This is a genomic window from Halostagnicola sp. A-GB9-2, from assembly GCF_030068615.1.
In the GTDB taxonomy this organism is placed as follows: Archaea; Halobacteriota; Halobacteria; order Halobacteriales; family Natrialbaceae; genus Halostagnicola.
The window spans coordinates 57,672-115,342 of the sequence record NZ_JASJOC010000008.1; the positions used below are offsets into that span (position 1 = coordinate 57,672).

The 57,671-nt window shown below is 57.2% G+C and carries 42 protein-coding genes and 6 pseudogenes (1 of these 48 only partly in view); 21 read left to right on the plus strand and 27 right to left on the minus strand.

The features are described 5' to 3' along the window. Nucleotides 1–440: pseudogene (locus tag QNM96_RS17250) on the minus strand (ISH3 family transposase); it reaches 669 nt to the left of the window's first position. A gap of 505 nt (nucleotides 441–945) precedes the next feature. On the opposite strand from QNM96_RS17250, the pseudogene QNM96_RS17255 reads away from it, so the two are divergent. Beyond that, nucleotides 946–2,205 (plus strand): annotated as a pseudogene (locus QNM96_RS17255) (IS4 family transposase). Nucleotides 2,206–2,700: 495 nt separating this feature from the next. On the opposite strand, the gene QNM96_RS17260 reads toward QNM96_RS17255, so the two are convergent. Continuing rightward, nucleotides 2,701–3,459, minus strand: coding sequence for an IclR family transcriptional regulator (locus tag QNM96_RS17260; protein WP_283837905.1), 759 nt, complete (start codon nucleotides 3,457–3,459; stop codon nucleotides 2,701–2,703). 435 nt (nucleotides 3,460–3,894) lie between these two features. Continuing rightward, complete coding sequence (locus tag QNM96_RS17265) at nucleotides 3,895–5,589, minus strand: AMP-binding protein (RefSeq protein ID WP_283837906.1); 1,695 nt, start codon at nucleotides 5,587–5,589, stop codon at nucleotides 3,895–3,897. Nucleotides 5,590–5,863: 274 nt separating this feature from the next. Between QNM96_RS17265 and QNM96_RS17270 the strand changes: the two genes are divergently transcribed. From QNM96_RS17270 to QNM96_RS17295, 6 genes and pseudogenes are all read left to right on the plus strand, one after another. Further along, on the plus strand, nucleotides 5,864–8,005 hold the full coding sequence (locus tag QNM96_RS17270) for an FAD-dependent monooxygenase (RefSeq protein WP_283837908.1): 2,142 nt from the start codon (nucleotides 5,864–5,866) through the stop codon (nucleotides 8,003–8,005). A gap of 94 nt (nucleotides 8,006–8,099) precedes the next feature. Beyond that, nucleotides 8,100–8,510 (plus strand): universal stress protein, encoded by a 411-nt coding sequence (locus QNM96_RS17275; RefSeq protein ID WP_283837909.1) that lies wholly within the window; start codon nucleotides 8,100–8,102, stop codon nucleotides 8,508–8,510. A 194-nt stretch (nucleotides 8,511–8,704) separates the two neighbouring features. Further along, on the plus strand, nucleotides 8,705–8,893 hold the full coding sequence (locus QNM96_RS17280; protein WP_283837910.1) for a hypothetical protein: 189 nt from the start codon (nucleotides 8,705–8,707) through the stop codon (nucleotides 8,891–8,893). Continuing rightward, nucleotides 8,890–10,371 carry a sodium:solute symporter family protein gene (locus QNM96_RS17285; RefSeq protein ID WP_283837911.1) on the plus strand — a complete coding sequence of 494 codons (1,482 nt, stop codon included), beginning with the start codon at nucleotides 8,890–8,892 and terminating at the stop codon, nucleotides 10,369–10,371. Before QNM96_RS17280 ends, QNM96_RS17285 begins: the two co-directional genes overlap by 4 nt. A gap of 92 nt (nucleotides 10,372–10,463) precedes the next feature. Beyond that, nucleotides 10,464–11,636, plus strand: a complete 1,173-nt coding sequence (locus tag QNM96_RS17290) for an IS701 family transposase (protein WP_283837912.1) — start codon at nucleotides 10,464–10,466, stop codon at nucleotides 11,634–11,636. Nucleotides 11,637–11,832: 196 nt separating this feature from the next. After that, nucleotides 11,833–12,441: pseudogene (locus QNM96_RS17295) on the plus strand (transposase). A 373-nt stretch (nucleotides 12,442–12,814) separates the two neighbouring features. Here the strand turns inward: QNM96_RS17295 and QNM96_RS17300 are convergent. The 7 genes and pseudogenes from QNM96_RS17300 to QNM96_RS17330 form a co-directional block, all read right to left on the minus strand. After that, a pseudogene (locus QNM96_RS17300) lies at nucleotides 12,815–14,434 on the minus strand (TRAP transporter fused permease subunit); the annotation flags it as partial. Between the two features lie 36 nt (nucleotides 14,435–14,470). Beyond that, nucleotides 14,471–14,644, minus strand: a complete 174-nt coding sequence (locus QNM96_RS17305; RefSeq protein WP_283837913.1) for a hypothetical protein — start codon at nucleotides 14,642–14,644, stop codon at nucleotides 14,471–14,473. Between the two features lie 168 nt (nucleotides 14,645–14,812). After that, nucleotides 14,813–15,541: a TAXI family TRAP transporter solute-binding subunit gene (locus tag QNM96_RS17310; protein WP_283837968.1), complete on the minus strand. Its 729-nt coding sequence runs from the start codon at nucleotides 15,539–15,541 to the stop codon at nucleotides 14,813–14,815. A 6-nt stretch (nucleotides 15,542–15,547) separates the two neighbouring features. After that, nucleotides 15,548–15,820, minus strand: a complete 273-nt coding sequence (locus tag QNM96_RS17315; RefSeq protein ID WP_283837914.1) for a hypothetical protein — start codon at nucleotides 15,818–15,820, stop codon at nucleotides 15,548–15,550. A gap of 662 nt (nucleotides 15,821–16,482) precedes the next feature. Continuing rightward, entirely contained in the window at nucleotides 16,483–17,655 is a 1,173-nt protein-coding gene (locus QNM96_RS17320) for a CoA transferase (protein ID WP_283837915.1), read from the minus strand. Between the two features lie 188 nt (nucleotides 17,656–17,843). Further along, nucleotides 17,844–19,022 carry a CoA transferase gene (locus QNM96_RS17325; protein WP_283837916.1) on the minus strand — a complete coding sequence of 393 codons (1,179 nt, stop codon included), beginning with the start codon at nucleotides 19,020–19,022 and terminating at the stop codon, nucleotides 17,844–17,846. A gap of 170 nt (nucleotides 19,023–19,192) precedes the next feature. Further along, a complete protein-coding gene (locus QNM96_RS17330; protein WP_283837917.1) occupies nucleotides 19,193–19,444 on the minus strand; it encodes a CoA transferase in 252 nt (83 codons plus the stop codon). Nucleotides 19,445–19,691: 247 nt separating this feature from the next. Here QNM96_RS17330 and QNM96_RS17335 point away from each other — a divergent pair, with 247 nt between their 5' ends. Beyond that, the gene (locus QNM96_RS17335) at nucleotides 19,692–19,841 is read left to right on the plus strand and encodes a hypothetical protein (protein WP_283837918.1); all 150 of its coding nucleotides are present in this window, start codon (nucleotides 19,692–19,694) and stop codon (nucleotides 19,839–19,841) included. Between the two features lie 78 nt (nucleotides 19,842–19,919). Here QNM96_RS17335 and QNM96_RS17340 read toward each other — a convergent pair whose 3' ends face one another. After that, nucleotides 19,920–20,729 (minus strand): MBL fold metallo-hydrolase, encoded by an 810-nt coding sequence (locus QNM96_RS17340; protein ID WP_283837919.1) that lies wholly within the window; start codon nucleotides 20,727–20,729, stop codon nucleotides 19,920–19,922. A 247-nt stretch (nucleotides 20,730–20,976) separates the two neighbouring features. Here QNM96_RS17340 and QNM96_RS17345 point away from each other — a divergent pair, with 247 nt between their 5' ends. The 9 genes from QNM96_RS17345 to QNM96_RS17385 all read left to right on the plus strand — a co-directional run bounded on the left by QNM96_RS17345 (nucleotide 20,977) and on the right by QNM96_RS17385 (nucleotide 32,278). Then, entirely contained in the window at nucleotides 20,977–21,810 is an 834-nt protein-coding gene (locus tag QNM96_RS17345) for a nitroreductase family protein (RefSeq protein WP_283837920.1), read from the plus strand. 112 nt (nucleotides 21,811–21,922) lie between these two features. Then, nucleotides 21,923–22,921 carry an ABC transporter permease gene (locus QNM96_RS17350; RefSeq protein WP_283837921.1) on the plus strand — a complete coding sequence of 333 codons (999 nt, stop codon included), beginning with the start codon at nucleotides 21,923–21,925 and terminating at the stop codon, nucleotides 22,919–22,921. A gap of 2 nt (nucleotides 22,922–22,923) precedes the next feature. After that, nucleotides 22,924–23,916 (plus strand): ABC transporter permease, encoded by a 993-nt coding sequence (locus tag QNM96_RS17355; protein WP_283837922.1) that lies wholly within the window; start codon nucleotides 22,924–22,926, stop codon nucleotides 23,914–23,916. A 2-nt stretch (nucleotides 23,917–23,918) separates the two neighbouring features. Continuing rightward, nucleotides 23,919–25,055 (plus strand): ABC transporter ATP-binding protein, encoded by a 1,137-nt coding sequence (locus tag QNM96_RS17360; RefSeq protein ID WP_283837923.1) that lies wholly within the window; start codon nucleotides 23,919–23,921, stop codon nucleotides 25,053–25,055. Nucleotides 25,056–25,075: 20 nt separating this feature from the next. Then, nucleotides 25,076–26,419 (plus strand): ABC transporter ATP-binding protein, encoded by a 1,344-nt coding sequence (locus QNM96_RS17365; protein WP_345782543.1) that lies wholly within the window; start codon nucleotides 25,076–25,078, stop codon nucleotides 26,417–26,419. Nucleotides 26,420–26,630: 211 nt separating this feature from the next. Next, nucleotides 26,631–27,983, plus strand: coding sequence for a CapA family protein (locus QNM96_RS17370; protein WP_283837925.1), 1,353 nt, complete (start codon nucleotides 26,631–26,633; stop codon nucleotides 27,981–27,983). 167 nt (nucleotides 27,984–28,150) lie between these two features. Further along, nucleotides 28,151–29,134 (plus strand): amidohydrolase family protein, encoded by a 984-nt coding sequence (locus QNM96_RS17375; RefSeq protein ID WP_283837926.1) that lies wholly within the window; start codon nucleotides 28,151–28,153, stop codon nucleotides 29,132–29,134. Nucleotides 29,135–29,192: 58 nt separating this feature from the next. Further along, nucleotides 29,193–30,545: an MmgE/PrpD family protein gene (locus QNM96_RS17380; RefSeq protein WP_283837927.1), complete on the plus strand. Its 1,353-nt coding sequence runs from the start codon at nucleotides 29,193–29,195 to the stop codon at nucleotides 30,543–30,545. Between the two features lie 125 nt (nucleotides 30,546–30,670). Next, nucleotides 30,671–32,278, plus strand: coding sequence for an ABC transporter substrate-binding protein (locus tag QNM96_RS17385; RefSeq protein WP_283837929.1), 1,608 nt, complete (start codon nucleotides 30,671–30,673; stop codon nucleotides 32,276–32,278). A 185-nt stretch (nucleotides 32,279–32,463) separates the two neighbouring features. Here the strand turns inward: QNM96_RS17385 and QNM96_RS17390 are convergent, their stop codons facing one another. From QNM96_RS17390 to QNM96_RS17430, 8 genes and pseudogenes are all read right to left on the minus strand, one after another. Further along, on the minus strand, nucleotides 32,464–33,846 hold the full coding sequence (locus QNM96_RS17390) for a CapA family protein (protein WP_283837931.1): 1,383 nt from the start codon (nucleotides 33,844–33,846) through the stop codon (nucleotides 32,464–32,466). Nucleotides 33,847–34,527: 681 nt separating this feature from the next. Further along, on the minus strand, nucleotides 34,528–35,538 hold the full coding sequence (locus QNM96_RS17395) for an IS630 family transposase (RefSeq protein WP_283837933.1): 1,011 nt from the start codon (nucleotides 35,536–35,538) through the stop codon (nucleotides 34,528–34,530). A gap of 45 nt (nucleotides 35,539–35,583) precedes the next feature. Beyond that, nucleotides 35,584–36,018: a hypothetical protein gene (locus QNM96_RS17400; RefSeq protein WP_283837934.1), complete on the minus strand. Its 435-nt coding sequence runs from the start codon at nucleotides 36,016–36,018 to the stop codon at nucleotides 35,584–35,586. 511 nt (nucleotides 36,019–36,529) lie between these two features. Continuing rightward, complete coding sequence (locus tag QNM96_RS17405) at nucleotides 36,530–36,967, minus strand: MATE family efflux transporter (RefSeq protein ID WP_283837969.1); 438 nt, start codon at nucleotides 36,965–36,967, stop codon at nucleotides 36,530–36,532. Nucleotides 36,968–37,277: 310 nt separating this feature from the next. After that, entirely contained in the window at nucleotides 37,278–37,748 is a 471-nt protein-coding gene (locus QNM96_RS17410; protein WP_345782544.1) for an MATE family efflux transporter, read from the minus strand. Then, on the minus strand, nucleotides 37,749–38,579 hold the full coding sequence (locus tag QNM96_RS17415) for an IS5 family transposase (RefSeq protein ID WP_283837936.1): 831 nt from the start codon (nucleotides 38,577–38,579) through the stop codon (nucleotides 37,749–37,751). It lies immediately after the preceding gene. A gap of 1,149 nt (nucleotides 38,580–39,728) precedes the next feature. Next, nucleotides 39,729–40,922: pseudogene (locus tag QNM96_RS17425) on the minus strand (CoA transferase). 156 nt (nucleotides 40,923–41,078) lie between these two features. Beyond that, nucleotides 41,079–42,242, minus strand: coding sequence for a CoA transferase (locus QNM96_RS17430; RefSeq protein WP_283837938.1), 1,164 nt, complete (start codon nucleotides 42,240–42,242; stop codon nucleotides 41,079–41,081). Nucleotides 42,243–42,527: 285 nt separating this feature from the next. Between QNM96_RS17430 and QNM96_RS17435 the strand changes: the two genes are divergently transcribed. The 3 genes from QNM96_RS17435 (at nucleotide 42,528) to QNM96_RS17445 (ending at nucleotide 46,404) form a co-directional block, all read left to right on the plus strand. Continuing rightward, the gene (locus QNM96_RS17435) at nucleotides 42,528–43,934 is read left to right on the plus strand and encodes an alpha/beta hydrolase-fold protein (protein WP_283837940.1); all 1,407 of its coding nucleotides are present in this window, start codon (nucleotides 42,528–42,530) and stop codon (nucleotides 43,932–43,934) included. A gap of 191 nt (nucleotides 43,935–44,125) precedes the next feature. Continuing rightward, on the plus strand, nucleotides 44,126–44,917 hold the full coding sequence (locus tag QNM96_RS17440; RefSeq protein ID WP_283837941.1) for an IclR family transcriptional regulator: 792 nt from the start codon (nucleotides 44,126–44,128) through the stop codon (nucleotides 44,915–44,917). 158 nt (nucleotides 44,918–45,075) lie between these two features. After that, complete coding sequence (locus QNM96_RS17445; RefSeq protein WP_283837972.1) at nucleotides 45,076–46,404, plus strand: MATE family efflux transporter; 1,329 nt, start codon at nucleotides 45,076–45,078, stop codon at nucleotides 46,402–46,404. Nucleotides 46,405–46,439: 35 nt separating this feature from the next. Here QNM96_RS17445 and QNM96_RS17450 read toward each other — a convergent pair whose 3' ends face one another. From QNM96_RS17450 to QNM96_RS17485, 8 genes and pseudogenes are all read right to left on the minus strand, one after another. Then, the gene (locus QNM96_RS17450) at nucleotides 46,440–46,595 is read right to left on the minus strand and encodes a hypothetical protein (RefSeq protein WP_283837942.1); all 156 of its coding nucleotides are present in this window, start codon (nucleotides 46,593–46,595) and stop codon (nucleotides 46,440–46,442) included. 705 nt (nucleotides 46,596–47,300) lie between these two features. Further along, on the minus strand, nucleotides 47,301–48,398 hold the full coding sequence (locus QNM96_RS17455) for a tyrosine-type recombinase/integrase (protein WP_283837943.1): 1,098 nt from the start codon (nucleotides 48,396–48,398) through the stop codon (nucleotides 47,301–47,303). A 288-nt stretch (nucleotides 48,399–48,686) separates the two neighbouring features. Then, a complete protein-coding gene (locus tag QNM96_RS17460; RefSeq protein WP_283837945.1) occupies nucleotides 48,687–49,484 on the minus strand; it encodes a MarR family transcriptional regulator in 798 nt (265 codons plus the stop codon). A 1,089-nt stretch (nucleotides 49,485–50,573) separates the two neighbouring features. After that, a pseudogene (locus QNM96_RS17465) lies at nucleotides 50,574–51,726 on the minus strand (3-ketoacyl-CoA thiolase). Nucleotides 51,727–51,807: 81 nt separating this feature from the next. After that, entirely contained in the window at nucleotides 51,808–53,826 is a 2,019-nt protein-coding gene (locus tag QNM96_RS17470) for an AMP-binding protein (protein ID WP_283837946.1), read from the minus strand. Nucleotides 53,827–53,883: 57 nt separating this feature from the next. Continuing rightward, nucleotides 53,884–54,849, minus strand: a complete 966-nt coding sequence (locus QNM96_RS17475; RefSeq protein ID WP_283837947.1) for a fumarylacetoacetate hydrolase family protein — start codon at nucleotides 54,847–54,849, stop codon at nucleotides 53,884–53,886. After that, complete coding sequence (locus QNM96_RS17480; protein WP_283837949.1) at nucleotides 54,846–55,652, minus strand: cyclase family protein; 807 nt, start codon at nucleotides 55,650–55,652, stop codon at nucleotides 54,846–54,848. Before QNM96_RS17480 ends, QNM96_RS17475 begins: the two co-directional genes overlap by 4 nt. A 105-nt stretch (nucleotides 55,653–55,757) precedes the next feature. After that, on the minus strand, nucleotides 55,758–56,720 hold the full coding sequence (locus tag QNM96_RS17485) for an amidohydrolase family protein (protein ID WP_283837950.1): 963 nt from the start codon (nucleotides 56,718–56,720) through the stop codon (nucleotides 55,758–55,760). A gap of 173 nt (nucleotides 56,721–56,893) precedes the next feature. Between QNM96_RS17485 and QNM96_RS17490 the strand changes: the two genes are divergently transcribed. After that, on the plus strand, nucleotides 56,894–57,667 hold the full coding sequence (locus QNM96_RS17490; RefSeq protein ID WP_283837951.1) for a glucose 1-dehydrogenase: 774 nt from the start codon (nucleotides 56,894–56,896) through the stop codon (nucleotides 57,665–57,667). The last annotated feature ends 4 nt before the right edge of the window (nucleotides 57,668–57,671 follow it).

The window sequence follows — 57,671 nt, forward strand, 5'->3', positions numbered from 1 at the left end:
GTGTCGCCGTCTTCGAGACGGCGCACTGCCAGCGTATACCGTTTGTTCTTTACACGCGCGTACAGCGTCGCATAGGCCTGGAACGTGGTGGTTCCACGCTTTGCTTCTAAATGATAGAGACCATCTGTCTCGTCTTCATCACCATAGTATGGCCGCAGGTGGAGGTCGCCGTGGACCTCCACCTGCTCGGGGAGAACGTCGAGGACGTCCTTCTTGAAAAGTGCGTTTCCAACTCGTTCAACCGATTCAAGATCGAATTTCCCACGGAGATGGTACAGGACCGTGTTTTCGTGGGGTGAATCTTCGCTGTTCTCACAGAGCTTAGAGACCGAGGTTCCGTCGGCGCACGCGCCGACGAGAATCTCGTAGATATCCTCAGCATCGGTTTCAGCGTTGTTACCGAGATCGAGTACAACTTCCTCGTCAAGGTAATGATTCAGACGCGCTTTGAAAGCTAGCTCAGAATTTGTGGCGTAGAAGTCTTCTCCAGGAAGATCTCAAGAAAGGTGTCAGCAGCGAATGTGGATTTATATGATGGTTGGCAAAACGTCCGTCAAAGAGTATTACTGCCTATCTTCAGCACCAAATTCATCAGTCGAGCGAACCACCAGAAATTATACCGTCTCATAGAAACAGCTTTAGATCGCTGTGCACCCGGTTCAAGACTCTCTTAGCCCGTTATATTCCATGCTCGAATTAGCTTTCAAACCTTCTCTAAGCCATTAATGTTGACGAGGAAGTTGAGAAGCTGGTCCTCGTGGAGCTCACTGTCTGCTTGTTGTTTGGAGTGCACATCCTCAGCAAGCAGACGTTCTAACTAAGCGGCTTTATCCGTCTTTAGCTAAGCGGAGAACCACGTGACAGCGGCGGCTTATCGAGGCATTTTTTTTTGAGAGGAATGAGGAGGCAACGGTTGTGTCCACCAATGCCTCCTCATCCCGAATTATGCGTTGGCTCACTACACTGTTTCCCTCCGAGTTCCTCGAAGAGCACGCCGAGGAACTCGGCGTGGTCGAACGTGACCGCAAGCTCCAGATCCCCGCCTTCGTCTGGGCATTCGTGTTCGGCTTCGCCGCAGGCGAAAGCCGAACACTCGCTGGCTTCAGACGCAGCTACAACTCCACAGCTGACGAACCGATCTCTCCCGGCGGCTTCTATCAGCGGTTGACGCCGTCACTCACAGAGTACTTCCGCGACCTCGTCGAGCGCGGCCTCGACGAGGTCGCTGTCCCTGACACCGTTGACACCGATATCGACCGATTCAGGGACGTGATGATCGCTGATGGAACCGTCCTTCGGTTGCATGAATTTCTCTCCGAGGAATACGAAGCCCGAAAAAAGGAGCAGGCTGGAGCAAGACTCCACCTGCTCCACAATGCCACCAAGCAGACGATAGAACGGCTCGACGTTGCTAACGAGAAAACGCACGACAGCACATTGTTTAACACAGGATCGTGGCTCGAAGACCGGCTCGTTCTTTTCGATCGAGCCTACTTCAAGTACCGCCGCTTCGCGTTGATCGATGAGAACGATGGTTACTTCGTGAGTCGGCTGAAAGAGAGTGCGAACCCGGTCGTAACGGAGGAATTACGGGAATGGCGCGGCCGCGCCATTCCCTTGGAAGGTGAGCAGATCCACGATGTTGTTGATGACCTACACCGCGAGTACATCGACGTGGAAGTCGAAGTAGCGTTTGACTGACGACCGTACGCGGGCACGCAGTCACGTGATATGAAGCGGTTCCGTGTCGTCGGCGTCCGCAACGAGGACGTCGACGACCATCACCTGTATATCACGAATCTGCCGAGAGATGAGTTCCTGCCGTCGGATCTAGCGACGCTCTATCGCTGTCGGTGGGATGTGGAGTTGTTGTTCCGTGAGTTGAAGACGCAGTACGAACTGGATGAGTTTGACACGACGAAGCATGTCGTCAAAATTCTGCTGTACGCGGCGTTGCTGTCACTGCTGGTAAGTCGTGATTTGCTTGATCTGGTCACCGAACAGGCGGACGATGAGATCGTGTTTCCGCCAGAACACTGGGCGGCGACCTTTCGGTCGCACGCCTAGCTCATCCTCCACGAACTCGGAGAGTATCTCGGCTACTCGCCGCCACCGCTACTCGAACGATTGATCGAAGATGCACCAACAACGGCCAGTATTACAAGAATGCTCGCTACTGCCACACAACCGAGGTGCGAGTCTTAGCTAAAGACGAATGCTAAGCGGCTTTGTGAAGTACTGAGTGTAGTGATCCGACGCATAATTCTTGTTGAGGGAGCATCTTAATGTACACTTGTCGCCTCCTCGTTCCTTTCAAAAGTAGCCTCGATAAGCCGTCGCTATCACATGGTTCTTCTCTTAGCTAAAGACGGATGCGCGACCGATATAGCCACTCTCTAATCCCCGCATTCTCCTGTTTGCGTAGAGCCATCAGTATGCAACCACTCGATCTTACCGTGATTTTGGTCTCAGATCCGCTTTTGACAAGAAAATAATTATCTTCACCGTGATCGTCGAGTGATTTGGCCGGAAGCTGGGAATTCCGTACAGCAAAATGGAGCATTTGCAACTATAGCACAACCATTCCGTATAGCGAACGGTCTCTCCATGTTTACCTGACCTGACAGTAGACACTCGAGAGAGCCGGAGTGAATTTACGTATGTATTTTTGTAAAATATAGCCGTCACCATTCCGCTGACTTACAAATGCGACATATTGAGTTCGAACTCCTTTGCCGCACCGAGAAGATACTCCGGGAGTTCATCCTCCAACTGTTCGCCGCGCATTCGATACGTCGGTGCAGCGACGAGTAGCCCGCCAGCGATTCCGCCGTCGACATCGTGAACCGGAACGCCGACCGCCCACAGCCCTTCCGTGTGCTCGCTGTGAGCGTACGCGTAGCCGCGTTCTCGAATCGTCTCGAGGTTCCGCTCGAGTTCATCGCGGCTCGTTATCGTTTCCGGAGTCCGTTTCGGTAGACCGTGTTTGTCGATGATCGCTGCGGTTCGTTCTTCGGGAAGGTGTGCGAGAATCGCTTTTCCCGCGGCGGACTGGTGAAGGTGGATCCGGCGACCGATTCGTACGTCGTTCCCGACGCCCTCGGAACCCCACTCGCTGTAGATGTAAGTTCCGAGGCCGTGTTCTTCGACGAGAAAGCCGACGAACTCCCCGGTTTCTTCCGCAATATTTCGCACGAGTGACTTTACCTGCTTGTAGATTGGATCGCGGTGGCGGACGTGCCCGCCGAGATCCAAAAACCGAAATCCGAGGGCGTACTCGGTGCCTTCCTTCGTCACGTAATTGTGTTTTTGCAGCGTTGCGAGGTGTCGATGAACGGTGCTCTTCGAGACGTCGACGGCGTCAGTGACTTCCGTGACCGTCGTACGGCCTCGATTATACAGCACGTTGATAATCCCGAGGAGCGTTTCATCCGATTTGATCGTGTCCGATTCGGTCATACGCTATGTATCGGATCGACCGTGTTAATTGTTCCGTCTCATAGAACAGCCATCAACGTCTATCACAATCCTTTCGAATAGATTCTCGTTGTTGCATGATGTGGAACGTACGTTTTGAACGTGAACTGCGTGATGGTGGAATATAATATGGGTAGATATTGAAGGTTCGTATAATACACCACCTTTTTAATTATATTTCGAATCTTCTCCCCATTATTAATGATCGATGATTGCAGTGATGGTTCCCGTCACGGTGTAAGGTAACTAATTACACCACCCGGAAAAGGAAAGGGCTGTTGCTCTCGTCCAATTCCTTCTTGTCACTACCCCCGTAGATGTAGACGAAAACAGATTCAGCGGAGCGATTCGCATCGATCCAGAACTCGCAGTTCGATTGTCGCCTCGACCACGCGAGTCCGTCCGAGGCGGTCCCGTTTAGTAATCGTCCGGCAGTTTGTCCTCTCGCTTGAGTTCCTCTATGATTCGTTCTTCAAGGTTGACCTTCGCAATCTTCCCGACTTCCGTCCGCGGAAGTTCGTCGATGACCTCCAGTCGCTCCGGTCGTTTGAAGACGGCAATGCCACGGTCACTGAGGAACGACTGCAGGTTCTCGAGCGTAAACTCGTCTGTGCTCTCGCGCAGTTCGACGAATGCCGCGGGTCGTTCGCCCAGTCGCTCGTCGGGGATACCGATCACCGCGACGTTCTCGATTGCCTCGTGCTCGATGATTACGTCCTCGAGATCCGGTGCGTAGATGTTCTCTCCGCCGCGGATAATCGTCTCCTTGATTCGACCGTGCACGCGGTATTTTCCGTCGGTATCGACCGAGAGTACGTCCTCGGTGTAGAACCAGCCGTTGTCATCGAAGTTTTCGGCGTTCTCCTCCGGCGTCCGGAAATAGCCGGTGAAATAGCCAGGTCCGCGGACGGAGAGTTCGCCCTGTTCACCCTGTTCGACCTCCGCTTGACGGTCGGTGCCGACGATTCTGACTTCGTCCGCGTCGGGAGCGATGGGACGACCGACGGTGTTCGCCTGTGTATCGACGTCGTCGTCGGGGCGCGTACAGATAAGCGGCCCTTCGGCCATCCCGAAGATGTTGCAAAAGCCGATCCCGTACTCGTCGACCAGTTCGTAGACGACGCGAGGCGGAACTTTCTGTCCGCCGCTGATGAGGGCCTCGAGCGATGACAGGTCGTAGGAGTCTCGGTCGGGATGCTCGAGGATGTCGACGAGTTGCGTCGGGACCGGCAGCGAGTACGTTCCGCCGACATCCTCGATGAGTTGCATCAGTCGGTCTGGTTTGAGCACCGGTTCGACCGCGACCGTCGCTCCCGCCCAGAACGCCGAGCCGACGACGCAACACAGCGAGGCGTTGTGACCGATCGGGACGCTCGGGAAGCCGACCCAGTCGTCTTCGACGCCGACCGCGTCGGCCATCTGCCCCCACTGGAAGACGTAGTCGTTGTGCGTTCGCGGGATTCCCTTCGGAAGCCCCGTCGTCCCGCCGGACAGCAACATAACGCCGGGATCGCTCGGGTTAACGTCGACCGGCGACAGATCCTCGGGTTCGGACGCCGATCGCAGGCTATCGAACGCCGTCCAGTGTTCGGGAAGCTGCTGGTCCTCGCCGGCGACGGCCACGAGCCGTTCCAGATCCGGGTACTCGCCGGCGAACTCGTCAACGAACTCGACGAAATCGAACCCGAGGTCGTACCGCGAACCGGTCGTAACGAACGCCTTCGCGTCGGTTAGTTCGATCACGTGGCGAGCTTCGCTCTCGCGGTGGCGGGGCAACAGCATGACCGGAACGACGCCGAGCCGGGAGCAGGCAAAAAATGCCTCGACGAATTCCACCGTATTGGGAAGCTGGAAGACGACCCTGTCGAGTCGCTCGAGGGTCGTTTCGCGCTGGAGGGACGCGGCGATCCGCGCGGAGTTTTCGGCGAGTTCTGCGTAACTCAGCTCCCTGTCGGGACCGATGAGTGCGGTTCGGTTGGGATGGTGTTCGACTCGCTCGTCGAGTACGGCGTGGAACGGTCGTTCCTTCCAGTGCCCCTCTTCGATGTACGACTCTGCCCGATCGTCCGGAAACGGTACGTAGCCCTCGATCTCCGCTGACGGTAGTTGCATTCACTCACTAGTATTCGGGTATCGGCATTTAATTGCTGTGTTGCTGGGAAGACACGTCCGCCTTACTGAACGAATTTCGCCCTTCAACGTCTTCACCGCGTCCACGGCACGTTCGCGCCCGCCTCTGTGAGCCGCTCCGCGATCGGTACTCCTGCGTTGCGCTACACGAAATAATTAAGAAGCACCGCGGGCCATGTGTAGACGTTATGTGCCCAACGGCGACCATGAGCCAGTGCGACCAGTGTATGCCACGTCCCGACGAGGTGACCGTGTGATGGATGTCTCGGTAATCGGCGGCGGGCCGGGTGGACTCTACGCGGGCATCCTCCTCCAGAGTGCGAATCCCGACTGGGAGATCATCGTCCACGAGCGCAATCCACAGGGCGTTACGTACGGCTGGGGGATCGTCCTGCCGAATCGGACGCTCTCCAACCTGCGGGAGGCTGACAAACCCTCTTACGAAGCCATCGACGAGCGGTCGACCCAATGGGAACCGTTCGACCTCTACTACGGGAACGAGCGTTACCGCTCGTCCGGCCACTCGTTCGCGAGCATGCTGCGGACGGATCTCCTGGAACTCCTCCAGGAACGCTGTCGCGACCTCGGCGTGACGCTCGAGTTCGAGAGCGAGATCGACGACCCCCAGTCGCTGGCCGCGGCGTCAGATCTAGTGATCGGTGCCGACGGAATCCACAGCGAGACGCGGTCCGAATTCGCCGACGAATTTGGCTCCGAGACCATCGACGGCGAGGCCCGCTTCTCTTGGTTCGGAACGGACGCCGACTTCGATGCGCTGAGCCACATCTTCGTGGAGAACGACGACGGGATCTGGTGTGCGCACACGTACCCGGGTGAGGTGAGCACGTTCATCGTCGATTGCGACGCGGAAACGTGGGCGAACGCCGAACTCGATCAGCGCTCCGAAGAGGAGTACCTAGCGTACCTCGAGGACGTCTTCGCGGAGCACCTCGACGGGCACGAACTGCTGTCGCAGGTCGACCGCTGGCAGACGTTCACGACGGTCAGAAACGAGCGCTGGTCGCACGATAACCTCGTTCTGATCGGCGACGCGGCGCACACGGCCCACTACTCGATCGGCTCCGGGACGACGCTGGCGATGGAGGACGCGATCGCACTCGCCGACGCGCTCGACGAGTCGGACGCCGACGTCGGAACGGCCCTCGAGGGCTACGAGCAACAGCGACGACCGATCGCGGAGTCGCTCCAGCGGTCGGGCGAACGGAGCCGGCTTCACTTCGAGGACATCCGCCGGTTCTACGGCTTCGACGGGGTCCAGTTCGTGCTCCACCACCTCACCCGCTCGGGCCGGATCACCTACGACAGCATGTCACGGCGGGATCCGGACCTCGTCGAGGAGTTCGAACGATGGTTCGCCGCGAACTCACCCGGCGGCGCGGCGATTCCCGAACAGGCCGATCCCGCTCCGCCGGCGACCCGACCGCTGGAACTGCGCGATCTCACGCTCCCGAATCGAGCCGTTCGGGTCGCCGAGCAGACGTTCAACGCTCGAGACGGCCGACCGACGGACGCACAGCTGGCCGCCGTTCGCGAACGGAGCAATGACGGCGCCGGACTGACGATGACCGAGCCGCTCGCCGTGTCCGAAGACGGTCGGATCACACTCGGGAGTCCCGGACTGTACAGCGACGATCACGCCAGCGCCTGGCAGGAGACGATCGCGTCGGCAGACTCTCCAGTCGGATCGACGCTCGTCCACACCGGGACGAACGGTGCCCGCCAAACGCAGCCGTTCGGCCTCGAGGGACCGATTCCCCGAAACGAGTCGTGGGCGCCTCGAGTAACCGAGCAGTACTCGAACGCGCCGCGTACGTACGCGCCGGATCGGTTGCAAGACGAGGATCTCGAGCGAATCGAACGGGAGTTCGTCGACGCCGCGCGGCGAGCGGACGACGCCAGTTTCGACTACCTCCAGTTGCAACTCGGCAATGGCTACCTGCTCGGCTCGTTCCTCTCGCCGCTCACCAACGACCGAATCGACGAGTACGGCGGCGACCTCGAGAGTCGATTGCAGTTCCCGCTCGAGGTCGTTGACGCGGTTCGCGACGTCTGGCCGGACTCGAAGCCGCTGGGTGCGGTCGTCCAGGCGACCGACTGGGCTGCAGACGGTCTCACGCTCGAGGATTCGTTCGCCGTCGGACGTGTGCTTTCCGACCGCGGCGTCGACGTCCTCGCGCCGGTTGCAGGCGGCGTCTCAGACAACCAGCACCGCGGCGACGTTCACGGGCTAGCCAACTTCAGCGACGAACTTCGGAACGAAGTCGGGCTTCCCACGATAGCGACGGTTCAAGCGACGACGCCGGACGAGGTCAATACGCTCGTCGGAACCAGCCGTGCCGATCTCTGTACGTACTACGGATCGATCGACGAGCTCTAACCGTCCCTCACAAGATCATTGAGAGCGAGAAAATCTGCGTAGCTCACGTGTCGGCTTCACAATCGTTTTGTCGATCGGCCTCGAACGTCGGTGTATGTATCGTATTGTCCAGGCAATCGACGACGAAGTCGATCGGTCACTCGATCAGGCACAGACGATCATCGACCTCGCGGCGGATTCGGAGTCAGTCACCGTCGTCATCACGCACGGCTTCGAGTTCAAGGGACCGGATGACGAACTCACCGACCTCGAGTCGGTTCAACGGGTGACGGATCGCTTCGACGAACACGGTGTCACGTACGAACTGCGAGGCGAACAGGCGGAGCCAGCAGCGTTCGTCCTCGAGACCGCCGACGAGATCGACGCCGATCTGATCTGCGTCGGCGGTCGGACTCGAAGCCCCGTCGGAAAGGTGCTCTTCGGAAGCGTCTCCCAGCAGATCATCCTTGAGGCCGATCTCCCCGTCCTCGTCGCCGAGCGATCGACGGCCGACACGGGCGAGTAAGACCGAGTCGTCGTTTCGCCTTGGTAGATGGTGGGAGAGCGGAATCGATACCGGCGTTTCGTCCCGATTTAGGTACCTCGATCAGACAATTATTTATACGGGGACTCGGAATGCTATGTTAGAACATGCTCAAGGGAAGTTTTTGGTATCCAAACAGCTGGAAGCACGCGATACTGTTCGCGGCGGTGTGCGCGATGGTCATATTACACCAGAGCGAACTGTTCGGGCTCTACGATTCAACGACGATACTCTTCGGGTGGATCCCGGCACAGATCGCCTACGACATGGCGTTCAACGTGGTCGGTTTCGGTATCCTCATCGTGATGTACTACCTCGCACCGACGGCACCGGAGCGATACGAATCGGAGGGGAAGTCGGAATGATCTCGACGACGAACGCACTCATCCTTGGAATCACGGCCGTCTACCTGCTACTCGTCGTCGCCGTCGGCGCCGCGGCGTCCCGAATCACGGGCGATTCCAGGGAGGACTTCCTCATGGCGAGCCGGTCGTTCGGCACGGTCGTCCTCCTCTTCGCGTTGTTCGCGACGAACATGACGTCCGTCGTCATGATCGGCGCTCCGGGCCTCGCGTACTCGACCGGCGTCAGCGCGTACGGTTTCTTCGTGTCGCTGTTCGCGTTCCTCTTCCCGGTCTTCCTGATGACGTTCGGATATCGGATCTGGATCGTCGGAAAAGAGTTCGGCCACATTACCCCGGGACAGATCTTCAATCACCGGTGGGAATCTGACAACCTCGGGCTTCTCGTGATGGTTGTCTTTACCATCTGGACGATTCCGTACATCCTCGTCGGCGTACAGGGCGGCGGGATCGTGTTCGAATCCCTCACCGGCGGGTTGATTCCCTACTGGCTCGGCGCGTTGATCACGATCGTCGTCGTCGGGATGTACGTCTACCCCGGCGGCATGCGCGGGACCGGGTGGACGAACACGTTCCAGGGAATGGTGTTCATGGTGGTCCTGTTTGCGTTCTTCCTCTACGTCCCGTTCCGAATCGGCGGATTCGGCGCGGCGACCGACGCCGTCGCACAAATCGATGGTGGCGTTTTCCTCAACCGTGAGGGGCTACCGCCGTACGAGACGCGGATGTACTTCTCACAGGGGATGATCGTCGCGTTGGGGGCGTTCATGTTCCCGCACCTGATTCTCCGGTATATGACAGCTCGGTCGTTTACGACACTCAAGCAGACGTCGGTCATCTACCCGGTCGCCGTCCTGTTGGTCTGGGTCCCCACCGTGATGCTCGGCTTCTGGGGAATCGCACAGATCCCCAACCTTGAGAACCCGGACTTCATCCTTCCGGAACTCGTATTCGAGTTCTTCCCGACTTGGGCGGTCGGGCTCGCCCTCGCGGGTATCCTGGCGGCGATGATGTCGAGCATCGACGGCCAGGTTCTCACGCTGAGCACGTTCTTCGGCGAAGACGTGCTCCGGAAGTTCTGGGACGACGTCACCGACGCGAAGGTCGTCTGGTACACCCGAATCTTCCTGATCGTTATCTTCGTTCTCGCGTACATCGGCGCGCTCCTCACCTCTGATACCGTCGTCGACACGGCGACGTTCGCGTTCGCCGGGTACGGGCTATTGTTCGTGCCGATGGCCGCAGCGTTCTACTGGCGGAATTCAACCAAAGCCAGCATTTACGCTGGCGTCATATACGGTTTCGTCGGTATCTGGTCGTTCGAATTCGGTCCCTTGCCACCGGAAGTCGCCGGATTCCATCCGTTCGTTCTGATACTGATCACACAGATCCTGCTGATGGCCGTCGTCGCACTGGTGACCCAGCCGCCGTCGGAAGAGCGGATCGACGAGTACGAGGAGTGCTTCGAAGACGTCTGGTAACATCTTCTGCGCTCCGTATTCTACGGCAGTGTCTAGTTACTTGACTTCGCACCTTATGCTGGTAGAGCGCGTAGAGACAGCGTTGAACGCTGATGCTCCCTGTAACGTCATTCCTGTCATGCACTGAGCCAATCGACCAGTTAGCGTGTTTCTCGACGAGGCAGAAACATCACTCCAAGACTTACGTCACAGGTCTTGTTGCGGCCAGCAACAAGACCGTTCAAGGGATCTCGAACCACGTTCTCCCGGCGAAAAGCGAGCGCGCCCTGAACAAGTTCCTCACCGAGTACGACTGGGACGAAGACCAACTCAACAAAGAACGTCTAGCCCTTCTCCAACAGGCCAACGACACGAAGTGGAGCAGTGAAGGTGTCGTCATCATCGACGACACCTTCACGCACAAAACTGGCGAGCAAATACCGAACGTCGGAAAATTCTACGACCACACTGTCCCCGGCTATATCTGGGGTCAGAATCTGATTTACGCACTCTATGCTGACGAGAAAACGACGTATCCACTTGGCTTTCGTCTCTACGAAAAAGACGCACAGCGACGTATTGAGTTGGCTATCGAACTTGTCGATGAACTTATCGAGATAGGTGTCCCGGCGGACACCTATCTCTTCGACATGAGCTACTGTTCCGAGGAATTCGTCTCACACCTCGAAACCCATAGCAAAGAGTGGGTTTCAGCCGTCAAAAGCGATGCACGCGTCGTGTACGGGGGTGAGCGAATCCGTGTTGATGTGCTCTGCCAGCGCATCGACACAGTTCCACGCACGATCGACGGCGAAACCTACCACATCTGGACACAGAAGCGCGACGTGAGCCGTCTTGGTGAGGTGAAGCTGCTGATCACGAAGAAAGAATCCAGAAACGAGGGCGAAGAACCGAGCGTGAAGTACATCGTCTCGAACAAAATCGATGCGCCAGCGAGCCATCTCATCGAGTTGTACGCGATGAGATGGCGAGTGGAGACGTTCTTCAGGGACACCAAGCAGGATCTTGGTTTTGGAGACTGCGAGCTCCGACATGTCGCAGGTGCCAGTGGAGACTGGCACCTGCTGATGTTGGCCTACAGTCTCCTCAAGCTCGGTGCTGCACATAGCGCCGTTGGAACGATCCTCGAACGAGCAACCTCACTCCGCAACGATATCAAACGATCCTTCCGCGAAAGCGTTCACAATCTCCTGTCTTGGGCACTCAACAGTCCAAACCGTAGTACCGACGATCTAATGCACCAGATCGAAGGCATGTTCGTCTAATGTGCGAAGCCAAGAAACTAGACAGTGCCCTCAATTGCATCACCTCAACTAGAACAGCAGTCACTTTCAATGTCGACCCAGACGGATTAAGATATTACTTTGGTAACATTCTAGTCACAACTTGAGGAGTTTTGCACGACAGTTCGACAAGCGATAATATCGTTAGAATTTTCTACTCATATTGTTGCCGGATATAGTGGATTACATCGACGAGGCCTCTGTCGAAGAGTTGCAAAATCCCCTCGACAATATGGAAAGAAAAGAAGCCGACACAACGGTTTTTAGAGGCAACAATGTACAAAAGCGGCGTCACACAGACTGAACTAGCCGGGTGGTACGACGTTCAGCGACAGACAATTTATAGCTGGTTCACGCAACTTGACACCGATGAGTCGCTTGAGTAAGCTGTTACTAACTCCGACATATCTGGGAAAATTAAAACTAATAAGAAGATAATAAGATTGATTCAAAGAAACCATCCACGGGTCTCATGAGGTCATCGGTCTTGGCGCGCCAGCGCTCGCCCAGCAGTATCTCGACGAAACCTACGATGTGGGATACTCAATCCCAAGTTGTCGGCGAGAAGTGGAATTGAGGTATCAAAAACTACGCTGTACACCGCCGAATCTGACGCTGACGAGCAAGAGACGTTCCGTGACAATCTCGCCTTCGTCACGTTACCGGCGTACTCTCTGGAACTAAATCCGATTGAGGAGTACTGGGGACAACTACAAACAGCTCTCGGCACCGATTTTTTGAATCACTTTCTAAGCTTCCACCAGTGATCGATAACGCCCTCGGCTAACTTCAGGTCATAGTATGAGTGATTATTTCTAATGTATAATATAGTTACTTGTCTTCTCACATTGACTTACAGTCATCTTATGATTAAAAAGTTATCTCGTAGAAAAGTATATCTCTCTTACAACCGCATTTAAATCACGAGAAGGCGTTACCGGACGTGCCAGGGTCAAAATTCCGCGTCTGGTGATTCCTGCCTAACAGCAGGATCCGCACCTTTCATGCGAGCTATGTGAATTATTACTTCACCCTTGAACGCCCGGTCAAATATACGCACCACGGTCGCTTAGTCTCATCAAAATGAGTTTTATTGGAATATATGGGAAAAGAACTAAACAGCATTATGAATGTTAGATATCATACAATGACTTGATTGCTCACTTTGGAATCGCAATAATCAATATTCCGACAATAGAGAAGACGACCTGTGAACTGGCGAGAGCTACCCGGTGATTGACTCGCGTAAGCACTGGGAGCGGGCGTGTCGAGTTCAATCCGTACGAGAGGACAAAGACACCTATAACGACGAATATCGCCGCCCACAGGGAGTCTAGAGACCGGCTATCAGTGACTAACGCAGGGTTGTAGACGAACGCGAACGGGAGTGCGAACACGGGTGCCGAGATCTTGATCGCTTCCAAACAACTCCGCCAAAAGTTTGATTCCGCGATCCCGCTCGCGATGACAATCGCTGGGGCAATCGGTGGTGTAATCGCCGCAAGAATGGCAAAGTAAAGTACGAAGAAGTGCGCGGAAAGTTCGGGAATACCAAACGTGATGAGATTCGGTGCGACCAACAGCGCGACGACGAGGTACGAAGCACTAGTCGGCATTCCCATTCCCAGGATGATGCAGAGAATCATCGTCAACACCAACAAGATGGCCAGAACGCCACCGGAGAGGTCAATGAGCGCGAACGACAACGTCGCTGGCAGTCCGGTAGTGAACAGGGTATCGACCAACAGTCCGATGGCTGCGACGACGATCGTCAGTGGAGCGAGCGTATGGAGTCCATCGTACATTCCGCCCGCTAGTTTCTCGACTGCGTTGTGTCCAGATGCTCGTAGCGATGTACCGCCCGAATAATGGTTGTCAATCACGGTGAACGCACAGCCGGTAAGGACCATCACGCCTGAGGCGTACATCCCCGCTCGCATGACCGTGGTCTGAACGTACGCGAGATAATAGAACAACACCGCTAACGGGAGTACGAATTGCACAACCTCGAACGCGGTGTATAGAACCGATCGCGACTGACGATCAGCATCAATCCACTCCCCAAGCTCCGGAACTCGTTCGATCAAGGTTTCCCTGTCACTCGAGACGCTGACATCATTTTTCCGATCGATCTGGTAGACTGAGATGGCAATTGTCATATAGAATATTAGCGCGGGGACGGTCGCAGCGACGAAGATGTCGACCAAGGGGCGAGCGAGTATGTCCGCCATGAGAAACGCCGCGACACCCATTACCGGCGGCAGAATTTGGCCACCCGTCGAGGCCACCGATTCGATCGCTGCTGCTTGCTGTTTCTTGATGCCGGTGCTCTTCAGCACTGGTATCGTGAACGAACCCGTGATCGATGTATTGGCGAGGGCACTTCCGTTGATCGAGCCGATTAGCATGCTGCTGATGACTGCCATCTGTGCAATGCCCGATTCGATGTACTTCGGCACCCAGAACGAGAGGTGAATGATTAGTCCGAAGCCGCCGAACAATCGAATGAGCCCGGCGAGCAACAGGAACGGTGCGACCATCGTCCCCATTACTTGTGTGAGGTCTCCGTAAACGCCCTGTATACCGAGCATCCCGACCTCGAGCCCACGTTCGTAACTCAGGCCAGCGTGAGAGAACCACGACGGAAACAGGGTACCGAACTGGCTGTAGACGATGACCGCAACGATCATCGACGCGAATCCGAGTCCGTACGCGTCGTAGGTCAGGTATATGATTGATGTGATAAATGCGGTTGCGACGACGTAATCGAGTGTCGTGGAGTAGCCGACCCTGACCGACTACAATTCCTGAAAATTCTAGATTATGTATGCGGTCGTCACGACACCGATTATGAGCGATAGCGTGAGCAGTACGAGGCGCCGCTGCTGTCCGTCTTCGGCCGCCTCAGCGATTGTTTCTATACAGTAGACCGTGAGCGCGAAGCCAAGAACGATGACACCGAACATCGCCTGGGAAATTTGCCACTGCAAGGTATGCTAGGTGACGAACCCCAAAACAGAATTACGAGCGCGTAGACGACCGACGTGGCGTCTACTTGCCGTGCGATCCTGTTAGGAGACTCCATGAGACGAATAAACATTATCCGTATTGGTACTCATTACTACCCTCATTCAAGAACGTTTCTATCCGACAACCGCTCAAGGGGAGCCAACGTTCCACTCGTCCGTTTCGGTGCCACGGTCTTCGAACACGTTTGCAGCACCTGGATGAACGGGAAGTTCGTCGAGGAATCCACTGTGGAGATTATCGTCCTCGTCGTCAAGGATGGAGCCGTACGCTTCCTGAACTTCGGCCCAGTTGTCGAACCAAACTTCGACTGCGTGCTCGGCCAGATCCTCGGAAACGTGGTCCGCGAACACGATGTTTGCGACGTCAGTCCACGCGAGCACTTCGTCTATATCGTCGAAGGGGTCCGGAGAGATCATCTGGACTTCCGGCGATGGAAGGCCCTCAACGGCTGCTTGCTGATCGTCACTCATCGTTAGTGGTTCGACATCGACGCGGCTTTCGAGATCTTGCATTCCGCCGGAGAGACTCGTGCCCAACAGCGTGGTGTAAGCACCACAGGCGTCTACTCGTCCCTCATCGAGTGCAGAGCCGAAGTCGCTGAGGGGGATATCTCGATAGTCGTATTCGTCATAGATGCCAAGTTCTTCAAAGATTGTCTCTGTCAATTGGTAAAGGGCGGAGCCGGATCCGAACGTCGTTATTGTCTCGTCGACGAGATCGTCATACGTTTCGATATCGCTGTCAGTTCTCGTGAGCATAAAACACTCAGACGATGTCGTAGAGAACCCAAGATAAGCGGAGTTGTCCGGCGCCTCGTCTGCGAACGGTCCGCGTTCTTCGACGGCATCAAAATGAATGTTGTTTTATAGTATTGCGATATCATACGTCTCGCCGAGTTGCCGGGCGTTGGCAACTTGTCCATCAGAAGCCTGTGCGGAAACTTCGATCTGGTCGCTGTGATCCCGGAGCACACTCTGTAGCGCTTGGCCGATAGAGAAACTCGTCGTCTCCTGTTCGCTTGTTCCCATCAGCCAGCTCTCACCGTTGTCGCCGCCCATACATCCCGCAATCGCAGTCGTTCCGACTGCCGCAGCATTGACGAGATACTGTCGTCGGCTCTTCGTAGTGTTAGTCATGATTAATCTTGCGATACTTTACCATGTATAGAGTATACTTATATATTTTTTCTATTCTGTGGACTTCGGTGAGTTCGGGTCGGTACACCCGAAGTCTATCGAGTGTGATCGATTGGATGTCCTCAAATATTACGTGGCACTCGTCACACTGCATCACAACTTGAGTCCGCCGAAAAATCCACGGCTCGAGCGATTCGATTACTGCTCTAACCATCTGTTCCTCGTGCTGAGTCCGGAGAGCACACGGGGATTTACTGTGAGTAAATACGGTAGTTTCGATCTTCTCTCTGTCATCGACTGTGGAAATTACATCAGTATGGGCGTAAATCTTTGGCAGTGAAATCATCGAGCAGAGCCTACCGCGTTCAATCATTTGTGAAACACCCGAAATCGGGTGTTTCAGCCCCCTTCAAGTCAAACCTACACATTTACAGCTGGTAAATGATTAGGGACGATTGCACGGGAGAGTGGAATAACACGTCGGTTCCTACTCGAGCAATTTTCAATCGCACCGCAATGAGGGGCTGAACGCACTTTTATGGTAGCAAAAATCGCGTAATTGTCATCAATTGTCCCATCAACAGGAACTCCGCATGAAGTTGTCGATAGTCAACGTCGTTCACCAGCAGTAAAAAATATTCGCTCCTTCTCTTCGATTACGACTAGTTCACGACCCCGTCGTCAAGTAATCGCTCGACCATCGACTTCTCGAAGCCGAACTCGGCAAGTACTTCCGACGTGTGTTCACCGAGTTCGGGTGCAACGTCTTCGACTTCTCCGGGTGTCTCGGAGAATTTGACCGGCGGTCCGGTCGCGATCACCTCGGATCCGTCGACGTCATCAACTCGCCGGAGCGTTCCACGTTCGTGAAGATGTTCATCGTGTGCCGCCTGTTCGACCGTTTGGAGTTCGGCTGCCGGAACACCGGCCGCAACCAGTTGTGCTATCAGTTCCTGCCTATCAAACGAGCGGAATTCGTTCTCGAGTACTTCTGTGAGTTCCTCTCGATTCTCGAGACGCTTGTCGTTCGTTTTGAATCGGGGGTCGTCGATCCAGTCGTCCCGATCGATCGCGTGCGCGAATCGCTCCCAGAGACCCTGGAACGGCGTCGCGAGATAGATCGGGTTCGTACCGGTTTCGAAGGCGCCAGACGGCGCATAGCTATCCCACGCGTGACCCTGACGCTGTGGTACTTCGCCGGTCATACTGTACTGTGTATACCAGTTCCCCAGATACGTCGCCGCGGTATCGATAAGGCTGGTCTCGATCTTCTGCCCGGTTCCGGTTTGTTGGACGTGCCAGAGCGCCAGCACCATCGAAAAGGCGGCGTACGTTCCCGTCCCCGAATCGATCGTTGGCGCACCGATACGTGATGGTTTACGATCGGGTTCGCCGGTCGTCCACATCATGCCGGATACCGCCTGCGCGAGCGGATCTATTCCTGGCCGGTCGCGGTACGGACCGTCCTCGCCGTAGCCGGTAACAGAACAGTAGACAAGCTGTGGGTTGATCTCTGCGAGGGTTTCGTAGTCACAGCCGAGGTCGGTCATCTTTCCCGGTCGGTTGTTGTGGATGAGCGCATCAGCGTCTTCGACCAGTCGGTGGAGCACGGCCGTCCCCTCGTCAGATTTGAGGTCGACGACGATCGACCGCTTGTTGCGGCTGACGTTCGGAAACGCAGATCCTTCGGCGAGCCGACGTTCCGTCGCGCCACCCGGTGGTTCGACAGAAATCACATCTGCACCGAAATCCGCGAGAAGGGTCGCAGCAGTCGGTCCAGCTACCCCTTGGGAGAGGTCCAGTACGGTCGTCGCTGTAAGCGGTGTCTCAGCCATACACGATATCGTCTGCCATCAGATAAAACGGTTTGGGAACTGGTATCTGTTGTCGTTGCGACTGGCTGCGCTTCGCTCGGAGCGTGAATCGGGGGGCGACCTTGGCGTCCGTTCTCGAGTGCCCCGAGTGCCGCAAGGAGAGGACGGTACCGATCGGTCCGCGAGACCGCGTTGCGCGTTCCGCCGAATCAGCCGTCGTGGACGATCTCGTCGCCGACCAGTCGTTCGATCGCGTCGTCGTCGAATCCGAACTCCGCCAGGACGTCTCGAGAGTGTTCGCCGAGCGACGGTGGCCCGCGCTCGATGCGGCCGGGCGTCTCCGAGAGGGAAACGGGCGTCGCCGTGGCCGTGACCTCGGAACCGTCGACGTCTTCGATCTCCTGTAACGTTCCCCGTTCGTGTAGGTGCTCGTCGCGCGCTGCTTCCGCGACCGTTTTGAGTTCCGACGCAGGAACGCCCGCCTCGATGAGCAGATCGAGGAGTTCGTCTCGCTCGTAGTCGGCGAATTCGGACTCGAGTTCCGCGGCGAGTTCGGCTCGATTCTCGGCTCGGTCGTCCCCGGTTTCGAATCGGGGATCGTCGATCCACTCCGGTCGGTCGACGGCCTCCGCCACCCGCTCCCAGAGATGCTGGAACGGCGTCGAGAGGTAGATCGGATCGGTTCCCGTCTCGAAGACGCCCGACGGCGCGTAGAGCTCCCAGGAGTGTCCCTGGCGCTGTGGCTGTTCGCCCGTCTTGTCGTAGAGGGTGTACCAGTGGCCCATGAACGCGGCCGCGGTGTCGAACAGGGAGGCTTCGATCTTCTGTCCCTCGCCGGTTGCTCTGGCATGACGGAGTGCGGGCCAGATCGCAAACGCCGCGTAGATCCCGGTTCCGATGTCGATCGTCGACGCGCCGATACGCGACGGTTTGCGATCGGGTTCGCCAGTCGTCCACATGAGACCGGACATCGCCTGCGCGAGGGGATCGAATCCGGGGCGGTCGCGGTACGGACCGTCCTCGCCGTAGCCGGTGACGGAACAGTAGACGAGTTGCGGATTGACCGCCGAGAGCGTCTCGTAATCGCAGCCGAGATCGGTCATCTTCCCCGGCCGGTTGTTGTGAATGAGGACGTCTGCATCCTCGACTAGTCGATGGAGCACGTCAGTGCCGTCATCGGTTTTCAGATCGACGACGATCGACCGCTTGTTCCGGCCGAAGTTCGGCATCGTCGATCCCCCGCCGTACTCCCGTTCGGAGCCGCCACCCGGTGGTTCGATGGAGATCACGTTTGCACCGAAGTCTGCGAGTAACACGCCCGCACACGGCGCAGCGACTGCCTGTGACAGATCGAGAACGGTAATGTCCGCTAAGGGCTTTTCGCGCATACTCGATGGGAGCATGCCAGATGCCAAAACGTTTTGGATTGGACGGTCACTATCGTTCGATGACCGTTCGCGTGAAAAGAGTGGTTCAAAACGGACTGGGGTGCCAATTTCGGCCCAGTCAGGGCTCGATAAGATGGCAGGCGAGAGAAGCGAACGAAACGGGTCGCGTGTTACTTCGTCTCGAGGAGCGTGTCGATCTTCTCGTCTTCGTACCCGTACTCGGAGAGCACCGCTCGCGTATCGGCGCCGACTTCGTGCGGACCGTGTTCGACTTCGGGCGGCGTCTCGGAGAACCGAGCGGGACAGGTGGTGGCGATCACGTCCGAACCGTCCACGTCCTCGACGTACTGGAGCATCCCGCGCTCGTGGAGGTGCTCGTCGTGGGCGGCCTCCGCGACCGTCCCTAGATAGTAGTCGGTCATGGCGTTGTTTCCTCTGGAGTCTGAATGCGTGAAGCGGAAAGACATCGCTACGGACTTGCAGCCACGGCTGACCGTGGTCAGCCGGGCTGCGATTCCAATTCTCCTGTTCCTTCGCATCCAAGGTCCGTCACCCTCACGTGCTCTGTTGCGCATGTCATGGATCGACCTTTGGGGCTCCATGTCATACATTCACGCTCCAGTGACTTTAACGGGATTCTCATGGAGTCACCCTCGTGGTAATCGTTCCATGACACCCTCTGCCAGGACCTACGTGCCGTCCGCAGATTACGACGCGTGGGTCCCGGAGAACGTGCCATTCGCAGAGATCACCATCAAGCCTGCTGGCGGTGAGACGTTAGTCCTGCCGCCACCACCAGCCGATCCTATCGGTCGTTGACTCGATGCGGAACACTGAGCAAACAAGTTGTACAGGGTGAGACGAGAATTGCGGCGCCCTCAACTCGGGTATCGGGGTTTAAAAGTCGATCTCCATCCCGTCCTCGGCCACGACGACCTCACCATCGAATGCGTCCTCTGCGCGACTCCGGAGCACCGCGAGATCCCTGTCGGGTAACAGGTGGGTCAGCACCAGTTGATCGACGCCGGCGGTGGACGCGAGCCACCCCGCGTCCTCGGGATCGCAGTGATTCTGCTTGTGTTTGCGCATTCGCTCGTCCCTAGATGGTCGCTGCTCGTCCGCTTGGTGGGACTCATTCGAATCATCGGCTGGCGGGCCGATACAGCAGTCCTGCACCAGGACGTCTGCGTCCGATGCGAACTCAGCTAGTTCGGGAATGCGACGTGTGTCGCCGGAGATGACACAGGATTTGCCGGTGGACGGCTCCTCGAACCGGTAGGCGTACGTCTCAATCGAGTGTTCAACGGGGAGAGCAGTGATCGACACCCCGTCGGTCGAGACCGAGAGCTCTTCGGTCGTCTGCACTGCGTTGATGTTCTCGATCCCGTCGTCGGAGGCGGCGAACCACTTTCGGTACTCGATGTCCTCCTCGTAGAGTTCGTAGAACCCCTCAAGGAATTCCGCCGTTCCAGACGGGCCGTAGACGGTGAGCCGCTCGCGGCCGTAGGACCAACTACCGAGCAGGAATTCAAAGAAATCCGCGTTGTGATCGATGTGGTGGTGGGTGAAAAACAGGTGTTCGAGCGTCTTCGGGTCGATCCCGCTCTCCAGCAACCGGAGGACTGTCAGCGGACCACAGTCGATCAAAATCGTCTCGTCGCCGTTCGAAATGGTCTGGCTCGTTCCACCACGGTCGATGCGGGGCATTGGACTGCCTGTACACAGTAATGTGAGTTTCACAGTACTGGATGAAGACTGCGCTGGCGATAAAGATTAGGATTACACAAAGCAGTCCACAGGGCACCTACTCACCATTCGGCTTGTGATCTAGCAACTCCCATGGCTCATCGTGCATGATCGTCGTGGACTATCGACATCGATGGAAAGACGCTAGCGGGGCACAGTAGCTACGTTCCACGAAACTCTTATGTTCTCACCCAATCTGGCACTCCATATGGACAATTGGCCGTCAAAGTCGATCGATCTCCCTGTGGTCCCTGACCTGACGGGATGGTTCACCAGACGGGATTCGGTGCGCGACTTCGACCCCGAAAGAGAGATAGCCGACGCGGAGATCCGGACCATCGTCGACGCAGGCCGGAAGGCGCCCACAACCGGTGCCCTGCAGATGTACAGCTTCGTCCACGTCAGTGAGGAGGAAACGCTCGAAGTTCTTAAAGAGTGTTCAGGCGGCACGCAGGAAAAGATTGTCGACGCGAGCCACTTTCTCGTCGCCTGTATCGACCTTCGCCGCACGCGCCAGTTCCACGCGAGTCGAGAACTGCCGTTCGAACTTTCTTCGCTCTCTGCGCTTCTCAAAGGAGCGGTGGACGTCGCGATGGCTGCGCACGGGATACTGACGGTCGCCGAGAGTCGCGGATACGGCGTCTGTCCGGTCGGCGCGATTAGTGAAGATCTCGATGGTGTCGCCGCCGCGATCGACCTTCCCGAGTTAGTCCTCCCCGTATTCGGTTTGTGCATTGGCCTACCGGCCGGCGGCGGACCTGACCGTTCGACCTCCCGCGTGCCACTGGATATGGTTTTCCACGACGAGGGTTACTCCGACCCGGACGCCGAGTCCATCAAGACGGCCTTCGCCGAGATGAACAAGCGGTATCCCCCCGATATGGACTGGGATTTCTCCGATTCCCTCTCCCAGTGGTGGACTCCCGCGCCCGACGGGTGGATGAATGCTCGAGAGGGAGTTCTGCGAGCGGCGTTGGTCCAGCAAGGATTCCTCGAGACGGCCGACGACGGTTCTCGCACATCGGAACGACGCATGGAGTGACGGCGGCGTGACGACGCCCGTGTGTTGACTATCGGGCGAGTTGTGAATGAGGTCGGCCCGTACCAAAAAGTTAAGTGGACCGCACGAAATGCCTCAGTAGGTGTCCGAACACATGTCCATACTACGATATGCCATTGACAGGATCCTACAGACGATTCCCGTCCTTATCGGCGTCTCGTTGATCACGTTTCTATTCATTAACGCACTCCCTGGCGACGTCATTAGTGCGCTCTACGCGGACCAGGCGCTCGGAGAGGAGTCCATCAGGGCCCTCGAAGAACGCCACGGACTCAACGAGAGCTTCTTCGAACGGTACCTCTCCTTTATGGCGGGCATCCTGCAGGGGGACCTCGGATACAGCATCCACTATGAGACTTCGGTCACATCCCTCGTATTGACCCGCGCGGGACCGACCCTGATGTTGACACTGTCGGCGTTCGCGTTCGCAATCGTAACCGCGATTCCACTCGGTGCCATCGCCGCGTCGCGGCGGAATCAGTCACCCGATCATCTGTCCCGGATCGTGGCGCTGTTCGGTGTCAGTACACCGTCTTTCTGGGTTGGGATCATGCTGATCGTCATCTTTGCGGTCACTCTCGGGTGGCTCCCGTCAGGCGGCCTCGTCTATCCCTGGCGGGCGCCCGGTCACTACGGATTCGATTCACAACTCGAACTCTACGTCCAGACCGTCCAGAGCCTGTTGCTGCCGATGATCGCGCTGGGGACAATGCAGATGGCGATGCTCATGCGTATCGAACGCAGCGAGATGGTCGAGACGCTTCAGCGGGACTATATCCAGCTGGCGCGAGCCTATGGCGTCTCCGAGAGAACCATCCTCCGGAAACACGCTTTCCGAGAGGCACAGTTGCCCATCATCACGATAGTCGGTCTCAATATATCGACGGCGCTGGGCGGATCAGTGGTCATCGAACAGGTCTTCGATATTAATGGGATCGGGAAACTCCTCCTCAGTGCGATCGAACTCCGTGACTTTCAGGTAGTAACTGGTATAACACTCGTTCTGGCGGCGATATTTGTCATCGGCGTCGTCATTACGGACATCGCGTACGCATATATCGATCCCCGAATCACCCTCGACGGGGGTGAGTGATCATGGCGACGAATGAAGCACAAGTGGAGCAGGACGAGACAGCCGTCTCCGGACAGGAGGTCGGATTGAGCCATCAGCTCAAACAGATCAAACGCGACATCACAGCACGGATCGGGCTCTACATCGTCGTGCTGGTGACATTCGTCGCAGGGTTCTCGTGGTTCGACGCGAATCTGGGGACGATCACCTTCGGATACGTCAGCGACTACACTCTCGCGCAGGCCGCGCCCCTTTTGGAGCACCCCGAACGGCTCCCACCGCCGACAGATATGAACGCGCACGCTCCGCCCGCCTTCGTCGAGGGGGGAACCTGGGAGCACCCGTTGGGAACCGATCACGAAGGTCGAGACTACCTGTCGCGGATAGTCTACGGCACGCGCATCTCGGTCATGGTCGGATTCGCTGCGACGGCTATCGGCCTCGTTGGGGGCGTGGCAATAGGCGCGACCGCTGGTTACTACGGAGGCCGTGTCGACGACCTCCTCATGCGGTTCGTGGAGATCATCTTCGCAATTCCGGCCCTGGTGCTGATCATCGTGTTCACTGAGTTCGTCAGCGGGGGCAACCCCGATATTCAGTACGCAGTCGCCGGTGCCGGGATCGCCTCAATTCCGATCTTCTCACGGATCATGCGGAGTCGCGTCCTGAGCGTCCGCGAGATGGAGTATATCGAAGCGGCCCGCTCGGCAGGCGTGAAGGACCGACACATTATCATTCGACATGTGATCCCGAACAGCTTCGCGTCCGTGTTGGTGTACGCGACCCTCCAGGTCGGCGTGGTCATTCTCCTAGTCGCAAGCCTATCCTTCCTCGGGTATGGTGCCCAGCCGCCGACCCCCGACTGGGGACAGATGCTCTCGTACGCGCACGGCCAGATGCATAGCAATCCTTGGATGAGCGTCTTTCCAGGACTCGCCATCCTAGTCACGATCATGGGCTTTAACCTCCTCGGTGATGGCCTTCAAGATGCACTTAACCCCCGGATCGACAACTGACAATGAGTTCCAATCCCCTACTTAGCGTTGAAGGGCTGACAGTCCAGTTCTTCACAGACAGAGGTACCGTAACCGCAGTTAACGAGATCTCCTTCGAAATCCAGGAGGAGGAAATCGTCGGACTCGTCGGAGAGAGCGGCGCAGGTAAGAGCGTCGCCTCGATGAGTCTCCTCCGGTTAATCAACGGTCCTGGACGGATCGTCGAAGGCGAGATCCGGTACAAGGACCGGACGCTGTTCGCGCTGGAAGAGGGTCCCGATGGGGAGCCGCGTAAACGCGAGGACATGCTCTCAGATGAAGAGATGCGGACCGAGATCCGGGGCAACGAGATTGCCGTGATCTTTCAAGATCCGATGGAATCGCTGAACCCCGTTTACACGGTCGGCAACCAACTTCAGGAGTTCATCAAGTTGAACCGGGATATCTCGAAGAAAGAAGCTCGTAGTGAGGCGATTAGGATGCTCCGAGAGGTCGGTATCTCCGACGCTGCGGAACGATACGAGAAGTATCCACACGAATTCTCCGGCGGGATGCGCCAACGAGTCCTCATCGCGATGGCGCTTGCCTGTAAACCGAATCTCATCATCGCCGACGAGCCGACGACCGCACTGGACGTCACCATCGAGGGTCAGATTCTGGATCTGGTACAGGACCTTCAGGAGAAGTACGGTACCAGTTTCCTCTGGGTCACCCACGACATGGGTGTCGTCGCAGATATCTGCGAACAGGTGAACGTGATGTACCTCGGTAATATCGTCGAACAGGCCCCTGTGGACGACATCTTCTACAACACGAAACACCTCTACACAGACGCACTGCTTGACTCGATGCCACGACCCGACCGAACGGTCGAGAGACTGAAGGCGATTAAAGGAGTGATGCCATCAGCGATCGATCCGCCCGAAGGCTGTCCCTTTCACACTCGGTGCCCAGATGCCCGTCAGGTCTGCGAGCAGACCCACCCCGATCTCAGGGACGTTTCGGACGACGCGAACATCATCCACCGCTCAGCGTGTCTCAAGCACGATATCTTCAACGTCAACTATGAGGGGAGCCTGCCGATGACCGATGAGACAAAACGCCAAGCCAATACCAGCGCCGGAACCACGTCTGTGAACGAAACAGGGGCAGATAGATGAGCGGTGACGAGTTGACCGATTTGACGGCATCGACTCCCAACAGTCATGGGTCTACCCGCCCCGACAACTCGGAACTCGTTAGGGTCGACGGCTTGAAGAAGTACTTCAACGTGGACTCTGGTCTGCTGTCCGGACTGGACTTCAGGTTCGAGTATCCGCCCGTCCGGTTCGAGCGTGAGACGGTCAAGGCCGTTGACGACGTCTCTTTCGACATCCGCCGAGGTGAGACGTTAGGATTGGTTGGCGAGTCTGGCTGTGGAAAGAGTACGCTCGCGCGAACGGTACTGCGATTGCTCAAACCCACCGAGGGGGACATCTACTTCGAGGGCGAGAATCTCGCGGACATAGGCCGCGAGGAGCTTCGGTCTATGCGCCGGAACATGCAAATGATATTTCAGGATCCTCAGTCCTCGTTGGACCCCCGCATGAAGGTCGGTCGGATCGTCGAGGAACCCATGAAAGCCCACGACATGCTCGACACTGAAGGCCGTCGAGAACGGGCAAAAGAGCTCCTGAATCGTGTCGGCCTTGACCCGGAACACTACTACCGGTACCCTCACTCGTTCTCGGGCGGTCAGCGCCAGCGGATCAACCTCGCGCGGGCACTGTCGGTGAACCCGGACTTCGTCGTCTGTGACGAGCCGGTGGCCTCGCTAGACGTCTCAATCCAAGCGCAGGTGTTGAACACGATGGCCGAACTTCAAGAAGAGTTCGGTCTCACCTACCTGTTCATCGCCCATGACCTCTCTGTAATTCGGCACATCTCGGATCGGGTCGCGATCATGTACCTCGGGGAGATCGTCGAAATGGGTGAGAAGGAGGAAATCTTCGAAAACCCGAAACATCCATACACGAAGGCGCTGCTGGACTCGATACCCGTTCCTGACCCCCGCGCCAGTGGTGCGCACGGCGTCCTGAAAGGAGAAGTTCCCAGTGCCACAAATCCCCCGTCCGGATGTCGATTCCGGACACGGTGCCCGAGTCTCATCGCGCCCGATTCATTCAACCTCACCGAGGAGCAGTGGGAAGCCGTACGGGCGTTCATGCGAGCAGTCGAACGACAGACGTTCGATCCGCTTGAGGAGTCTGCCATTCGTAACCGGTTCTTCGAGGACGTTCAGCTATATGGCGAGGCTGCAGCGGTCATCGATGAAGCGATTGACCTCATCGCGCTTGACTCGGCGAGAGCAGACGGTGTGGAATTAAACGGGAGCGGCGAATACAGCGAACAATGGAAAGATGCAGCGGAGATCCTCCTAGATGCCTTTGCCCGAACGAGCGTCTGTGCAGCCCAACACCCGGCGAAAGACGTCGAGGCTGGCGAAGACAGCGACCGCTTTGTGGCGTGTCACCTCCACCGGTAAGACGCGGTTCGGGTGACCGGGTACTGACCTGTTAACGCGCCACCCGACGCAAATTCTAGTGGCTTCCCAAGCCTGAATTGATTAACGAAGTCATGCAGTGGGTGATAATTTCGTTCATCAGTCGACGTTTGGGAGGGTACTAGATGAAATTGTTCTTCGTCCGTTATTCACGAAAGGTTTATCCCTGTCCCCGAATACAAATACGTCATAGATGGGATTTTCAGTGGCTGTGACTGGCGATTCGATCGTTAACCGGGACTTCTCGTTCTGTTCGGAGCCGGGCTTCCGGACGATCATCGACCGACTTCGGGAGGCGGATGTGAGTTTCACCCACCTGGAGACGCTGTTCCACGACTTCGACGATCCGGAAGTATATCCGTCGGCGAAAGCCCCGCGCACGTGGGTCCGAGCACCGAAGTCTGCCGCTTCGGACCTCGAATGGGCCGGTATTGATCTGGTCTCGCACGCGTCGAACCACGCGCTAGACTACTCCTACGGTGGCCTCCGCGAGACGTGGACGGCGCTCGAGGACGCGGGGATCCCCTACGCCGGCACCGGCGAGAATCTCACACAGGCGCGACGGCCGGTTTTCCTCGATACCGACAACGCACGCGTCGCGCTGGTGTCGATGACGTCGTCGTTTCAGGACTGGGCTTGCGCCGGGCGAGCCAGGGGTGACGTCGGCGGCCGACCTGGTGTCAACCCCCTGCGGTACGACTACAGGATCACGACTGAGATGATGGACTCGTTGCGCGACGTCGGCCAGGCGCTCGGGCTGACATTGAACCAGCCCGCCGACGGAGTGCTGACGTTCTCGAAAAAGGGCTCGCTGAACACCGACATGTGCTTTCGCGAGGCCGCGTCGGACGAGGTCGGTCGGGTTCTCAACGAGCGTGACAAACTGGAGAACCTCGCGGCAATCGAGAACGCGGCCGTTGCCGCCGACGTGGTCATCGCTCACGTTCACATGCATGAGTTCCGACCCGGTGGCGAGGTGACGGATCCGCCCCGGTTCATCGAGCGGTTCGCCCAGGACTGCGTCGAAGCCGGGGCCGACGTCGTCGTCAACCAGGGTACCCACGCGCCGACGCGCGGCATCGAGATCTATGACAACACTCCCATTTTCTACGACCCAGGCGAACTGTTCCTGATGACCAACTCCGTCGTCCCGATGCCGGCCGACTGGTACTACAATAATGCGGATCGACTCGACAAACACCCAATGGACGCGACGCCGGAAGACAAACTACGTTCCCGCGGCACCACGCCACCCTGGGAGGAATCGAATTTCGTCGACGACGACGTGATGATCACGCTAGAAGGGGACGTGTTCACCGGACCGGGGAGCTTCATAGCTGAGTGCGAGTTTGACGGCAACATGACTGTCGAATCGGTCTTGTTGCATCCCCTGACGTGGGTGAGTGAGCCGAATTCCGCCGTCGGACTCCCCACGGTGCCCGATGCGGACGAACGCAACGAGATTCTCGAACATGTGGCGTCGCTCTCAGAACCATACGACACGGACATCGAAATCGAGGGCGGGACCGCGCGTATTGACGTCTGACTAGGGGCTCGCTTCATTTTCCCTCCCTGGTTTACGCCGTGGCGGGTTCCTGCAACCAGTGTCGACGAGAATTCGATTTTCCTACCGAGGTGACCCAACTTTCGATTCGAACAAACCTATGACACATTACATAAATTATAAATATACGGTATGCGACTAATGATACCATGGGTGAACGCATAGACGCTTATTCACACGTTATCACGGCAGATGTCCTCGACAAACTTGAGTCCGTCAATCCGGACCGAGTCCAAGCGGCACGGGACAAGCCTCACTTACGGGATATCGACAAACGCCTTGACGACCTCGAGGAGTTTGGTGTCGACCGCCAAGTGTTGACGCTCGCAGCCCCGTACCTGTGGCACGGTGCAGACCCCGAGGATGTAATCGATATCGCGAGGTTCGCCAATGACGAGGTCCACCGGATCGCCCAGGAACACCCGGACAGGTTCGTCCCCGTCGCCACCCTTCCGTTCCTCACCGGAGAGTACGTCGACGAGTTCGAGCGATGTATCGAGGACCTCGATATGGCCGGCGTCCAAATATTCTCGCACGTGAACGGTCGGTTCCTGGACGATCCCGAATTTGACGACTTCTACGCTGCGGTCGACCGGGCCGAGGTTCCAATTTGGATCCATCCGCAGAACTACAATTGGCACGATTACGACAAGGACGACGAGTGGATCTACCGCATGTTCGGGTGGCCCTTCGAGACGAACATCGCTGTCGCTCGGCTCGTGTTCAACGGCATTCTCGACAAGTACGAGAACCTCGAGATCGTCACTCACCACTACGGCGGCACGATACCGCACCTGAAGGAGCGCATGATGTCGCGGGTAGAACGGCAAATCGATAGCCCGGAACACGACAGGATCGGCGTCACGTCACTGTCGCAACCCGTCGAAACATACTTCGAGCGGATCTACGGGGACACGGGCGTTAGCAGCCAAGGCGAGACCCATACGCTCGAATGTGGCTACGAGTTCTTCGGACCAGAAAACACGCTGTTCGCCGCGGACTACCCTTACGGCGCTGAAGGTGGACGATATTGGCTGAAACACCAGATCCCGGCGATCGAGGCGATGGACATCCCCGCGGAAGAAAAGGAGATGATCTTCTCAGAGAACGTCGCGGAACTCCTCGACCTGTAATCGACCCTAGCAGTTCGTCGTTTCGTCGAGAAACACTGGGATCAATGACTACATTCACATGACCACGACAGAAAACTTAGTCGACTATACATTCGAACTCACGGGCACCGATCTCCCCACGGAGGCTAGATCCAACCTGAAGACCGCTCTCTTGGACACTCTGGGAGCGATGGCTGCTGGAAGCACGGCTCCGGCGGCAGAGAAAGCATTCACGTCAGTCCTCGACGGATCCGACGGGATCGGGACAGTCCCCTTCATGAACGAGCGCTTACCGCTCCCAAAGGCCGGGTATCTGAATGCCGTGATGTCCAGAGGGTTCGACTTCGAACCGGTCCTCTCAAAAGGCGCGACGCACGTCCTCGCGCCGGTCGTCCCGGCCGCGCTCACTTTTGCGGAGTATCGGGCTGCGCAACTGGACGATCCGGTCGACGGCGAGGAGTTCCTTGCTGCCATCACGGCGGGCACCGAACTCAACTGGCGCATCCGCGTCGCCGGAGGGAGTGACACGGCAATGTCGAGTGGGTGGATAGCCAGCACGTTCTCGCCAATCGCCGTCGCTGCCATGGGTGGGAAGCTCCTCGGGTTGTCCCGCGAGCAAGTCGCGTTCGCCATGGGAATCGGGTACAATCGCTGTGCCGGGACGTACGGCTCCGCACAGGGGATCTACGGTGGCTATATGGCCCAGCTGAGCGCCGGCATGGCCGCTTCCGAGGGCATCAAGAGCGCCCTCATGGCCGCGGATGGTATCACTGCGTCGCCCGTGGTGTTCGACGACGAGTTCGGCCTCTACGAGATGTACGGCGAGGGAGTGTATAACGAGGACGTGCTGGTCGGGGACCTCGGCACGAGTTACGACTTCCTTCAGCCGAAGGTCAAACGCTATCCCGGCTGTGGTGCGACACAACCGCTCGTGACAGCGACCCTTGAGCTCGTCGACGTGCACGAGATTCAGGCGGAGAACGTGGAAGCGATATCGATCCGCGCCAGTCCGAACTCCTATGGGCTGTGTGGTGAGGACAAGCTACTACCGGAGACGGCACCAGACGCACTGTGGAACCACCGGTACTCGTGTGCAGTTGCCTTGGTCAACGGATCGGTGTTCATCGACGACTTCACGGAGGATGCGATTCGCCGGCCCGAGATCACGGACCTGCTGAACATCATCGACGTCGAACCCGACGACCTCAAGAAGACCGTCGCAGTCGAAATTACTACCGAGGACGGGTCAACATATCGAGCGGTGAACTCGGATTTCGACTGGATGCGTGGCGCTGAAGTCGAAGAAAAGTTCGAGAAGTGCGCCCGCCACGCGAGGAATCCGCTCGCTGACGATCGGATCGAGACTGTCGTCGATACAGTCCTCCAGGTCGAATCGATGGATGACGTGAGCAAGTTGCTCGATCTCCTGTAATTCGCAGTCGTTGCTTCGGCTAATATCGTACGCTCGCGTTCGCCGTGTACGTGTCGCTCAACGAATCATTCACTCACATCTGGGTTTGAGGAACGTTTATAGGGTCTGAGGAACATTGGCAAACAATGCCATTTGATAATGGTGATTCCACGATCAGCCGACGAAGAGTACTAGCCGGGAGCACAGGCGTCGCGATGGCGTTCGTCGCCGGATGTCAGAGCACCAGTGGCTCGCCCGAGTCGGTAGAGATCACCGACGCCCTCGAACCGCAGTACAACTTCGACCCACTGCAGGCGGGTCGAGGCGGCTCACGTCGGATCTGTGCGCAGATGTTTGACAGACTGTATGAGTGGGACGAGGGGCTGTCGCTTATCCCGAAAATCGCCGCGGGCGAACCCGAGGTCGAACGCGACAGCATGCGATACATCATCGAAATCGTGGACAACGCCGAATTCCACAACGGCGATCCGGTCACAGCTGAAGATGTCGTGTACTCGTTCACCGCACCCGTGGAGGACGAAACGGTGTTGTTATCGCAGTACGACATGATCGACATCGACAACACCGAAGTGGTCGACGAAACGACGGTTCAGATCGATCTCTCCCGTGAATACGCTCCATTCGGGGTTCAGACGCTGGCGACCATGGTCGTGAACAAGAGCGTCCGGGAGGAAGACCCGGAGGCGTACAACAGCAACCCGGTTGGTTCCGGACCCTACCAATACGTCGACCACACTATCGGCGAGTATGTCGATATAGAGGTCTGGGACGACTACTGGGGCGACGTGGATCCGAACATCGAGAGCGTCCGATTCACCGCCGTCCCGGACAATTCGGCGAGGGTTTCCCAGATCCAGTCCGGTGACACGGACGTCATCATGCGCGTTCCAGCGTCGGACTGGGACACGCTCGACTCCCACGAAGATGTCGAAATTCAGAGTCGGCAGGGCCTGCCATACATGTCCCTCTCATACAACTGCAACGAAGGCCCAACCACAGACGCGGATGTCCGCAGGGGCATCGAACACTCGTTCTCTCCCGATCAGTTCGTCGAGGACGTTTTGGGCGAGACCGGAAACAGGGCTCACGCTCCCATCCCGTCCGAGATCCTCAACGACTGGGACTTCCCCGCGAGCGACTACGAGGAGATGGTTCGGGAATACGACCCCGAACGCGCCGCGGATCTCCTCGATGGCAACGTCCCCGATGGGTGGGAACCGCGAATCGTCTGCCTTGGTCGCGATGAGTACGTCCAGTTCGCCGAGCGCGTGGCTGGCCGCCTCCAGGCGCTGAGCGAGTACGGGGTCGAGATCAATCCGCAGGTGCAGGCGCTCGGCCCGGGCGAGTTTGACACCGCGGCCTACAGCGGCAATAGCGACGAAGTGGCGATGTACTACGTCGGGTTCGCAGCACACGGTCCCGACCCAAACACGTACATCCAGCCCCTGCTCCACGAGAGTTACGAGGAACTCCGAAACGGCATCTTCTACGACGACCAGGAGTACCACGACACCATCATAGAGGCCGTCCAGACCACTGACATCGAGGAGCGCGTCGAACTGTACGACTCGGTGATCAGGGAATCCCGCGAACAGGCTATCCATACACCGATCTACTTCCAGAACAACAGCCATGCACAGCAGACCTACGTCGAGGACCTGCCCGTGCATCCCATTGTCGGCAACTGGCCACGACTCGCCACGTCGGGCAACAACGCGAGCATCCAGCAGTAACGCGTCCGCCACGTTCCTTTTTAGCTGTTCCTGAACACCACTGCAGCTGCTTCTCTCTCAGTCTCTTGACGTCGTCGGATCCATATCGGAGGCTCTCGTGCGGGGTCGACTTGCCACAACATCCAATGCTGCGACAATTCACTGCTGGCGTCCGTGGAAATCGATCGGCTCGTTCGGTATCCCGCTCAGCGTATCCCGACCGAGCCGATGCCGTCGTTAAGTTCTACGTCCGTTCCGTACTCAGCCGACAGTTCCTGGACGCGAGTGAGTATCTCTGTCGCCCGGTCCCCGGTCGCCGATCGCGGAATTCCGGTCAGCGACTCCGGTTCGTCTATCCAGGTAAACGGGTGGAGTCGAAGTTCGGCAATCGAGTGGGTCTCGTCGAACGAGCACCGGAGCAGGACGCTTCCAGGGACGGCGAACGAATCCCCTTCAGGACTGAGCGTCCGTCGGTCGCGCTTGGATTCCCGATCGCGCCACGGTTTGATCTCCCCCCGCGCCTGGATCGCGTCGGCCAGCGACGCCTCCATCGGGTGGTCCGCCAGTCGCTCTTCGTGGTCGTAGTAGAAGTCGCTGGGCTGGCGCGTTACCTCGTCGACCATGATGACGAAGTCGCCCGGGTCGTAGCAAATCAGCGCTCCCTCGTAAACCTCGAGACCGCGGACGGGAGCGTGACTGCCTTGGACTGCGACGACGTCGGCGCCGGCATCGACGCAACGTTTCGCGAATATTTCGAGGAACGCGGGGGGGCGTGACCGCGACCCGTTGGGTTCAAAATCGTGCGAGTGGATGTGTGCGATGGTGACGTCGGCGGTCTCGGCCGACCCACGGATTTGCCGGAGATTGCGCTCGCGGTCACGATCGTCGATGACGCGCCGAGCACCCGATACATCGTCTCGTTGTACGTATCTGGTCTGTTCGTTTTTCGAATATGTCGTCTGGACGATAAGCGTCGATCCGCATCCCTTGTCACTGTCGTCGCCGTCCTTCTCCATCACGACGTACCCGAGTTCCTGACTGAGAGCCCGGATCTGTTCGTAACGGTCCTCGTCAACTTCGAAGTATGTCCGGAGCGCGTTGACCCCCGGCCGCCCCCGCATGTCGGGGCGGGCGTGGCCAGCTGCGGCCCAGGCCGAGCACGACGGCGACATGGAGACCAGGCCGACGCGACCGCAGTCGGTGTTGACGTACGTCGGTTCGGAAGCCACGCCGAGATTTTCGCCTGTCCCCGCGTACGCGACGCCGTGCTCGTCCAGCGTTTCCAACGTCTCGTGGAGGCCGCCGTACGAGAAGTCGAGGGTATGATTCGAGGCGTGCGAGACGAGGTTGAATCCAGCCCAGTCGAGGTCCGCCGCGACGGACTTTGGCCCCCGCATCCAAGTTCCGCCAGCGGTCGCCGCCGGGATCACTTCCGGCTCGTCGTACTCATGGAGTGTGGTTTCGAGGTGGGTGTACGAGACATCAGCGTCGCGAATTTTCTCGATGAGATCGAGAAACCCGTCGTCGGTACAGGAAGAGACAGGGCCGTTGATGACGGCGTCACCGGTGACAGACAATTCTAATGACATCGGTTTAAAGAGCGCTTCGAGCTCTGTTAAAGGTTGTGCCTCGAGTGGTGTTGTTCAGATTCGGCAGTCCCCATCATTCTTGATTGCTGACTCGATTTCGAGGACAGGATGAGGGAGACCAGAGTGAACAATTCACTGAGTCGAGCAAAGACGGTGGTCTCACCCTGGTGAGAGTGCCGTCAATTCAGGCGAGAGTCAACACTGTCGCTCATTTATGGGGCTGGTGCTGGACGCGGGCAGTCTCAGTCCGCGTCCAGCTGGCTGTAGGTCGCTGAGATGTCAACACGGTTGGTCGGTGCTTCCCACTTCCGCTGCAACATCTCGTCGAGAGCGTGATCAATCCACTTCGGAACACCTCGAATCGGAACCAGACGGGTAGTGCTCGCCCACTGCGACGCGGCGTGGTGAGCACGCCCCAGCGAACGATCACCCAGGAGCTCCGCAACAAGAGACTCACGAGGACAAACAACAACCGAATCACCGAATCTGTCGTGGATGTCCGCGCACGTACTTCTCGCATCATCCAGAAGGCTGTCTCGATCGCTGAGTGTTTCTGGTAGAGAGATTCGACTTCCTTCGGCGTGCGATCGGTCCGATCGCACACCACGTACGCCCGGACAAACAAACCGTGCTTACTTCGTGTTGGTAAGAGACATAAACCGCGAGCGGGAAGCAGAGTGGTCAGCGTAACATTTGCACGTCTGGAATTAACTTCTCAATCCAACTATTCGCGAATCCAAGACGCTTCGAAATGTCTAAAAATGTGTCAGTGACGAACTGTTCGAAATGATCTTCTCCCTCGAAGATTTCTGGCGAAATCTTCCGTTTGAGAGTCTTCCAGAGCGGTTCGATCGCATTGAATTCAGGCGAGAATGGTGGAAGGAAGACGAACTCGATGCCGAGTTCGTCGGCCCGTTGTTGGGTGAATTTCGCGTGATGACCGCCATCGTTGTCGGCGATGAGCAGAATCCGTCCGATCGGATTCTGCTCGCGAATCGCCTCTAACGCTGCACAGATGCTCTCTTTGGTGGTTTGTTTCCGAAAGATTAGTGTTCTCTTCCCGAGAATCGCGTAGAAGCCAAGCGTTTTCCAGGGAACCGTTACCAGTGGCTTGTCGATTTCCACGGTGCGATCGTACGACCACATGCGCTGAGAATTCTCGAACGGTTGCGGCCAGCACGCGTCGAAAAAGCCGAGAACGAGTGGCTTCTCACCGTTGTCTTTAGCGAGCGCCTCTTCCAGGCGCTCGCGAAAATCTGCTTCGGCATCGGGTGATTGTCGTGGATCCATCGGTCGTGGTTTTGCGTATTGCATGCCGTCAGCACGAAGAATTCGGGCGAGATGTGCTCGGTCGTAGGTGACGCCATAGCGATCCCAAAGAAGGTCGTCGATCTCCTGTGGTGTCCATGGTTGGCCCTCTTCGAGGAGGGTGAAGAACTCCTCAAACTGTTCAGGGGAGAGCTTCGCGGGCCGGCCGCCCGCGAAGCTCGGTCGAAGCCCGCCGACACTCGCTTCATTCCACCCAGCGAGCCATCGGTCACCGGTATGGCGGGAAACACCAACGCGCTGAGCGGCTACCTTGGTTGCATCACCGAAATATAGATTCTTGATGAAACAGAGTCGCCGGACGAGACGCGTCTCGTCCGCCTTCTGGGCTTCATTAATGGCCGAATCAAGCTGATCTTCCGACAAATGCCTCTCCACTTCTATCCGACGACTTGTCGCCATTGCTATCCATTACGCTCTCTGAAAGCTCAAACATAGTGCTGACCACTCCAGTTCCCGCTCGCTTCCCTCGTATATCACGTACTCCGTCCAGTAGAAAACCGTCGTGTTCAGGTTCTCGGCCATCCGCTCCCCACCGCAGACGATCGGGAGAGCGACTAGATGCAGAGGCACCAGTCGCTCGATAGACGTGCCATCGTAGAACCTACGGTCGGTGAGGAGTCCGGCGATCTCGAACGGAAGGGCCGCGATGTAGTCGAACAGTCGCTCAACCGCGTCGCTCTTTGGTACGTCAGTGACTGCGACGACGAGTGGTTTGGCCTGACAGAGGACAAATCCAGCGAGGTAGCGATGGTACTGAGAGGTGTCACCGCGTGGTTTTGTGTGGCCCAGTTCTACAAGCTCGGCGTATAGACAGCCGTGGTTAGTGGATATTGACGAAGTCAAAGAAGATGGGCCTCAGGCCGAGGTCAAGGATCATCGCCGCCTGCTGGACGAGAAGGTCGTTGACCGTAGCTTCGAGTTCATCAGGTGGGGCGGTATGAAGCTGAGCCAGCGTGTAGTCGTCGGAGTACGTCCTGAGAGCGCTGTCGGTAACAGCCTTGATGATTTCTGACCGACAGCGACTTGGTGGAGCGTCTGCCGGATGATCCCGGAGTCGAAGCAAGGAGTCCAGGCGCTAAGGTTTCAAGGTCAGCCGCCGTAAGACCGGTGGCTGGGTGATATGGAATCTTACACTCGCCCGGCGCTTTCTGAGAATATAATTCTGTTAGTTGTGATCAACCGTTGATTCGATGGGAACTACAGACATTGAACAAGTGAGTGACTCAAGACTTTAACGCAGAGGTGAGGGATTAACCGAACACGGATGGAGGAAGGACCGAAGTCGAGTTGCCGTGGATGAGGGGAGTCGCCAGTATGAGACAGGACGCGACGAACGTGAATGGCGAATTGTGGATTACTCGTCCTTGTCAGCGGCTATCGATGTGATACTTTCCCGTTCTACCATAAGCGATCGTGCACGACTGATCCAGGCTTTCCGGTAGTAAACGGCGCTGACGAGGCACGTTTGCCAGATATAGTCGACCACGATCGCAATGTAGACAGCGACGATGCCGTATTCGAGAACGATACCGCCAATGTACGAGATCCCGAGTAGAAACACGCTGGTTCCGGTCAACCGGGCGATAAACGGGGTAACGGTATCGCTCCCACCTCTAAGCGACCCGGACAAAACGACAGAGGCGGCGAAGAGGAACGCCGTAATAGGGTAAATCTGCGCAAACCTCGTCGCATATGCGACGGTCTCGGGGTCGCCGGAGAATACGCGAACGAACCGTCCAGTTGCGAAGAACAATACGAGCCCTGCACCGCCAACACTGAGAACGGCTAAAATATCGTCGCGATGCCGTTAACATACGCCCGCTTTGGTTCATCGCGACCGAGCGCCTGCCCGACGAGGATATTCGCCGCAACGCTATAGCCGCGTGACAGTGGAGCGACGATTTGTTGATACATTCGCCGCCCGATATGATATGAAGCGTTCACTTCTGTCCCGAAGGCGTGCAGTATGGCGTTGAACGGGAACTCCACGACGATCTCCGAACAGCCTTCGGCGATTCTGGGCCAACTGATCCCGAAGAGTTGTTTTGTGAGAATTAGATCCCTCGAGAATACGAATGTGAATGGACTTCCCGGTCGATAGATTACGCCAATGTATAACAAGCGGCGCCGACATCGGACGTAGCGCTCGCAATAGCGATACCGACGATCGATAATTCCGGAAACGGACCGAGGCCAAACGCGAGTGTGATCGAGCCGAGTATATTCAAGATGTTCGCGAATCCGTTGACGAACATCGCTGTTCGTGTGTCTCCTGTTCCCTGTATCGCGCGTGCACCGACGAGCGTCACGATCGACGCCGGTGCAACGAACATGATGATTTTGAGGTACGCAGCGTCAGACTGTATCACTCCATATTCAGCACCGAGGAGCCCGATTGCGGTCTGGCTAAATACGAGTCCAAACATGGAAAGGGGCAATCCGAGTAATCCGCCAAGGAGAAGAGCCTGGGTGATCGCTTCATCGCGGTTCGCCTTTGCGTTGCTGCCCGTATCCTGACTCGAGAGTGCAATAGCACCATCGGGCCGTGTTGAAACGCCATAAGGCGGTGGGATTCACTGTTTCACGGCTCGCTTTATGTTATAGACGACACACATCAGGGCGATTTCTCGGAGCTCACGAAACCAGGACCGCGCTCGCACGATGAAGCCGAGAGAGCGCTTGACAGTCGAATTCACTGTTTCAGTCATAGAGCGCTGATCGTAGCGTTGTTCGTCGATTCTGGCGTTGTGTGCGTGATCGTAGGGTGCGAAGATACGGTGTTTGATCAACGGTCTAATGTCGAGATTACGTAACGCTTCGCGGAGTGATTGTTTGTCGTAACCTTTGTCGGCGGCAAGAGACCGTAGATCGCCCGAATTCCGGCGGGCGATCTGCTCAGCGAGGTCTGCATCGCTTCCTTCTCTGTTCGTTGAGCAGTGTACGTCAAGCACGGATTGGGACTCTGTATCGACGAGTTTCGTGACTTTGAGCTTCTGGACGCGATAGGTTATTCGCTGACAGTAGTGACGGCTCACGGCTGATCGTTCGTAGAATGTTGCGTCAATAGCACCATGTTTCGAGGGGGCGTGAAGCTGCGCCGACTGGCGCAGCAGCACTCGACAGACGCTCATACTGATTCGGTCGAACGCTTTACACAACGTGGGTGGAGAAGGGAGATTGGCCGCGCTGAGGCCTATCTCCCCGATTATTTGTGGCATCTCCTTGAGCAGGTCAATCGTCATTCGGTAGGAAGTATCGAGGTAAATCCGCAGACAATGCAGGGAAACGAGAGCATAGCCAGCGAATCCGCCGCCACCTTCCGGGGCGGGGGATTCGTCTCCATCGCCAGTAACGTTTTGAGCGACCGGCACAACTTCGCCAATGAAGCGGGAGATTTGTGTCATGGACAACGCAGACCTCCCGCTTCAAATCCTTTGAATTACCGACCCATCTCGACGCCATCTAGTGATTCAACACAGCCCACCATCGCCAATTCCGAGACCAATCTGTAATGAGATTCGTGCATAGATGTCCGCGAGTCCGACTGTTGCTACTGCTGCAGGCGAAAAAAGTCCAGCAATAATGATATCCGTAGTTCGCATCAGCGTTCGAAGTATTTGTTCAACTATCACCAGGTAGGCGAGAACGAACCCTTGACGCCAGCGCTGCCTTAGCTTGCGAAGAAGTGAACGGAATTTGGCCACTACCATGGGATTTCGTGGTATCAAGTTGAGTGTTTTGGTCCAACTACTTGTTCTCGCCACATGGTTCGTAGGGGAGGTATTACACACCCAAGTTTAATATCAGTAATAATTTAATACTCAACAAGACATCCGTATTGGATCTGCATTTCCCAACCATTAGTGAGAAACATCGGATATTCGCTGCGAATTCACACGAGATATAGGATAATGGCGATGGCAAGATGGAAATTCTTAATTTATTACTAGTGAATAATTCCCACTTATGGCACTATCTATATGAGGGTTTGAGAAGTGACCATGCAACTCGCCAACCTGCTCATTCCTCAAACCCTCATCTAGACAGTACCCGTTCGGGACTCGGCTCCGTCGAGTAATTCACTACTCGCGTGGTTGACTACCGCCTAAACCGTCCGTTGCTCGTACTGAATCAGCAGCGTGTGCAGTTTTTACTGTGAGTGAATGCGCTAATTCCGGTCGTCTCCTCGTCCGATCCACGGATTATTACAACAGTATGTTCGTAAATAAGCTGGTGGCGAAGCCACTGTACATCGTCGACCGCTTTCAATGGTGGCTGAAGCAGTCGACATCGGGCATTTCGCAGCCGTCACTGGCTCTCCCACTCGTTTACTGCTGGTAAATAATTACTGGAGGTCACGCAGGAGTAGGGACGAATGCGCCACCCCCTCGATCGAGAACGGTCACTCACAGCGCCGTGAGGCAATGAATGATGTTCTGTGTTACCAAGTAATAGAATATCGGTGACTAACAGTCGGTTCGTCAACCCCTCGCACGGGTACTGACAGTCGCAATCGTTTACCAGCAGTGAAAAAGATTCGACCACCGTTTCGGCTACGGCGAGTTCACGACATCGTCGGCCAACGATCGGTCGATCGTCGGCGCGTCGAAGCCGAACTCGGCAAGCACTTCAGACGTGTGTTCGCCGAGTTCGGGCGCAACGTCGTCGACCGAACCCGTCGTCTCGGAGAATTTGACCGGCGGCCCGGTCGCGATCACCTCGGATCCGTCGACGTTGGTAACGGTCCGGAGCGTCCCGCGCTCGTGGAGATGTTCGTCGTGTGCCGCCTGTTCGACCGTCTGGAGCTCGGCGGCCGGGACGCCGGCCGCAACCAGTTGTCTGATCAATTCGTCCCGATCGTACGAGCGAAATTCGTCCTCGAGGACGTCGGTGAGCACCTCGCGGTTCTCGAGGCGCTTCTCGTTCGTCTCGAACCGCGGGTCGTCGATCCACTCGTCCCGATCGATCGCGTGCGCGAATCGCTCTCAGAGTCCCTGAAACGGCGTCGCGAGGTAGATGGGATCGGTTCCCGTTTCGAAGACGCCCGCCGGCGCGTAGCTATCCCACGCGTAACCCTGTCGCTGCGGTACCTCACCGGTCATGCTGTACTGAGTGTACCAGTTCCCCAGATACGTCGCCGCGGTATCGATAAGGCTGGTCTCGATCTTCTGTCCGGTACCCGTCTCGCGGGCGTGCCAGAGCGCCAGCACCACCGAAAAGGCGGCGTACGTTCCCTCCCCCGAGTCGATCGTCGGCGCGCCGATCCGCGAGGGTTTGCGGTCGGGTTCCCCCGTCGTCCACATGAGACCGGACATCGCCTGCGCGAGGGGATCGAATCCGGGGCGGTCGCGGTACGGACCGTCCTCGCCGTAGCCGGTGACGGAACAGTAGACGAGTTGCGGATTGACCGCCGAGAGCGTCTCGTAATCGCAGCCGAGATCGGTCATCTTCCCCGGCCGGTTGTTGTGAATGAGGACGTCTGCATCCTCGACTAGTCGATGGAGCACGTCAGTGCCGTCATCGGTTTTCAGATCGACGACGATCGACCGCTTGTTCCGGCCGAAGTTCGGCATCGTCGATCCCCCGCCGTACTCCCGTTCGGAGCCGCCACCCGGTGGTTCGATGGAGATCACGTTTGCACCGAAGTCTGCGAGTAACACGCCCGCACACGGCGCAGCGACTGCCTGTGACAGATCGAGAACGGTAATGTCCGCTAAGGGCTTCCCGCGCATACTCGATGGGAGCATACCAGGTGACAAAACGTTTTGGATGGGACGCTAGTTCTCGTTCGATGATCGTTTACGCGAAAAGAGGGCAGTATAGCAGGTGTGTGACGCCGATTTCGACCCGGCTTCCGCTCAAGGGAGCGATAGTCGAGAGAAACGGACGAAACGGGTCGCGTGCTACTGAGTGTCGAGGAGGGTTTCGATCTTCTCGTCCTCGTATCCGTACTCGGAGAGTACCGCTCGCGTATCGGCGCCGATCTCGTGTGGGCCGTGTTCGACTTCGGCCGGCGTCTCGGAGAACCGAGCAGGACAAGCAGTGGCGATCACGTCCGAGCCGTCAACGTCTTCGACGTACTGGAGCGTCCCGCGCTCGTGAAGGTGGTCGTCGTGGGCGGCCTCCGCAACCGTCTTGAGTTCCGACGCGGGAACGCCGGCCGGCAGCAGTCGATCTAGGAGTTCGTCGCGCTTGTAGTCGGCGAACTCCGCCTCGAGTTCGGCAGTGAGTTCCTCACGGTTCTCGAGCCGTTTGTCGTTCGACTCGAACAGCGGATTCTCGAGCCAGTCGGGTCGGTCGACCGCTTCCGCGACGCGCTCCCAGAGGAACTGAAACGGCGTCGCGAGGTAGATCGGCTTCGTCGCCGTCTCGAAGATGCCGGCGGGCGCGTACGTGTCCCACGAATCACCCTGTCGGTGTGGCTGCTCGCCGGTCTTGTCGTAGAGGGTGTACCAGTGACCCATGAATCCGGCCGCCGTGTCAAACAGCGACGTCTCGATCTTCTGGCCCTGCCCGGTCGCTCTCGCGTGGCGGATCGCCGCGAGCATGGCAAACCCGGCGTAGATGCCGGTCGAGAAGTCGGCGACGGACACACTAATACGGGCCGGCTTGCGGTCCGGTTCGCCGGTCGACCACATCATGCCGGACGTCGCCTGCGCGAGCGGGTCGACCGCCGGACGATCGCTGTAGGGTCCGTCCTCGCCGTAGCCGGTGACGGAGCAGTAGACGAGTTCCGGGTTGATCCCGGCGAGGGTCTCGTAGTCACAGCAGAGGTCGTCCATCTTCCCCGGCCGGTTGTTGTGGATGAACGCGTCGGCGTCCTCGACGAGGTGGTGGAGCGCGGCGACGCCCTCGGGCGTTTTCAGATCGAGGACGATCGAGCGCTTGTTGCGCGCGATGTTCGGAAGCGTGATCCCGTTGCGATAGTGACGGGCGGTCTTGCCCCCCGGCGGTTCGACGGAGATAACGTCGGCACCGAGGTCGGCGAAAATGACACCCGCGGTCGGTCCAGCAACTCCCTGAGATGCGTCTACAAGCGTGATATCGTCTAGTGGCTTCGGTCCCATACACACAGCAGTGCGTTCGATCAAGTTAGCCTTACTGGTCGCGCACCGCTCGCCGGGTGCCAAACACCGCTGCGTTGCGTCCGACCGAGACGCGATGAGAGGGCTGTCGAAACTCGAGCAATGACAACGGATGAAGGACCGATCGTCAGTCCGTCTCGTCCACTGTGGGAACTCAGCGGGTCCAGTACAGACAACCGGCCGAACGGTTGGGCGACGTAAACACAGAAAGAACCATTCCCTGTTAGTATCCATAATATTTAATAGTCGTGCTAGTGGTGTTGTGTTATGGGTGAACAAACCCCAAATGCGACGAGCGAAGACTACCGTACTGATCGTCGACGGTTCATGGCAGCTGCGGGTGGCGTTGCTGGGTTCGGTCTCGTGGGTTCTGCGTCCGCGCGTAGCGGACCGACTTCGGCCAACTCTCAGGACGGAACCGCTGGCCCGGAGGCCCCACCGCTAGAGGTAGTCGACGAGGAGTGGCTCAGCGACCGGCTAATGGAGTACACGTTCGATAATCCGTTAGTTGACCCGCCGTACGAGCAGACAAACACGAGAGTGTTTGTTCCGTCCGACTACCACGAGTCGGAACGAACGTATCCGGCGTTGTACTTGTTCCACGGGGGTGCGGGATCAGCCGCCGATTGGACAACGGACGACAGCGGCCCCGGACCGCTGCAAAATTACTTCGAGGCGGATATCGTGGTCGTAATGCCGGATGGGACAGACGGATGGCACTCTGACTGGTACAACGACGGAGCGTTCGGAGCACCGAAGTGGGAGACGTACCACGTCCATCAACTCATTCCCTTCATCGAGAACGAGTTCAGGGTACGGTCTAACCGGCAAAGCCGAATCGCGGCCGGGTTCTCGATGGGTGGGGCGGGTTCGTTGACGTTGGGGGCCCGTCACCCGGACCTGTACGCCGGTGCGTACGCCCTCTCCGGGTCACCGTATCTCATAGACTACTCGAAAGAGGTGGTCGAGTCCGGTGATTGGGGGCCGGGTATGGTCGGACGACTCGGGGCGTGGGGAGATCCACGCAAACAAGAGACGCGCTGGAAAGGCCACAACGCACAGTATATCACGGAAAACCTCCAGAATACTCGAGTCCATGTCGCCGTTGGCGATAGTGGACCCGTCGAACCAACGGCGTACGAATTCGGCACGGAGCTCGTCGAAAGACTAGCGGCGGCGAACGTTGAGCACGACTTCTACGTAAACCATGACCGCGGTCACAGCTACGAATGGGCACACCAAGATATCGAACGCTTACAGGACGACTTCTTAGAGGTGTTCCGACGCGACCCCGTCGATCCATCGGGCTTTAACTACCGGTCCATCGAGCCCAGCTTCGACGTGTGGGGGTGGCAGGTCAACCGTCCAGCACTCACCCGAGAGACTGCCGAGTTTCTCGACCTTGAGAACGTGACTGCTGACGGGTTTACCGTTACCGGAAGCGGGAAGATCGAATTTGTCACACCTGGATTCTACGAGCCCCAGGATCGCTTTGCCGTCACCGCCGACGGGCACGCATCGAGTGTCAGTCCGGGTGTCGTTACGGCCGATGATGGGGGACGATTGTCGTTCACCGTGAGAGCGGGCCCGCCGGCCAAGCCGAGAGGGAACGTACCCGACGAAAGTGCCGTTAGCGACTCAAAGACGGTTGACATTTCCATTACGTCTCGATAGCGAACCCACCCGTGAAGAGAATTGACGGTCGTGAGGCCACTAACCATTTATTGCTCGTGCAGGCTTGAGCAGTACAATCGCACTAACGAACAGCTGACGAGACCGAACTAACGATACAAAATTACATCCCAACTGCCGGGGTGGGATTTACCAGGAGAAAAGATATAGTGGCTGCATCTCATCTCTCACGCATGGGCAACACCACCCCTCCGAAAACGATCAAAGCCGTCGAACACACCTGTACAATCCTCAACGAACTCCGGATGACCGACGGCCTGACAGTCACGGAACTGTCCGAGCGCGTCGGGCTCACCCCTGGCGGTGTGCACAATCACTTGACGACGCTCAAGCAACAGAACATGGTCCAGCAAGACGGGACCACCTATCGGCTCGGCCCCGATTTCCTGTTATACGGTGCTCACATCCGAAACAACAGTGGAATGTTGCAGGCCGGGAAAGGAGTGACCGATACGCTCGCCCACGAAACCGACGAAATCGCGAACCTGCTACTCGAGCACGACGGCAAATTGTTCGTCCTCCACGAGCGGTTCGGTGAGAACGCGATCGGTCGGTCCTTCCATATCCAAAAACGGGCCGAGGCGACGAAGCATCTCCATTGTACCGCCGGCGGAAAAGCGATCCTCGCCCATTTGCCTCAGTCGCGGCTTGAAACGATCCTCGAGAATCAGGGTCTCGTCCAATTCACGCCGAACACGATTACGGATCCAGACAAGTTACGGAGCGAACTGGAGGTCATCCGAGAACAGGGTTTCGCGTTGAATAGGGAAGAAGAGATGAACGGAATCCGCGCAGTTGGTGCACCGGTCCTAGACGTAGATAACGGCGTAGTAGGGGCAGTCAGCCTTACCGGACCTGCAAGTCGACTCAAAGACGATGTGTTCGAGCAAGAGTATCCGGAAGGGTTAGTACAGGCCGCGAACATGATCGAGATTAATCTCCAGACTGGTGATGAAGAATTATGATATCCTCCACTACTGTAACAATTCTTCAAAATCCGTGAAGAGTAACCAAAATAATCAACTGGCTTCTCTTCGACTGTGTGGTAGTGACCGAAATTCAAGCTCGTCTCCTCCGGCTCCGACAGCGGTGGCAACGGGGGTTTGTTCTCGCCTCACCGGTGATGGCCGAGCAGGTGCTCCGGACGCTGATGCGGACGACCGACATCGTCATCGCCGGCCTCTTATCGCCAGCAGCTATCGCCGCAGTCGGACTCGCCGATCTCTACGCGCGGATTTCACTTCAAATCGGTCTTGGGATCGGTGACGGTGCGATCACGCTCTCGAGCCAGGACACGGGGAGCGAGGCGACGGCCAATCGCGACGAAGCGGTAGCCCAGGCGTTACTCCTCGGTGGCGCCCTTGGGCTCCCGCTTTCTGTGTTCGGACTCGTGTTCAGCGCCGAGGCTATTGCCATCATGGGTGCCGAGGCGGACGTGGTCCGGATTGGTGCAGCCTATCTGACGATCGTCATGATCGCTGCGCCGGCATCGATCCTAACTCTCGTCGGTGCACGAGCCATACAGGGAACGGGCGACACGTACACTGCAATGCTCGTCAACGCGTTCGCGAACGTCCTGAATATCGTGGGATCGGTGGCGTTGGCGTTCGGTCTTGGGCCGCTCCCGGAACTGTCGATGGTCGGCGTCGCCGTCGCGAGTGCACTCGCCGATGTCGTTGCCGCGTCGCTGTTCCTCGGCGTGATCTACCGCCCGCGGAGTCCCTTCACGCTCGTCGTCCCGACACAGCTGATCCTCACGAAACAGCTCGTCGTGATCAGCGTCCCGCGGATCGGCGAGGGCTGCTCGGAAATCGTCGCGGAGTTCCCGTTCAACGCGATCCTGCTCGTCTTCGGCACCGAAGTGAATGCGGCCTACCACATCGGCCGCCGGATGTACCACCAGATTGCATCTCCGCTGTCGCGAGGGTACAGCGTCGCGGCGAACATCCTTGTCGGGCAGGCGCTCGGGCGGGAAGATCCGCGCCAGGCGTACGCCGACGGCGTCGCGACGATACTGTTGGCGATCGGGACCATCGGTGTCGCCGGAATCGGGCTCTACGTCGGCGCCGAACAGTTCGTTCGGATCTTCTCCACCGATCCCGTAACTGTCGACCATGCCGTCCAGTTCACTCAGATTTACGCCATTACCGCGTTCCTCATCGCGGCCACCGTCGTCACCTCGGGATCGCTCCGCGGCGGCAGCGATACCGTCACCCCGTTTCTCGCCCGCCTGACTGGGACCGGCGTCTTCCTGCTCGGCATCGCGTACGTCGGCGGCGTCCGGCTCGAGTACGGCGTCACCGCCGTCTACGTAGCGATCGTCGCGGATTACGTCTGGCGGACGTGCCTCGTTGGTACCGTCTTCTATCGGCGACGGTGGATCGACCGCGCGCGGACGCTCATGATCGAACGCGGCAGCGTCACCGACACAAACGCGGACAAAGAGGACTGACTGTAATCGGGTGTCTCGGTTGTCCCTTATTCAGCCTAGACGACGCCCTCGTCGAGCAACCGATCGATCTCTTCCTCGTCGTACGCGAACTTGGCAAGCACCTTGCGGGTGTGTTCGCCCAGCCCCGGCGAGACCGATATCACCTCAAAATGATACCACCCAGTCAGCGGTTCGGCCGCTACGTGAAGCATTCGTGCCCCGTGCGTTCGTAGTGGTGATCCTTCCGGGCGACCGCTCCCGGTTTGCCGGGGGCGGGTCGCGGGTGTGCTTTCGAAGTTCCTTACTGGATTCGTCGAAACATATAACTGGAGAAGTCTCGTCGTACGGTTCTTGGTAGAGTAAGAGAATCGTTTCCATTCGATAGGCGAACTCAGTGTTCTCTTTCGGTGGAATGAGCCAATATTCAGAGCGGTGTGGCTTCAGGTCGTTTTTTAGACGCTGTCGCACTGTTTCCTCGAAGATCGAGTCGGAGTGATTGGCGTAACCTGTGAACGTCTCAGGTCAGCAAACTGCGTCTCCTGATCCCATCGATCCCGGTCTCGACGACGATGTATTCAAACGTTGCGCTGACCACTCAATCACCGCTAGCCCTCGGTAACAGTAGTTTTTGCGGCGTTGTATAGTGTGTCGATACTGCAGCCGACGTACTCACAGATTCCAGTATCTGTGTGCCCGTCATCCGCCTTTAGCAGAATCCGCGCACGTGTGTTGTCTTCGGATTTGCGTTCACCGGTCGAAATGAACCCTCCAGTGTTCTGCGTTCCTCCTCAAAGAGATTGACGACGTGTTCTTTCCTTTTCATTCGTGCAGGGAGGCTCTCAGAGAGCTTAAGCTAGCGAGTTGAGACCTGAAGCTACACTAGACGGTGCCACGCTGTAGGTCAAGTCAATAATAGTTTAGTCTCGAACCTTATCAATCCCCTCAGCAACGTCCTTCGCCTGAATATCGGAATACGACTCATGCGTTGTCTCGATGGATTTGTGACGAAGAGCCGACTGTGCCAACTCCGAATGGCCTTTTTCGTACAATTCAGCTCCTAACGCCCGTCTCGCGCCATGGGGTTTCAGATAGTCATCATCCTCGAGTTCGATTCCAGCTTCCTTCGTGAGCCGTTTCATCACTGACCGCCCGCCAGCTTTCGTGATCGACGGCGGCGCCACCTCAGCAGTTCGAAGCGCCTCATCAATAGACATATCTGGATCAGGTTCCTCGCCAACCCTCTCACGATACGCTGCATATTTTGAGGGAGCGTGATCAGTGGGAAAGACAGGCCACTCCTCCGTCGGTGGATCCGCAACGCGTCGATATCGTTGCAACGCCCCTCGAGCATCTGACGGAAGACCCACGCGCTCGTACTGACGGGACTTTCCGAATACCTCGAGAGAGTGATTCTCGAGATCGACATCCCCCCAAGTCACCCCGTTGCGGGCGTCGTCGCGTGGATCGCGGAACAGTTCAGCGCCACGAACGCCAGCCTCGGCCAGCAGGACCACGATCGCCCGGTCTCGGTAGGCTATTTTCCGAGAGACGTCTATGGAGTCCTCGAGGGCTAAATCCACACGCTCGGTGACGTAGTTGATGAGCTGCTGGCGGTGTTCGGGTTCCCAGAACTGGCGGTTTCGATCGCCTTTGTCTTCGGGGAGGAACTCCTCTGATCGTTGTGTATTCGCTGGGTTTGCATCTATCAGTTCGTCTCGAACGCAAAACGAGAGGAACGCACGCACATATTTGAAATACGTATTCGCCGTCGACGCTGTCAGCTCCTGGTCGATATACCGCTCGCGAAGGTACATCCCGTACTCGCGAAGCGTGTTCGTCTCGAGTTGATCGACTCGCTTCACACCTTCTCCGTCACAGAAACTCGCGAATTCAGTGAGCGGCGAGCGCATCGTCGACCGGGAGCCGCCCGAGTCCAGCGATCCGAGATAGCGCGAAACCGCCTCCTCGACAGTCCTCCCCCCGCGGTCAGCCCGTCGATCAGTCGATCCAGACATTCACTTGTGGGGTACAGTGTCGACCCACATAAATCTACTTTGTTAAACTGGTGTTTAACGAAGTGAATTCTGTATCGACTATTCCAGCCATTTTCGGTGTGCTCGAGTGCCCTACGACTCAAAATCCAGATCTATAAATCATATAGTGCTATATAAAATTTGCCAGTGCAGAAGAGGAGACGGCAGGACGGTTAGGGAGTCTACGTTCGTAATTTGGAACGAAGTATTCAACTTCCACTTGAATCTTGGTATGTGAGAATAACAAGCATAATTCACGATCGAACCTCCTCAATCGGTATCGATATCAGACATCGTTATCTTCTCAGCACCTTCCAAGCATTCAGTGAACCGTTGCTCTGCCCAAGTTATCGCTTCAGGGGTATTATTTCGTACGTTGAACGTTACCGTATTCTTCTCGTGTTTCATTAATATTGCATACGAATCTATGTCAGTCTCTGCAATCGTAATTGTATACGGTATTTGACTAGTTGCGCGAAACAATTCAAACTGATCCGATTGAATCAGTTGTTTTGTTTCTGTTTTGTACGTATTCAGCAGAGCATTGGCTACATCTTCGGAAACTACTATGGTCGTTTCATGGTATTCATTTTCGAGAAGTAATTCGTGTGCCACGAGATAACTGGAAGCGATTCCATCTAGCACGCTGCGAACGCTGGTCGAATTTTGAATGATCCGCCTGTTCTTATGGCTCGCCGCATCCAGCGTGTATGGTTGATTGAAAAAAATCTCAGCATCCTCGAATATAGGGGATTGAAACGAAATCGAATCAGCGACTTTCATATGAACGAGTTGTCGGTCACACAGTGACTCAAGTTGGTCTAGGTAACTGGCATACTCATATACGACGCGCTCACCGAAATCTGTCAATTGGTACTGGTCATCTCTTCGTTCGAGAATATGTAACTCAACGAACGTGGTTACAGCTCGGTGGACTGTTGATTGGGAACTCTCGACGTGCTTACTGAGTTCCTTCTGTGTCATTGGACGGTCTTTCAACAGGCTCAGAATCTGAAATCGTTGTGGGAGAATTTCTACAAGGGTGGACGCCAATGACTCCTCAGACATTGTGTGGTAATTAGAGACACCCTCAAAAATAGTTTACGTGAGAATGAGAGGAGAAGGTCGGTCGATCAACAGAAGTACAACGGCTAGTAATACTAATCTACAATCGAACTCGAAAGTTGCCACTATTATTCGTCACGTTTGAGCGGTCGCTGCAGTATGCGTTCATTCGTAACTTGGACTGCAAAACAAGCTTATGATGATTTAAAAAACATGTATTTAAACTGTTATTCTGGGTAAAATCGACCAACTATTTCCAGAGCAGATGTGTGTTGGCATATTCACTTTCAAACGTGGCTCCATTCGGACAAGGGATAGGTAGAAACAGTATCGAACGACTGCACCATATTTGTAGATATGGATTAACTCCGTGGTAGCTCACCTCCTCTGTTGTGAGTATTCTCCAGAAATGTACATTCTGTGATAGAGATTACTGCATTTGATTCGTACCAAAGTGCGTATGGTGGGATGTTTCTTATTTGTTTTCAACCAATAATTATTAATAGTGTTATTGACGTACTATATCGCTCGACTAGTAGTGTTTGAAACTCGATTGAAAGTATAATAATGTAAGGACATATATTATTTATACGATTCCACACCTTTTATTGTGTCTATCTTATGTCATTAGGTTATCTACCTGTTGAACAATTTCTGATTCGGTGTTGGTAGCTACCAACATTCCGTTCAAAGTTCCCTCAACGATTAATTTACTACTGACCGTTCTTGGCGCGGAAGACGGCAGTCGATCGGTTGACGAACCACACCGTTCGACTTCGAGTGTAACGGTCATTCCAAAAGTCACCGTTTCAGGTTTTATATTCGGAAGACGGCCCGTAACTGAAATCGGGCCGAACGCGGCAATTCCGAGCAGTATCGGTACTTCGTCGCTGAACGGTGTCGCTCCAACGTTTGTCATCGTGTAGGAACGGAGTTTACCAGTCGAAGGGAGCTGTCGCTGGTCGATGTTTTCGCCACATGATGGACATCCCTGCCGCGGCGAGAGTGAGGCGTGGCCGTCCGGGCACTCGAGATAATACCCGTCACCCGTTTCGACGGCATCAAGCCACGTCTCGAGACCTCATTCGCCAGTCATTCGACCACCTCGAGAATAGTGACCGTCGCCGAGGCAACGGTTCCACCGGCGTTGTGTGCGAGCCCAGTCGTTGCGTCTGGCACGGTGTTCGCGTTCATATGGCGACCGTTCAAGAGTTTCGTAAGCTCAACGACTTGTGCAACGCTGGTTGCACCGACGGGGTGGCCCTTCGCTTTAAGGCCTCCCGAGAGGTTGACCGGAAGCGATCCGTTCGACCAAGTTTCGCCGTCTCGAGCAGCCCGATAACCAGTGCCGATGTCGTAGAAACCCAAACCCTCAATATCGAGGATTTCCGCGATAGTAAAGCAATCGTGGACTTCCGCGACGTCGATGTCAGTCGGTTCGATTCCGGCTTGTCTGTACGCTGCGCTTGCGGCCGCTGATGTCGCTGGTGTTTCGATCAGCGAGTCCCGTGCCTGCAGCGCGAGTCTATCGCTCGCCTGCCCCGTTCCGGTGATCATCGTCGGCGCCGACCATCCGTGCGACGCAGCGAACGCGTCACTGACAAGGACGATCGCACTTGCGCCGTCGGTCACCGGACACGCGTCGTACAACCCGAGCGGATCCGAGATAATGGGTGCAACGAGAACGTCGTTGACAGCTATCTCGTGCTGGAACTGAGCGATCGGATTGTCGACGGCATGTGCGTGGTTCTTGACGGCAACGTGAGCCAGATCCTCGCGGTCCGCTCCGAACGTCTCGAGGTATGTTCGCGCCATGAGCGCGTACGCTCCTGGGAAGGTCATTCCAGCACGTGTTTCCCACTGTTCGTCTGCCGCAAGCGCCAGCGCATCGGTCGCTTCGGCGGTGTCGAGGTGGGTGAGAGTTTCCGCGGCACCGACAAGGACCGCTTCGGATCGCCGATACCCCCTGTCGGAGCGCCACACCGCCGGATGCACACGCGGATTCCACGCGGGTCGCGGGAGCGTTGACGCCAGCGGCCGCCGCCATCATCGGTCCGTAGTGACCCTGCGATTCGGCGACTTCACCGGCGAAGTTCGCGACGATGACCTCGTCGATCGCGCCGGGTGGAACAAACGCATCGGAAAGTGCGCTTCTCGCAGCATCGGCGAACAGGTCGCGGGTAGTTTGTCTCTCATGTTCGCCGAACGGTGTCGTTCCACCGCCAGCGATTCGCACCGTCGACATCGAGTTATCGCACCTCCGCGGGAACCGGTCCAGGGCTGGCAGTCGAAATCTGACTTCTAGTTCGCTCACTCGAACCAATCGTCATCGTACCTCCTCGAGCGCGTCGAGCGCCGACGGGTTCTCGATGCTCGACCGGTCGCCGATATTCTCGCCGACGTGGATAGCCTCCACAATTCGGCGAACGATCTTCCCGGACTGGGTCTTTGGAAGTTCGTTTACGAACACTACTTCGTTAGGACGGAACGGCTTCCCCTGTTGTTCACCGACGAGCGTCCGGATGTCGTTCCGAAGCGACTCTGACTCATCAGACTTGGTCTCCACGATCGTGTAAAGGACGACGGCAGTGCCGGTCCTCTCGTCGGGAATGCCAATCGCAACTGCCTGATTGACGGCGTCGTGTTCCATCGCAGCGCTTTCGATCTCCGCGGGTCCGACCTTGCGGCCGGCGACGTTGAGGGCGTCGTCGGCCCGACCGTGGAGGAACCAGTAGCCGTCCTCGTCGCGCTGGGCCCAATCGCCGTGATCCCACAGCGGCGGGTCCTCAAACGTTGACCAATACTCCTCTCCGTAGCGGTCGTCGCCAGCCCAGAGCGATTTCGTCATCGAGGGACAGGAGTCTCTGGCCACGAGGAAGCCGCGTTCATTATCGTTTTTCACGGACTTCCCATCGCTATCGACGATGTCGATGTCCATGCCGAGACCCGGCCCCCCGAGTGAGCAGGGTTTCAGAGACTGGATCGGCATCGGCATCAGGAAACAGCCCATGATCTCCGTTCCGCCGGAAATGTTGATGATCGGGCACTCTTCGTTCCCAACGCGCTCGTAGAACCACAGCCAGGACTCGAGGTCCCACGGTTCCCCGGTCGAGCCGAGAATTCGGAGCGAGGAGAGGTCGTGGCCCTCGAGCCACTCGTCCCCGTGCTCGCGGAGCGCTCGAATCGCAGTCGGAGAGATACCAAACTGCGTCAGTTCGTGGCTATCAATCATCTCCCAGAACCGATCTGGCTGGGGGTAGTCGGGTGCTCCCTCATACATGAACACCGTGCCGCCGAAGGTGTGGGTACCGATGAGCGTCCACGGCCCCATCATCCAGCCAATATCAGAGACCCAGCAGAAACGATCGTCGGCCATGAGGTCGAACCCGAAGTGGACTTCCTTCGCCGCCTGAACGAGTGGACCTGCGTGGGAGTGCACGATCCCTTTCGGCATTCCGGTCGTCCCGGAGGAGTACAGCAACATCGACGTATGGGAGGCTTCGAGTTCGGACGTCTTGTAGTTCACTGAGCGGGTAGCGACGCTTTCCTTCCACCAGTGATCGGTTTCACCGGTCCATGGCACCTCAACATCGATCTCAGGAGTTCTCGAGCCGAGCCGCTTGTAGACGATCGTGTGTTCTACGTAGCCGGCCTTTTCGAGCGCCTCATCAGCTGCGGACTTGAGGCCAACAGGATTGCCCCGGCGATAGAACCCGTCCGCGGTGAACAGCACGGAACACTCGCTGTCGGCGATTCGGCTAGCAGTCGCGTCGACCCCGAACCCGGAGAAGATGGGAACGGCGATGGCGCCAACTTTGAAACAGCCGTAGAGGATTGACACCACTTCGGGAACCATCGGCATGTACAGTCCGACGGTGTCACCTGCGCCGACGCCACGCGCCTCGAGTTCGTTCGCAACCTGATTCGCTTGGCGGTGAAGTTCGTTATAGGTTACTCTTCTTATATTTCCACCTTCACCTTCCCAGAGGCAGGCAATCGAATTTTGGGTCTCGCTGTCCGTTCCGGCGTGTCGATCCAACACGTTGTGAGCGATGTTGATCGTCCCATCGGGATACCACGTCGTGAACTGCGGTTCATTCGTGCCATTACGAACCGTGTCGAACTCTCGATAAAATTCGATGTCGAGGTAGTCGACGATTTCCTCCCAGAACCAGTCGATTCCGGACGCGTTTACGCCTGGGACATCCTTGGTCGTCCGTGCGATCAATTCATCGTAGTTGTCGATGTCATATGTCTGCATGAACGCCCAGACGTTCGTCGATTCGATGAACGGTTCGCTGGGCTCATGGACGATATCGTCCTGTGTCACTGAAGTTTCTTTCATGGTTGCTGTCAGTGTAGTTTGTTCTGTTGAATTCTTTTTTGTACGCACTACGTGTTCTTACTCGCTTTCAACGACGCGGTGGGTGAGCGTGCCGATTCCCTCGACCTCAAGTTCGATCGTATCACCGGCTTCAATCCACCGATCGAGATCCATGCAACAGCCGCCGGGGATCGTTCCACAGCCGAAAACGTCTCCCGGCTGCAGGATTTCTCCTCTCGAGGCATGTTCGATCATGTCTCCCCAAGAGTGGTGCATTTCGGCGAGACTTCCGGTCATCCACTCCTCGCTGTTGACTCGCGTGCGGACGGTCGCGCCGTCGGCATCGAACGCGTCGGCCGTCACGAAGTACGGTCCGAACCCATTGGCGAAGTCCTTTCCCTTCGCCGGTCCGAACGGCATCTCCATCTCCTCGAACTGGGCATCCCGCGCACTGAAATCGTTGAAGATCGTGAACCCGGCCACGTGCTCATTGGCGTCCGCAGCATCGATGTTTTCGCCAGGGGTTCCGATGACAGCCGCGACCTCTAATTCGAAGTCGAGCGAGTCCTCCCAGACAGGCCAAGTGACGTCAGTGTCGGGATGGACAATGCTGTCGGGGTTTCCTTTGTAGTAGACCGGTAGTTCGTACCAGACATCGGGCTTCTCGTGGTCCGCGGCATGGTCCTCGAAGACGGAAAAGTCCCGGATCGAGGTCGGTCGGGTGAGCGGGCTCAACAACCGAATCGTATCCTCATTTTCTTCGTACACAATTCTGGCACCGTCGGGCGCCCGAACTGTTTCGTCGGGAAATCTCGCGTCGTACACGGCTTGTGCAGCCTCGAAGGCGTCCTCGCCCATCCGAAGGAACTCAAGGAGATTCGCCGGCGCGAGACACTTCGCACGCGCGGTCGGTTGCCTTACACCCTCGGTTTCGAGAACGCGTGCGTACCCGGCGGTCACGTCGAGGAGCGATGAGCCGTCGACGACACCGAGGCGACGACGCCGTCCGACGTCAGTGGTGACCTCAAACGTGGCGAGCTTCATGCGTCCTCCACGAACGCGAGCGGTCGCACCCAGCCGCCGCTTCCGTCTTCGATCTGTGTCGGAACCGCCAAGAACGGAATACCGGTCCCTTGCGGAAGTTCATCGAGGTTCGTCAGCTTTTCGATCTGGCAGTACTCGACATCTCGGCCGGCGAAATGTGCCGGCCAGAGTTCGTCGCTGTCACCCGTTTCCTCGAAGCGACGGCCCATCTCGACGAACGGCTTGTCGAGGCCGTAGGCGTCGGTTCCGATCACCTTCACCCCTCGTTCGACGAGATACGTCGTCCCTTCGGCGCTCATTCCGGGGAACTCGGTGAGGTACTCGGCCGTCCCCCAGCGCTCGTCAGCACCGGTGTGGAGCAGGACGATATCATCCGGAGACAGTTCGTGATCGTACTTCGCGAGTTGCTCCTCGAGTTCGGCTTTGCTGATCTCGGTTCGGGGTTCCTTCCACGTAAAATCGAGAACGATGGCCTCGCCGATACCCCACTCGACGGGGACCTCATCGATGGTCTTCGCAGGTTCGCCGTCGACCTCGGGGCCGTAGTGCCACGGTGCATCCATGTGAGTCGACGTGTGCGGGGCAGCGGTGATGAATTCCGCCGCCATCCCAAGCCCATCAGGGAAATCCTCAGGGTCGACGTCGAACCCCTGCCCTTGCAACGGCTCCGCGAGCGTTTTTGCTCCGTCCTCGTGATTTTCATATTCGATTTCCGGTGGCCACGGTTCGCTTTCGACATCCGCTTGGATTGGTATACTGAGGTCTACGATGCGAACGTCTCCTGAGACTAGCTTGTTCCACATATGTCGTGAGAAACCAACACACACATATAATTGTAGTGAATCCGTCAATCATTGCTGGTCCAGTCCGGCCTTACACCATCCCCTCCGTACACGCATTTCGGCGAATCACGACAGGAGATCGAGCGCATTCTCACCGAGGATACGGTGAGATGCAGATTCCGGCGTGACTTCCTCTACAGTCGTCGCCATGGTTCGGACCTCGTTCGGCGAACGCGGTTCATACGGTGCGTCGGTCGCGAAGAGGATCTGTGACGGAGGAAACACCTCGAGCGCGGCGCGGATCGGCGCAGCGTAACCGAAGAACCCGCATGTATCGATGTGGATTCGATCAGCCAACGTTTGCTCGAACTCGTCGAATCCGACCGTCGCTTCCTGATTCGGCCATCGGCCGGGATCCAACTGGACGTGAACACGGCCGAGCATGCTCGCGACGTTGCCGCCGAGATGGTGATAGACGAGCGTGAGATTCGGGTACCGCTCGAGTACGCCGTCGTGAATCACCTTACAGAGACTCTCACAGAGTGCCACTTCGCGCCCGAATATCGCGTTGAGGCGATACGTTTCGTCGAGCGCGTCTGGATGCACGGAGTCGTCGAGTTTCGGGTGAACAAGCAGTGGTGCCCCCGTCCGATCCGCGACCTTGAGGATCGGTTCGACGGCAGGATCCGTGAGTTCGATGCCGTCGCTCTTCGTTTCGAGTGCACCACCGGCGTACCCGTTTTCGAGACAGCGTTCGAACTCTCGAGCGGCGGTATCGCCGCCTGCTGCGGTCGGGATCGCCGCAAGCCCGTAGAGATTCGAGTGGTCGTCGATATCCTCGAGAAGAGCGTCGTTTGCGTCGGTAGTGCGGTTGGGGTCTCCATGGCCGATGTAGAACGGCTGGGAGAGCGCCGCACCGTCGACCCCGGCGTCCTCGTACCAGCGTGCGAGTTCGGCGACGTCCGTGTGGTGCGATCCAACGGCCGAGTTTAGCTGACGAATCGGTTCCGGTGCGGTTCGTTCCGGGTGGACGTGGCCACCGAAATCGAACGTATACTCACTAACCTCGTTGCTGTCACAAGTTGCCATAGTTCATGATTCTCGTGGGGGTACATAATTGCACCTGCTATGGCTGATCCGACTCAACCGTATCGATCACCCGGTCACTCGTCGCGGTTCGCAGACGTCGAACCGACGGATCAACTGATCGAAGAGAACCGACCCGAATGTTTACTACCGATCACGAAACATGTACGGTCGTGATGTCAGCGTTACTCACAGACGCAACTGCAGTCGTTACCGGAGCTACCAACGGTATCGGACGAGGGATTGCCTTCTCGTTGGCGAGACACGGAGCCGATGTTGTCGTCGCCGACGTGGACCGCGAACCGAGACGAGACGATTTGGCGCCGACCGACAGGGCAATCGAGCGCGAAACGGACGCAACCGCGGCTTTCAGCGAGTGCGACGTTACCCGGTACGATGACGTTGTGGCTGCGTGTGACGTTGCCGAGGAGTTCGGAGGGGTCGACGTGATGGTGAACAACGCAGGGATCTTTCGAGACGTCGGCTTCGTGGATACCACGAGCGAGGATTTCGACAGCGTCGTCGTGGTCAACCTCAAGGGGACGTTCTATGGCTGTCAGGTGGCTGCGGAACGAATGCGAGGAACCGACAGCGGATCGATCATCAACGTTACCAGCGTCGGGGCAGAAACTGGCTTCGAAGGCGGCGCCGTGTACTGTGCGTCGAAAGGCGGCGTAAAGTCGATGACCTTCGCTCTGGCCGAGACGCTCGGACCGTCGATTCGGGTGAACGCGCTCGAGCCGGGATATACCGACAGTACGGGCTTCGCCACGGACACAGAAGAAATGAAGAGACAGCGCGGAAACGAAACGGCACTCGGCCGTCTCGCCACGCCCCGTGACGTCGGTGACACAGCAGTGTTTCTGGCAAGTGACCTCGCCGAATACGTTACCGGCGAATCTCTTCTGGTCGATGGCGGCTGGGTACACACCAGAGGGAGCTACGACTGAGCGC

Excerpts from the sequence above, each read along its gene's own strand:
- QNM96_RS17260 (WP_283837905.1), bottom strand. The coding sequence starts at position 3,459 with ATGACCGAATCGGACACGATCAAATCGGATGAAACGCTCCTCGGGATT.
- QNM96_RS17265 (WP_283837906.1), bottom strand. The coding sequence starts at position 5,589 with ATGCAACTACCGTCAGCGGAGATCGAGGGCTACGTACCGTTTCCGGAC.
- QNM96_RS17270 (WP_283837908.1), top strand. The coding sequence starts at position 5,864 with ATGGATGTCTCGGTAATCGGCGGCGGGCCGGGTGGACTCTACGCGGGC.
- QNM96_RS17275 (WP_283837909.1), top strand. The coding sequence starts at position 8,100 with ATGTATCGTATTGTCCAGGCAATCGACGACGAAGTCGATCGGTCACTC.
- QNM96_RS17280 (WP_283837910.1), top strand. The coding sequence starts at position 8,705 with ATGGTCATATTACACCAGAGCGAACTGTTCGGGCTCTACGATTCAACG.
- QNM96_RS17285 (WP_283837911.1), top strand. The coding sequence starts at position 8,890 with ATGATCTCGACGACGAACGCACTCATCCTTGGAATCACGGCCGTCTAC.
- QNM96_RS17290 (WP_283837912.1), top strand. The coding sequence starts at position 10,464 with ATGCTCCCTGTAACGTCATTCCTGTCATGCACTGAGCCAATCGACCAG.
- QNM96_RS17315 (WP_283837914.1), bottom strand. The coding sequence starts at position 15,820 with ATGACTAACACTACGAAGAGCCGACGACAGTATCTCGTCAATGCTGCG.
- QNM96_RS17320 (WP_283837915.1), bottom strand. The coding sequence starts at position 17,655 with ATGGCTGAGACACCGCTTACAGCGACGACCGTACTGGACCTCTCCCAA.
- QNM96_RS17325 (WP_283837916.1), bottom strand. The coding sequence starts at position 19,022 with ATGCGCGAAAAGCCCTTAGCGGACATTACCGTTCTCGATCTGTCACAG.
- QNM96_RS17330 (WP_283837917.1), bottom strand. The coding sequence starts at position 19,444 with ATGACCGACTACTATCTAGGGACGGTCGCGGAGGCCGCCCACGACGAG.
- QNM96_RS17335 (WP_283837918.1), top strand. The coding sequence starts at position 19,692 with ATGACACCCTCTGCCAGGACCTACGTGCCGTCCGCAGATTACGACGCG.
- QNM96_RS17340 (WP_283837919.1), bottom strand. The coding sequence starts at position 20,729 with ATGCCCCGCATCGACCGTGGTGGAACGAGCCAGACCATTTCGAACGGC.
- QNM96_RS17345 (WP_283837920.1), top strand. The coding sequence starts at position 20,977 with ATGGACAATTGGCCGTCAAAGTCGATCGATCTCCCTGTGGTCCCTGAC.
- QNM96_RS17350 (WP_283837921.1), top strand. The coding sequence starts at position 21,923 with ATGTCCATACTACGATATGCCATTGACAGGATCCTACAGACGATTCCC.
- QNM96_RS17355 (WP_283837922.1), top strand. The coding sequence starts at position 22,924 with ATGGCGACGAATGAAGCACAAGTGGAGCAGGACGAGACAGCCGTCTCC.
- QNM96_RS17360 (WP_283837923.1), top strand. The coding sequence starts at position 23,919 with ATGAGTTCCAATCCCCTACTTAGCGTTGAAGGGCTGACAGTCCAGTTC.
- QNM96_RS17370 (WP_283837925.1), top strand. The coding sequence starts at position 26,631 with ATGGGATTTTCAGTGGCTGTGACTGGCGATTCGATCGTTAACCGGGAC.
- QNM96_RS17375 (WP_283837926.1), top strand. The coding sequence starts at position 28,151 with ATGGGTGAACGCATAGACGCTTATTCACACGTTATCACGGCAGATGTC.
- QNM96_RS17380 (WP_283837927.1), top strand. The coding sequence starts at position 29,193 with ATGACCACGACAGAAAACTTAGTCGACTATACATTCGAACTCACGGGC.
- QNM96_RS17385 (WP_283837929.1), top strand. The coding sequence starts at position 30,671 with ATGCCATTTGATAATGGTGATTCCACGATCAGCCGACGAAGAGTACTA.
- QNM96_RS17390 (WP_283837931.1), bottom strand. The coding sequence starts at position 33,846 with ATGTCATTAGAATTGTCTGTCACCGGTGACGCCGTCATCAACGGCCCT.
- QNM96_RS17415 (WP_283837936.1), bottom strand. The coding sequence starts at position 38,579 with ATGACACAAATCTCCCGCTTCATTGGCGAAGTTGTGCCGGTCGCTCAA.
- QNM96_RS17430 (WP_283837938.1), bottom strand. The coding sequence starts at position 42,242 with ATGGGACCGAAGCCACTAGACGATATCACGCTTGTAGACGCATCTCAG.
- QNM96_RS17435 (WP_283837940.1), top strand. The coding sequence starts at position 42,528 with ATGGGTGAACAAACCCCAAATGCGACGAGCGAAGACTACCGTACTGAT.
- QNM96_RS17440 (WP_283837941.1), top strand. The coding sequence starts at position 44,126 with ATGGGCAACACCACCCCTCCGAAAACGATCAAAGCCGTCGAACACACC.
- QNM96_RS17445 (WP_283837972.1), top strand. The coding sequence starts at position 45,076 with ATGGCCGAGCAGGTGCTCCGGACGCTGATGCGGACGACCGACATCGTC.
- QNM96_RS17450 (WP_283837942.1), bottom strand. The coding sequence starts at position 46,595 with ATGCTTCACGTAGCGGCCGAACCGCTGACTGGGTGGTATCATTTTGAG.
- QNM96_RS17455 (WP_283837943.1), bottom strand. The coding sequence starts at position 48,398 with ATGTCTGGATCGACTGATCGACGGGCTGACCGCGGGGGGAGGACTGTC.
- QNM96_RS17460 (WP_283837945.1), bottom strand. The coding sequence starts at position 49,484 with ATGTCTGAGGAGTCATTGGCGTCCACCCTTGTAGAAATTCTCCCACAA.
- QNM96_RS17470 (WP_283837946.1), bottom strand. The coding sequence starts at position 53,826 with ATGAAAGAAACTTCAGTGACACAGGACGATATCGTCCATGAGCCCAGC.
- QNM96_RS17475 (WP_283837947.1), bottom strand. The coding sequence starts at position 54,849 with ATGAAGCTCGCCACGTTTGAGGTCACCACTGACGTCGGACGGCGTCGT.
- QNM96_RS17480 (WP_283837949.1), bottom strand. The coding sequence starts at position 55,652 with ATGTGGAACAAGCTAGTCTCAGGAGACGTTCGCATCGTAGACCTCAGT.
- QNM96_RS17485 (WP_283837950.1), bottom strand. The coding sequence starts at position 56,720 with ATGGCAACTTGTGACAGCAACGAGGTTAGTGAGTATACGTTCGATTTC.
- QNM96_RS17490 (WP_283837951.1), top strand. The coding sequence starts at position 56,894 with ATGTCAGCGTTACTCACAGACGCAACTGCAGTCGTTACCGGAGCTACC.